Genomic DNA, 57,671 nt, shown 5'->3' on the forward strand with positions numbered 1-57,671 from the left:
TCTCATTTATATCTTCAAGCAATTGATTGACAGAGCTGTATACTCCGACTATTTCAATCACGGGACCTCACCCTCCTTCTTCCGTTTCTTTCCCTCCTTAATTTTATATGAAACAAAAAAACAAGCGGAAATCCGCCTGCTCCTTAATAAATCTGCCTGCCCTGCTGACCGATGGCATAGTAGATCCCATGTTTTAATGTAGAAAAACAACTGAATCTCGATAATTTCAAATCACTTCCGGTTATTTCCTGAGCAAGATCTGGTGAAATTCCCACGAGGATGGTTTCCGTTCCGATCAATGAAGCTGCAGAAGCCAGATTGCCGAGAAACTCCACTGTAAACCGGCTGATATATTGGTGCAAACCGGTTAAATCGATTACAAGATAATCTGCTTTATATTTTGGAAGGTTATGCAACGTTTTTGTTAACAAGTCTTCAGACCGGTTTTCGTCATACTTACCGAGCAATGGTACAACGACGATACCTTCCAGCACCGGGATGATTGGTGAAGAAATTTCCTTGACCAGGTCCGTAAGCTCCTGGGTACGTTCCTTAACCATGGCCTCCAGTTTTAAAATCCGTTCAGATTCCGACCTCCTGGCCAAATCATGAATATTTTCTTCTATTGTTATATCGGAAGGGCCATAGCGGAATTCCCCATAATCACCATCCGAAATCTGATCCCTTTCTTCTGTGAACCAAACGTTCGAACCGAACAAACCTGAGAAAATCCCTGAGAAATGACCTGCCAGAAAGGTGGTCGTATGTGACTTTCCTTGGGCAACATTAATTTTGTATTCCCAGCTGTCTTTTAACCTTACAATCCCTGTCTTCTTCTGTTCATCCAATTCACTGATTTCTATACTGCCCCATCCCGCTGAAGCATAAGTAGCCGGGATGGCTGCAGCCACTTCTTTTAAAGGGATACCCAAAGATTGGAAATAACGACCGACTACAAGTCCCTGTCTATAACCAGTTGTTTCAAGGACAACCTTCGCCGCTTCCTTGCCGGATACCTCCTCCAATGTATCGAAAAAGGATTTCATGGCAGATGTTATCCAAAAAAGAACCGCATCTTCCCCTTCAAACTCAAACTGGCCGTTTTCAAGATTCCAGGAAAAATCCAGTCCTCCCACGTTGATTTGATCCTTATGTACAGTATCATATCTTTTCATTTTTGACTGATCCCCCACTACTAAGATATTACTAATTTAACTTAAGTTACTTAATCAGTAAAGCAGCAAGGCCTAAGTCCCACCTCAATCCGCCATTCTATTCTTAAATACCATTCTTTACCTGAAACTGGAGTTACTAATCTACAAGGGGTATTTGGACAAATCAGGGAAAGATCACTTGAAATCTATATGAAAGAGTAAAAAAGCTACTAAAAAGCTGAAAAAAAAGAAGTTCTGCTTGGTGTGCAGAACTTCAGGCCCCTATGAACAGAAGAATCATCATGATAATGGAAGGTATACCGTAGTAGAAGAGATTCCGATTTATTACGGTTCTGTCCTGCCTTCCTTTCCACGTTTCATATTTATGGTTTTTTGAAGTATACCAGCTGCCTTGATTGCTCATAATCAATAACTCCTTCCTTAAGGTTTGCTTTCTATTTACCCTATTTCTTCGGCTTGCAAAATAGAAAATTCAGGAAGAGATGAATTATTGTTTGACCTCTCACAAATTAGGGAATTTTCAAGTAAGCTCATATCCAGAAGGAGGGTATCAATATGGAAAAGAAAGATAAGAAAGATAACAAAAATAATAAGGGCAGTGGTTTCGATGTTTTCGATAACCCTGAACAATATGACAGTGACAAAGAAAGCATGCTAGATAAATTCGAAAGTGAACAGAATGTAGATCCCCTGCCACTTGAAGACATCCGGGAAGAAAAAATAGAAGAAAGAAAAAAATCAAACACAAAAGACCAATCCTCAAGCGAAAAAAAATATAACCAGGACTATAACTAAAGTGCAGATGCCTTCTTCAGAGGCATATGGATTTGTCATCTGATGATTAAGGAATAAAAACCGCATCGGTGATAGTCATTCGATGAACCCAAGAGTGAAAAGCCAGAGATATTTCTGCTAGCCGCCTGGGCACTCAAACTGTATGCCACTAAGGCAAATGCAGCCTTCCAGCGCTTATAATAGGAATTAAAAGCACCAAATAGAAAAAGCAGTTCCCCCCTCGGGAACTGCTTTCAGACCGTAGACAAACCCCACTCCAACATTTGGTTGGAGTGGGGTTTGTTATTTTTTTAGTGAAAACCATTGAATATCAGGCTGGACATGGCCTTCGCCATGTCCAGTTTGCCAATTTCTTAAGATTCATGGCAGCAAACGTAAGCATCGCCTGTATTGAGACTTTTTTCAGACCTCTTAGGGTCGTCCAACGCATGCCATGCTTCTCTTTCGCTCAGCAAAAACTTTTTCGATCGTTTCTTTCCGCTGAGCGTAAAGCGTTTTATTTATATCAGTGTGTCTGAGATGGTCAACCGCCTCTATGTAATCTTGCCAAAGGTGTCTATGAATCATTTTTGTATGATTCTGGCTTTGTGTACATTTCTGTAATAATGGGCAGTCCAAACGTTTTAGAGGATCAGAAACGTACTGCTTGTATCCATCTCTTGTGGTCTTGTGGGACTAGCTGGTCCAGTGCAATCATCTCAATTTGATTTCTCCCATCTTCTCCATGTTTGGATAGCATATTGAATCCCCCACAGTTTTTTCAAAGGTTTTGGTGTCAAAACTAGTTTTAGTTTACAAAGGGTTGATTGGAGCGAAAGGCGTACGACCTCCTGCGGGATTAGCGGGACAGGTGAGACCCCGCAAGCGCAGCGAGGAGGCTCACCGCCCGCCCCGCGGAGTCGTGCGCCTGTAGCGGAAATCAACCATCTATTCCAACCGCCTAAACTTATGCAAAAAGTATTCACAACCTAATTATACAAAAAAAGCTTGTAGACGTGGTCCATATCTTGGACTTTGTCTACAAGCTGAAAGCAGTTCCCCCTCGGGAACTGCTTTTTCTATTAGATTAGCTTCCTGCATTCTTCTGCACACTTGAAACACGCTTCCGCACATTTTTGGCAGTGGTCATGATCATGCTTCTTGCATTCATTTCCGCAGGACTCGCAGACTTCTGCCATAAGCCTTATTATTCCTTTCACATTCGGACTATCGTATTGCAGAGCGCCGATGGCGAGAGAACATACTTCCGCACATTCCCTATCAAGCCTGATACACTCTGCCATCATTTTTACATCTTCCTCTTTCAAACAACTGTCAAAGCAGACGTTACATGCTTCTAAACACTCCTGACAAGCCTTTAAACAATCCTCATACGTCTGATTCAAATTTAACACTCCCCTTATAGTGATATTCAGAAAACTATTACCCTGTCTATTGCCTTTAAAAACTACTTGTGCATTACAAGCACAATGAGGTGTAATGGAAATACTCATCTCACTTAAGTTTTGCCTGTGAGAAACAAGGGAATAATCCTTCAAAAGATTCTTGTTAAGGATGTTTGAAAGGTGTGACTTCGATGTCAGATAATGAACGCGGTTGGAAATGGACCCGTGTTGATTCCGCAGATGACCAGGAATTTCAGGTTAATTTGTCAGATAAATTGAAACAACACGACTGGTTTGCGAACTACGGAGCACAAAGCGATCATTTCACGCTTTCGGATGAGGACAAAAATGGAAATTTAACATTAATAGGATCCTTGCCTTTATCAATCAACTACGAACTTCAAACTAATGATGTACATTTCATCATAAGGAAGGAGAAACTGTTGACAGCCGGTTTGACCCCTTCTTTATTTAATTGGTTTCATTTTGAAGAATTTGAAAACAGGATGCTGCAGCTTAAGTCGCCAATTGAAGGATTCTTGTTCCTCCTTAATGAAGTCCTTGACAGGTACACAATCGACTTATATCCAAGCTTTAAGCATATTAAGATGATTCACCAAAAAATTGAGCAGGATAAAACCTCTGAACACTTATCTCAATTAATTGATTTTAGACATAAATTAATACGCTGGGAAAATATTTTGATGCCCTATGAAGAATTCCTTCTGACTTTAAAGGCGGCCATGGGAGAAAACGCAGCAAAATTATTAGAGTATGAGAAAGTGCATGCCAGAATACAAAAAATATTCAAACTGATCCAGCACTATAACGGAACAATCAATAAACTCATGAATTTGGATGATACATTGGTTGAGTACCGGGGAAATGAAATAATGAAAACGCTGACTGTTTTCACAGTATTAACCACTCCCATCACTGCCCTCGGTGCGCTTTGGGGAATGAACTTCAAATATATGCCCGAATTGAATGAGCATTACGGCTATCCCCTTGCCTTGTCATTGATCTTCATTTCATCTGCTGCCATATTTTTCTGGCTCAACAAAAAAGGCTGGACAAGGAATATTTTAAAAGGAAAAAAGGGAAGGGACAGGAAGAACTAAACCAATAAAAACGGCAGGCTGCATTTAGCAGACTGCCGCTATTTTTGGTTTACCATTTGTTCCGTTACTCCCTTGTGAATCCTCTTTATACTGCCGATAAAGTTCAATGCCTCATCTTGTATGATGATTCCGCTCCCATCATCAGCTGCATAGACAAGGGCATCAGTTTTTTCTGTGTATTCTTCAACTGATTTTCTAAATGAGCCTGACCAGCGATTATAGTGAGGGAGAAATTCGAAAGGAACCAGGTTCAATGTCCCAAGCTCGTTCCAGTTTTGTGATGCAGAGGAAAGCCCCTGCTGAAAGATATCAAACAAAGCCGTGCTTCTTCCAAGTTGAACGGCTCCCCCGCTGACACCTATTAAAGTGCCGCCCCTGCGGTAATATTCAACAAGTAAAGAGTCGGTCCCTGTTCTCCTTAAGTTATCACGAAAAGTAATGGGGTTCCCGCCTGATAAGTGGATAGCATCACATTGCATAGCCCTTCCCATTATCTCTTCATCTAAGTCCTCTGTTATATCCAGCAACAACAGATCTCCCACACCAAGCTGTTTATAGTAGTTTAATTGGTTATGGTAATATTCACGTCCAGGGTCTCCACTGCTTGGGATATAAGCAATTTGTGGATGATCGGATTTGAAGGATGCGTGTAGCTTTTGATTCATATACCCGTTTTCCGCTGTCTCTTGATTACTCTAAAAGAATAATTTTCCCATTTACTACACCTCCAAATCACACTGCCCGGCACCGAAGTACCGGGCAGTAAACTATCTTAGAATAAATTAAAGATATACGGACCAACCGAGAAAATATAGAACAGCATATAGACAAGCATGTAATAGAATACACCCGCGAAAGTACCCCAGTCAGGATGCCTGCCGATCTTCCAGATGACGGCTGAAAGAATACTGATGATGATCAAAAGTACCGTTCCACTATACTTAAAGGTATAGTAAAAAGGCGCCATTTCATAGAAATAGGGATTCATAGCCTGATTCATGTAGGTGAATGGCATAAGGATGAAAATCAGTATGGAAGCATATTCAACCCAGTTGATATCATCTTTTTCAAAGATATTCGGTTTCAAGATATAAAGCAGTATTAACAGAGTCAATGATGGCAAATACCAGTAAAATGACGTCAGGAGGGTTACCATACTGCTGAAAAGCATCAAGAAAGAATTATAGGCACTGACCTTCCAATCCTCTGCAGAAAGTTTAACACTCTCAGCTTTTACCTGATCATCTTGTGAAGCCCCGTACAGCTTGTAGTAATCTCCATCAAAGGAAATCCATAACAATGATCCCTCATTGATTTTCATCGGATTCTGGGCGACATCATTATTTGTGTTTACAGGCCTTGCTGCAACCTGGTCACCTGTATCCAAAACACCTGTATACAACCTCATATCACTGTTATCCCCGATCCGCTGGCCCTCTGCAGTGAATACAAGCTGTAGTTTTCCATCCATTGAGAAAAGTGAAGCATAATCCGGTGATTCAAGCCTGCTGTTGTTCTCTTCATTGATAAATTCCAATTTTTTGACTTCTAAAGGCTTGGATCCCAATTCATTGACGGTCCCTGCCGCTCTGAACATACTAAAAGAAAGGGAGCCACCTGTCCTCATTTGTCTTCCGTAAACGACAGTCAACTCATCATCCTTCAATTCAAATACTAAACTGCCAAGCTGGTCATAACGTGAATTTTTAACAGTCAATACCGGCTTGGCCATTAATGTATCATCCGCTTCTGCCAGGTAAACTTCAGCATTGGCATCGTCTTTTTGATGAACAATCATATAACTGCCGCCGCTCCCAAATACAATATCGACAATCTCATTGGTGAATGTATGTATTTCTTGTGTTTCCTTGCTGTTCAAATCATATGTATATACTGTTCCATCCTTCCAATACACAACTCTATCTTCTTCTGTTGCAATTCCTGTGACTTCATCATCGATGACTTCTGATTCCCCATCGCGTGTTAATGTTAGATTCCCTTTTGATAAGGTAACGAAATTTTCTCCATCCGTCCAAAAAGAATAACCTCGTGGAATATCCATATTGATTTCATCTGAATCTTCCACGGTAAGGTCTTCCCCGAAGACAACCTTTCTTACTTTATCAACATTGGTAAGATAGAGTTCATTTTCCCGCTGAAAGGTAATCGGCATTTCTTTGCCTTCATAATCAAAGGCAATCGATCTGCTCCAATCTTCATTCGGTAGTTTAGTCATGGTGGATAGCTGCTGAAAATACAAGGCAGCAAATAGGGCAAGAATGACCAGCAGCAGCGGTCCAAAGGCTTTTAATTTTTCTTTCATCGAAACATCCTTTATGTTTTATTTTCTTTCATAAATCTTCAAGTCTGTCATTATACTTTATTACAAATATGTAACAAATTTTTTCACACATAAAATATTATGGCGAATTTTGGGAAAAGTCAATACTTTCTTGAAAATTGCCCGAGCATTGTATAATAAAAAGGAGTTTTCTCAGCAGAAAACTCCTTCTCATTATGCGCTGTATTTTAGACTATATAGGTTTTTCAATTTTTTCCTGGCTCTGAAAAATCTGGTTTTCACAGTACTTCTTTTCAAATCAAGTTTTTCAGCTATTTCCTCTTCATTCATACCGTGCTGCACACGGAGAAGGAAGACTTCCTGCTGTGCCAATGGCAATTGCCTGATTTCAGTTGCCAGCTCTTCTTTAAGCAGGTTAACGTTCACTGCTTGCTCGACTTCTTCCCGTGTGGAGGACAAAAACGAATCTACTTCAACGCTGAAAGGATCAACCAAGACTTCCCTTGCCCTGATTTCCTTCCGGATGAAATCAATGCTTGTCCTGGCTGCTATGGATGACAGCCACCCGCCTGCTTTCTCTTCATCAATCAATGTGTCGATTTTCTTATATGCCTTGATGAATGTCTCCTGCACTATATCTTCTGATAAGTTGCTGTCCTTTGTAATACGTAAAGCTATGTGGTAAACCATTTTATAGTAATTGACATATAGAATTTCAAAATTGACTGCCAAGAAAACTCCCCCTTTTCCCCTGCTATTGTTCAAAGTGGTCCATAATACTTTCAGGGACCTCTTCTGCGGTAAAGTACTTTAAATCAGGATAATCCTGTCCTGTAAAATAGAAGGCAGCCATATATTCACTATCCATTGTCCATGATGTGACATCCAGAAGATCACCAATCTGCTGATCGGATGTAATCGTCATGGTTTTTCCTTCTCTTTCAAGTTTCTTGATTATTTCTTGTGAATCCCATTCCATTCCCGTGGAAGAATGGTAATCATCCCGCTCAAAGACAACGACCTTGGAAACATCGGCAGCAGTTACTTCTACTCTGTTAAATAAATCTTTATCAATTAACCAATCTTGAAAACTTCCATATGAAGGTTTCCATTCAACATACACTCTCTTGTCGTTGGATAACAGAAGTTCAATATCATAAAGTGTTTCTGAAGGATCTGTCATGCTTTCATAAGATTCTTCAAGTATTTCATCTTTCAGCACGTCAATCCCCTCGGCAAGCAGAGTCCGATCAGTGATGGTTACTTGCTTATCCAGCGGACCTCTTGCTGTTATAGTCAACTTGTCAGCACTATCGGCATCGATGGAAAGGATCTGATGCTTCGATTGCTTATATTCAACAGATTCATAAATCGGCTCATATAACGAATCGAAATGGTCTCGATTGATTTCATAACTTCTGACGGCTTTTTTACCGTTCTTTAATTCGTAAACTAAATATAATGTATCTGCCCCTGTGCTCTCCCTGTTTGAAATGACAGTTTCATGGAGATCAGTTACCTTTTTGATATTTTCTTCCTTCGTAAGGTAGCGAACAGGTTCCTCTTCGTACTCCTCCAGGTAAGAATATATATGATCATTCATGTAGACCCTGTCAATCTCCCTCACGTCGGGTATATCCGTTTCATAGTTTCTGAACCCCAGGTGAAAGAATACAGCGATAACTACCAGGAAGAGAGCAAAACCTGCAATCTCTTTTCCCCTCAAAGCAATTCGCCAGGTCTTTTGCAATACCATCTCAGAAAGGGAGAAGCCGATGACAAATCCCAGGACATAGCCAAAAATTGTCCACGCCAACGAATTTTGCATCTCACTGAAATACCCGCCGGCAAGCATCATGACACTGGATAACAAACCGAATTTAAAAATCGGCTGCAGTACCGGGAACACCAATGCCTGTGAAACGGATTCTATTCTTCTTAATCTATATAAATAGAGAGCTGTAAGCCACAATCCGATGATCAATACGAGATATATAAGAATTTCAGCAGCCGAAAGCTGGACTTCATTGAACAGCCCGGCCTTTATAACCGGCGAAAACTTTTCGGTCTGTACGGCCATGAAATATTCTTTAGGAAACCCAAATAAGAAATTCTTCAAGTTAATGACAGACAGCACATAGATCCCTGAAGGGAACAAAAGGATGATATAGGTTAATACTGCCTGTATTACTGAGAGTCCAGTCAGCATGGCAACAGTCAAACTTGCAGTATAAAACAAAAGTGTCATCAGTGTTGTCAACATGGCCCACCTGAGTATATCCTGGACTTGGAAATTCGGCCCCAAATCACTCGTAAGAGTGAATATCAGCATTATTATAGCCACTATCAAAATCGGCATAAGCAGCATGGCCAATCCTGCAGCGGAAAATTGAATGAAAAGCTTTGTCCGCTTGATGGGAAGGCTGTGTATCATGTCTGCCTGCTGCTTGACATGCAGAAAGCGGAATAAAAAGAGCGATAATAATACAGGAATCACCATCATCAAGCCTGCCTGCAGAATAAAATTAACTTGGAACATATGCCCGTAGGTATATATATAGGAAGGTTCTTCACTGGATAACTCCATCCAAATGTTCAATGGCAGCGCGAAAATAAGCCCCAGTAAATATACGATCCCTATCCAACCGGTATTTCTTAGAATGAGAGAAAGAATTTCTTTATTAAACCAAGACGTCCTTGACTGCATAGCCCGCATCCCCCATTTCATGAATGAATATTTCTTCAAGTGTCAATGGAAGAAGATCAAAGATGACAGGCTCATATTCACCGACCGCAGCTTCTATTTCTGCTTGATCACCCTTTACTATGCAAGAGAATACACTGCCTCTCTTGTCCATGTGCAATATATGGATCTTTGCAAACAACTCTTCAGGCGGCGGCTGCCGAAAGGCAATTTGAATTTTATGGAAGTCCGATTTCAATTCATCTAACTCCTTTTCTACCAAAAGCCTTCCATCATGCAATATCCCCACATGATCACAAAGATCCTCTATTTCCGCCAAATTATGTGACGAAATCAATATGGTCATTTCTCTGAAAGCCACTTCTTCCATTAAAATCGATTTAATTTTCTTCCTGACCACCGGGTCCAAACCGTCAACAGGTTCATCCAGGATCAACACTTCTGGCCGGCATGAAAGCGCAAGCAGGAATGCCGCCTGCCGTTGGACCCCTTTTGAAAATTTATGTAATTTAATACCAGGATCGATTCCCAGGATTCCTGTTAATTCGAGAAATCTTTCTTGATCCCAGCTGAAATATATACTGCTGTAAAATAAAGCCATCTGCTTTGTGTTATACTGCGGCAAAAAAGCGGGCAGGTCAGGCAAATAGAACATTTTTTGTTTAACTGCAGGATTTTCATAGACTTTTTGACCATTAACTTTTGCTTCACCAGCATCAGGTTTGTAAATACCGCCAAGCATTTTCAAGAGAGTGGTTTTTCCGGCTCCGTTTGAACCGAGCAGACCGTAAACAGACCCTTTTTTAACCAAGAGGGAGACATTTTGCACTCCTTCTCTCCCTTCAAACTGTTTGGAAACATTATGAAGTTGAATCACCGTGAACTCCCCCTTCAGCATTCTTTTCTATTTTTTGAATGATTGTTATTATTTCTTCTGCTGTGATACCGAGGTACATCCCCTCAGCAATCAGCTTTTCCAGGTCAGACATCACCTTGATTATCTTATCGGTATTCTGGGTATGGGCAGCAGGGCTGACAAAGCTGCCTCTCCCCTTAACAGAATAGATATAGCCTTGGCTCTCTAATTCTCTATAAGCTTTTTGGATAGTATTTGGATTGATCGTCAGTTCCCCCGCGAGCGTTCTGACAGAGGGCAATTGTTCATCTGCCACTAATACTTCATTGATTATCAATTCTTTAAGCTTGTCAACAAGCTGCTCATATATCGGCTTCCGGCTGCGCAAATCTAATTCGAACATTAATACCCTCCAATCTGTACGCAGTGTACTATGTGTATTAATACAGTTGATTATACTTTATCCAATTGTAAAAGAGAAGAAGTTTTTTTAATACAATTGAAATACTCCGCTGCATAGAACATGAACTCAAGGAAACAATAACAAAAAAACTAATAATGATCTGAGGTGTTTTATGTGAAAAAAATAGTGGACCTGCTGGTTTTGGGCTTGATTTCAACTGGAATATTATTGACTGGATGTAATAATGACAATGGCGATGATGGAGGCGGTGATAAATCCCTTGTCATCGGCCTGAATAACTGGGCAGAAAATATCGCTGTATCGAATATGTGGAAAGTGCTGCTCGAGGAAAAGGATTATGAAGTTGAATTGAAATCGATGGAAAAGGCACCTGTCTGGCTGGGGATCACACGTGATGAACTGGATATCGCTCCGGAAGTCTGGCTTCCCAATACAGATAAACCACTGATGGACAAATATGAAGACCAACTCGATATGCAAGAGATATGGTATGAAAATACCGGGCTCGGCCTGGTGGTCCCTGCTTACATGAAGGATATTTCCAGCATTGAAGAACTAAATGCCAGAAAAGATGAATTCGGCGGAAGAATTGTCGGAATCGATCCTGGAGCAAGTTTGACTTCAATGACGCAGAAAGCCATTGAAGAATACGGTCTTGAACTTGATCTTGTGACAAGTTCCGGGCCGGCAATGATGGCCGAATTATCTAAAGCATATAAAGACAAAAAGCCAATCGTGGTAACACTTTGGAATCCGCATTGGGCCTTCTCTGAATACGATTTAAAATATCTTGAAGATCCTAAGAAAGTTTATGGAGAAGCTGATGATATCCGCTATATGACCAGGAATGGATTTGAAGAGGACCACCCTGAAGTCATTAAATGGATGAATAAGTGGAAAATGGATGATGAGTCACTTGGAAGCCTGATGGCTGTCATCAAAGATGCTGGGGATCCAGCTGAAGGAGCGAAAACCTGGATTGAGGATAACCGCGAACAGGTTGACAAGTGGCTTAAGTAAAAAAGGCTGAATTCCTGCTTTGCGTTACCGGGGGCTCACCTGTCCAGCAGGAGACCGCACCCTGAAGCAAAAATCCTTCTACGTAAAAAGGGAGAAGGAAAAAATCATTCAAAGAAAATATTTTTTTATAAATATGGTTTTAACCAAAAAACCCCGAACTTTTTGAACTCTCTATAGAGCCTGCAAAAAGTTCGGTTTTCTTATGTTTAGTACTGGCAGCTTACAATAATACGGTTTTCAGAGAGATTAAATCAATTCTGTCCCTGTATCTTTAATAAAGGCTGTTTTCGCAAATATTGTTGCTTTCGGAAAAACCCTGATGCCGGATTCTTCCCCTGAATTCAATTCTGCTCACCGGGGTTGTATGACGATTTACCAGGATATTATTTGAAATTGATATTGAATAGCAGCAAAGTTTCGAAAACAGCCTTAATAAAAAGTTCTAAAGCTGTTCCATCAACCGATTCAGCAGTTCTTCACCCGGCATTACAGCACTGCCTCCGCCTTGTGCCAATGATGAATTCCCTCCTCCTTTACCATTAGTAATCTCCAAGGCATAGGAAACGAGCTCCTTCATATCATTATGGCAAGAGGGCGCCGCCCCAAACACAAATTGCAGCTTGTCGCCATTTTCACTCACTAACAAGACGACCGCTCCATGCCTTTGCAGAACACTCCTGGCCATCTGCTGCATCTCAGCCATGGACCGGTGTTGAAGAACTTTCTTAACTACTTTTGTTCCATGTATGTCCACGGCAGAATTTCCGAGTGCCTCTGCTTCATACGAAAGGATGGTCTGCCGGGCTTCCTCAAGAAGCTTCTCATTTTTCTTTCCGTTTTCTATAAGAGTCTTTACAGAAGACACCATTTCTGAAGGAGGAGCATTCACGACTCCTGTTAGTTGTTTTAGAATGTGATTTTTCTCATGAAGCTGCTTTGCGACCCTTTGTCCGCATACAAAGCTGACCCGTGTATTCTTTCTCTGTTTTTCCCATCCAAGAATTTTTATCAGTCCAACTTCACCTGTGGAACCGGGATGTGTTCCTCCGCAGCCGTTGTAATCAAATTCCGGGATGATCACCAGCCTAATGTCTTCTTCAACGGCAAGCCTTTTTCTAAGCGGGTATTTCCCGGCCTCATATTTGTTTACCCATTTGGTATGTATAGGCAGATTCTGGAGGATGATTTCATTGGCAAGCGCCTCTGCCTTCAATCTTTCCCCTTCTGTTAAATCAGAAGTATTCAAGTCGATGGTAGAGGTTTCTTTTCCAAGATGGAAGCTGACCGTTTCATAACCAAGACTTTCAACAAATGCGGCAGAAAGGATGTGCTGGCCCGAATGCTGCTGCATATGATCAAATCGTCTGTTCCAATTGATCATTCCTGTTATTGGACCTTCATCAGCAATCGGACCCTCGAGATAATGGCGGATGATCCCATCCATCTCCTCAACTTCTGTGACCTTGACATTATTCAGCATACCAGTATCAGAAGGCTGTCCCCCGCCGGCTGGGTAAAAAGCGGTTTCCTCCAAAACGGCAAACCATCTTCCATCCTCGGATTTCTGTTGTGAAACCAGATTTGATTGAAATTCACGAATATATTGGTCCTGATAATACAATTTTCCCTTCAAATTGTTCACCTTCTCTGTTCAAAATATCCGGATGGGTCAGTAAATATTGAAATGATATCTATGATCCCTACATAAATAAGAAAGATCCCCAGCAGAACAAAACCAATCTTTACAATTTTGTTCTGCACATTTTCAGTATCTTTTCCTTTTAATCCGGCAAATGCAAAGATTAACAGTGCAATACCTGCCAACAATGAAACGATAAACATGCGATTGCCTCCTTAAAGAAGCCTTATGATTTATTGTAAACTTCTTACTACTTGTTTTTCCATTCTGATGATTCACCAAACACAAAGAAAAGGCGCCTCCTCTAAAAAGGAAGCACCTTTCTTCTAGCCGTTTACAATCGTTCCGCCGTTGACGTGGATCATTTGTCCGGTAATATAGGATGCGTCTTCGCTGGCAAGGAATACATAGCTTCCTGCAAGCTCTGCAGGCTGTCCCGGTCTCTTCATCGGTACCGGTACTGAATCTGATCCGAATCCTTCAACAGTTTCTTCAGAGAAGGAAGATGGGATAAGTGGTGTCCAGATTGGACCCGGAGCTACTGCGTTCACCCGGATTTTGCGATCAAGAAGTGACTGCGAGAGTGATCTCGTAAACGTTGTAATCGCACCTTTGGTTGAAGAGTAGTCTATCAGTGACGGCATTCCTTGATAAGCCGTAATGGAAGAGGTATTGATTATGGCGCTTCCCTCTTTCATGTGCTTCAATGCCTCTTTTGTCAAATAGAACATCGAGAAGATATTGGTGCTGAATGTTCTGGTCAACTGTTCCTTGCTGATGTCTTCAATAGAATCCTGAGGATGCTGCTCCCCTGCATTATTGACCAGAATGTCCAGTCTGCCGAATTCATCAACGGTTTTTTGGACAGCCTTCTGACAGAATTCTTCGTCTGCAATATCACCCGGAATGAGAAGGCATTTCCCCCCCGCTTTCTCTACATGCTCTTTTGTTTCTTTGGCATCGCTGTCTTCTTCAAGATAGACGATTGCCACGTCTGCCCCTTCTTTTGCATAAGCAACGGAAACAGCCCTTCCGATACCGCTGTCCCCTCCTGTTATAAGTGCAGCTTTACCATCTAATCTCTTAGCTACTCCTGCAAGGTTGCCTGTGAAATCCGGTCTTGGATCCATATCCGATTCTAACCCGGGCTGGTGGTTTTGTTCCTGTCCCGGTATTGAGTCTGGTCTCTTTTCAGTCATAAGTATAACCCTCCATGTTGTTGAAATATATCTTTTCTCTTCCCTGTGTTTTGGAATTTAAACCTTGTTCCATATCCCCTCCGGATTTACCATGAATGTTATTCCTTTCAGGGGGGAAATTATAATAAAATGCTGAGTTTGCATTTATCGGCCTTTTGTAAAACCTCTAAAACCGGCCCCTTAATTCCAGAAGTTTTATTCTGAATTATGGTAAAGAGATATTTTACAGGTATTTACGTAAAAGCCTATTAAAAGGAGGAATACGATGAGTGATTTTGTTGAAAGTGTCAAACGTTTTTCTAAACATTTGACCAGCGACATCGGTACGATGATCAAAGACCACCAACATAAAAAGATTGAATTCCAGGATTTGGTTTACCTCATCATGAGCCACGAAAAAACAAGGATTTCAAGCAGGCTGCTACTTAAAAATGTCTATACTACATACGTTCTGCATCTCTTTCCCTATTCTCTTCACCTGGAGACCAAGGGAGATAATCATCCGATCATCCTGCAGATGAAGATTTCTTCACAAGAGAAGAAGATATTTGTATGGAATTCGTACAATAACCAGAAGGGCAAAGCCATTTCGGTTCCAAAACCATTAGCGGCAGAATTAATCAGCCTTCAGCAGAGCGAAAATCTCCATTAAAAAAAAGCCTTGTAAGGGCTTTTTTTCTTCTATTACTTTAGTACATTCATCGGCACATCGAAAATCAACCAGAGCGCAATAATGATTGGCACCGAGAGGACCCACGCCATCAATGGTTTTTTATAATGGATAACCAGCATGATGAACATCATGATATTAAAAGCGAGATCCCAGCCAAAGCTCCAGCCCCTGTGATAACTCAGCCCCCCATATTGATGGGTTATGTATTCATTCATTCCGTAAATCCCGGTCCACAATAAAATCCATAACACTTGTTTTACCAATGTGTGCGGAAGCCTTCCTATAAAAATTGCCACCGTCACAGTATATTGAACGGCCATCTTGGCTAGAGCAATAAACGTATGGTTCAGATGGAACAACCGGTCTATTTTATCCATGGGATGAAACAGCCACAGTGAATGATTAAAAAGCAGGAATTGCGATAATAAATCTCCTATCACAAAGTAAAGGACTGTGGAGTAGTATTTATCAAATTTCGACCAGTTTCCAAATTTTATTCCTGCCAGAATGTATAAGACCAAGATAAGAATACTCATTTATAGAACCTTCCAGGAAATATATTTCTCTTATTTTAGAACAAGGTCATTCTTTTTATGTGTGGAATTTGTAGTATTATTTCCATCTGCATTCTTCTTTCAATTCAGAGTTTCCTTATGAAGGCTGATTTTTCGTAAATTACTGTTTGCATAACATGGAACCAGGCTTTAATTAAGAGGCTCTTTTCGTAAACTTTATTGCTATTCAATATAAATTTCAACTAATATCCTGGTAAATCGCCGTAACAACCCCTGTGAGCTGGAAAGAAAAGAGCTGCTCGTTCTTTTTCGAGAGAAAACCTCTGAATACAGGGGAAAAATCCGGCACCTGGGATTTTACCGAAAAGCAACAATATATGCGAAAACAATTTAATTGAATTACCGGACTCTGAATGCCCTCCAGAATCGTTCCTTCAAGACAGGTCCTTGTTCCTATTCATTACAGCTCCTGAAACGGGATAATCATCCAAGTCCAATTCTGTGGGTTTTCCGAGTGCCAGACTTGCCAGCTCGGCTCCAAGGTAAGGCCCGCTGGTCAGGCCGGACGCTCCCAGGCCGTTTGCAAGCAATAGGCCCTCATATCCCGGAAGCCTTCCGATCACGGGCAAAAAACCCGGTGTATATGGCCGGAATCCGACCCTTGTTTCCAAAATAGTACTATTAATAATGCCTGGAGCAATATCGATGGCTTTATCAAGAATCTCATGGAGCCCACCAGCAGTGGGACGAACATCGAAACCTGTATTATCCTCATGGGTGGCACCTGCCACCAGACGCCCTCCCTCGAAGCTCAATAGATACTGATTGGTTGGCGGCATGACAACCGGCCATTGATCAGTATTCATTCCTTCAAGGTGCAGGTGGAGGATCTGAGCCTTTTGGAAAGAAACTTGAAATTCAACCCCCAGTGGATCAATCAGTTCGGCAGCCCATGCTCCTCCAGTTACTACTACTTCATCTGCAAAAAAGTTTTCCCCTTGAATCTCTATGCCGACAACCTTACCACTTTCAGTAAGCAGGGAACCTCCACCTATGATCATCCGCGCGCCATTCTTAATTGCCGCACTTAATAAAGCATCCCTCAGAGCTCTTCCATCCACCCGGGCTCCCCCGCTGATATACACTGAACCATACTCCTTGGATAATATGGGAATAAGTTTGCGGGTCTCCTCGTTGGACAGGATTTTGATATCGCCGATTTCCGGGGCATCTTCCCGCCTCTTTATTGTGCGTTCTTTCATTTTTTTCAGTTTGTCTTCATCGGTATGAAGGCTGAGGGCACCCACTTGCTTATATCCGGTATCTGCCTCACCCTCTTCCTTCAGTCGTTCAATAAGGGAAGGATAATAACGTGCGCCGCCTTTTACTAAACGGTACCATGCTTTATTACGGCGCTGCGAGATCCAGGGACATACAATGCCGGCAGCTGCATCCGTTGCCTGCCCGGGATGGTGCCGATCTGCAATCAATACTTCCACACCTTCTTTTGCCAGGTGATAAGCAGCAGAAGCCCCTAGGACCCCCGCGCCAACTACAATAATTTTCTTCAATTTGAACACCACTCTCCAGAATCTCTATTCGTCGATTGTACTAAACGAGGCGAGTATTCTCAAACCAAAAAAGGGCGGAGATTCATTCAGATTCTTTATAAAAACTGGATAGGAATATAAAACCCAAGAAAAGCAGCATCGGTTCCTGAAGGGAAATGCTGATATGGAAGAAGGAAGGGATTGTAATGGAAGGGGCAATGAAATAGAAAAGTGAATGAAAACCGAGATACCATGCAGGAATACCGGCACCTGCAAATTTTTTATAATCGAACTTCCATTTTCCCGGTTGAGTGTTGAGTTCCATAAAAGAGGGAACAACCAGCAGCATCCCCCCGACTAAAAATTGCACAGTTACAAAGCAGACTGTATAAGGAAATAATTTAAATGTATTCATCCCATACTCCCTCAGCGCATTTCCTAAAGTGCTTGTGCCAATCCAATAGAAGGTATACAGCGCAAAGCAAATAAAGTACTTGGCCATGACTATTTTCACCTCCGTTCTTACTACAATATACGGAAGAAACTGCAGGGAGTCCCGATATTAAAAGATTATTCAAAAAATATCCAATAGAGCTATTTTTCGGTTATTATAAATCATGGAGTCATATAAAAAGTAGGTGAAAAAATTGAATTCGTTCAGACAATTGAAACATATGGATCGAAATGTATGGATCCGTTTTACAGGAGAAGCCATCAACGGCATTGCTTTCATGATGCTCATGCCTTTCTTTGCCCTTTATCTTAAAGACAAGGTGGATTCCCTATGGCTGGTAGGGGTCGTAATGGCAGTAGCACCGATTGCTTCAGTGGTGGGAACGATGCTTGGCGGTAAATTGGCCGATGTATATGGCCGAAAGCCGATCATGGTGATTTCGATGTTCGGGAACAGCATAGTCATGCTTGGGTTTGTATTCTTTGATACCTTTATTGCTTTCATCTTTCTTTCTGCCTTCATGGGGTTCTTCAATTCCCTTTTCCATCCAGCAGCATCGGCCATGGTCGCAGATGTAACAGCACCGGATAAAAGGACAGAAGCATTTGGACTTTTGCGGCTCGGCCATAACGTCGGTGCAGCCGTTGGTCCGTTGATTGGCGCGTCCATCATCGTATTTTCAAAATCGGTGATTTTCCTGATTGCAGCAGGTTCTGTTTTTATTTATTCGCTAATAGTGGCGTTATTTATTTATGAAAGCCTTCCAAAACGGGAACGGAAAGACTCCCTCATTCAGGATGAGCAGGAAAAGGAAAACCTTCCTTCACCGCTGCAGGTTCTGTTCAAGGATAAGCTCCTGCTGGTTTTTGTACTGACAGGAGTGGTGATTTCCATGAGTTTTTCACAAACCGAAGGGATGCTCCCACTTCACTTTGATAATGAATTGAAGCACATTCCTTCTGAGAAAAATCCATTCCCTTTCCTGATGGCTTTCAATGGTTTATTGGTCGTATTATTTCAATTTCCGATTTCAAGCTGGGCAGGCAGAAAGAAAATCGGTTCAGTCATGCTTCTGGGAGCATTTTTGTTTGGACTTGGCCAAATTGCCATTGCATGGTTTCCTTATATGTTCTACACGCAAAAAAGTGAATACTTGACGATGATGATTATCCTTTTGGCAGTATATGGCGTTTATACACTTGGCGAAATGCTGATCAGCCCTGTACAGATGACATTCATATCAAACATTGCACCTGAACATCTGCGCGGTACATATATGGGTGCCTCTGGCCTGCAATGGATTTTGGGCGGCGCCATCGGACCCCTCGTTTCGGGATACCTGCTGGACCGTTCGCTTGGCAATGTAATGTTCACCATGCTGGGAATTGGCTGTATGGCAGCAGGGCTCGTCTATGTCCTCATCGATAAAATGGCATCAAGAACCTCTGCCCCTTCTTCTGTAATCCCCGAGCAGGAAAAAACCTTCTGAGATGAAGTACCAGGCACAGCAGGTAAAAAGAAAATCTTAATCATAGTCTCGATTTCGACGGTAAAGACAAAATGTATGGGGGAAACTGATTTGGGTGGCTCAAAATGCCTCTTAAGACCAAGAATCAAGCGGGAACCTGAAACAGCTAAATTGGCACTTGAATAAAAACAACCCTTGGATCAATTGATATGATTCAAGGGTTGTTTTTTTATTTTTTATTCGATAACGATCCGACACTTTTGGCGATGGAATTCGATAACGTGGATTCAATGGAAATCCTGTCAAGCGGTATGCCAAGCTGAACAGCTGTTACAGCTATTTCAGGACGAATGCCTGAAAGGGTCGCACTTACGCCAATCAGGCTTAATGCGTCGATCAATTGAAAAATCTCATGCGCTACCATTGTATCGATGATGACTACTCCGGATAAATCAATAAACAGGCGGTCCACCCCTTTATCCGTACATTCCTGCAGGGTGTTTTCAAGAATCACTTTAGCCCTTGCCGTATCAATATCTCCCACCAGTGGAAGAAGTGCAGTGTCAGAACTGATGGAAATCACCGGTGAGCTCAGCTCGTTGATCATTTCCTGCTGCGCCTTCAGCTGCTTTAAAGAAGCATTATGTGTACCTTCTACAAACTGAAGGACAACATAATCGATTACATTCTGAATCTGCCCTTTCCAACGGTCGATTCTCTGCTGGTCAACTTCTTCATCTATTTCCCTTGCAAATCGGGTGATATAAGAAAAATACTGATCTCTCACTCTTAAGAATTCACGAATCACATTGTGAATAGGAGTATCGATATGCGCACTATCGTTTGCGATTTTATGTATCCATTTATTGAACTTATCAAAGAAAACATCTTTTTCTTCGACAAAAAGATTGGCCATATGAACATAAAATTCATGATTCTGTTCTCTCAATAGATCGATACTGTCCTGGTCAGTTGTCGTATAGACTCCTGAAGTAATGGTTTTATCGATTGATTGATACCATTCTTCACTCATTTCTCTTGTATTATTAAGGAAAAATTCATGTAATTGCTGATTCAGACGCATATTCTTGCTCCCTCCATAAGGATATACAACATTATAGTACCCTATTGCCCTTGAAAAAGATACAAATAATGCTCTCTGTGACTCCATTTTCAACACACTGGGAGTTGAACAATATTTAGGTTGCGTTTTGGTTTTGGGAAGAGAGATCAAGTTAGTGTCCCCTGGTGAAACCAATTAATTCTCAAGTGCAACAACCTTTGCGAACACAGACTTGTAAAATGATAGAAGCAGTGTGAGCATCGGAAGTATCCACAAGAAAACTGCAAAAGGAAGATAAGAAATGATCGGTACTCCTAATATAGTACTGCACATGATTGCCAGGACACTCCAAGGGATCATCCCTGGAAACAGCATTGTCGAATCACCCATAACCCTTGCAAGCTCCCGCTTTGTATACTTTTCATTCCAATGCTCAATAAAAGAGCGGCCGGTCAGGATGATAGGCAGTGTCTGATTTGCCGATATCAAAGAAATGACCATTGTAGCCAGGATGGTTTTGACAGAATCGATGAAAAGGTTCGTGGAATGGCTCAGCCACCGGTCCAGGAGCGGCTGAATGACTCTGTATCCTTCCAGCACCCCATTGAATGCACCTGCCAATGCTAGAAAAAGCAATAGGAAATACATGTTAGAAAGACCTCCCCCGGCCCCTTCTGCCCCATTCCATAGTGAGCTTATAACCTCCCCGGCTTCTGCTCCAGCCGCTAAGGCAATGATAACTGCTGACAATACACTGCACATGAAAGCATACAAAATTTTGATTCGGAGAGTGACAAAAACAATTAGAATGGCCGGCGGAATGAACCTGATGAATGATATATCTTCCCATTGAAGAGGAGCATTCGAATAGATCGTCATTCCATATTGCTGTTTCATATCCATCAAAATATAAAATACCGTACAGAACACAATTGCAGTGATTGTTGTAGGCAGAAACTTAAGAAATTGCTCCCCTGCGGGAACTTCCACGGTATGTGAAAGAAGCTGATGCGAACTGGAAAAAGGTGACGTCCTATCCCCCACGAATGCACCCGATATCAATGCCCCGGCTGTCATTGAAGCTGGAAGATCCAATGCAAGGGCACTGCTCATTATAGGTATTCCGATCGAGCTTAAAGTTCCCACAGATGTTCCAAGAACCATTGAAAATATAAGAGAAGTAAAAAATGACAAAAGAAAAAAATGCTCTGGAGTGATCAACAGCAAAGAAATAGAGACAAGCTGGTCAATGACTCCGGAAATATACCAGGAAGGAAGAAGAAAGCTTACAAGCAGCAAAATATAAATGACCCCGCTTGTCTTCTTGACGCCCTGCCAGGAAAGACTTAACACATCCGCCCGCTTTCCCCCTTTATTCATTACAGACGTTACCAACACTAAGTATCCCGGCAAAAATCCATAGAATAAAGGGATATCCACCCAAACTGATAGTAAAACCCCTGCCAACGTAACAGCTATTATCCCGAGGACTTGGCGGATTGAAAACTGCCTTTCTCCCAAAAGCTCCATCTCCTTAACAAACTTTTAGACCATTCTACTATATTTTTGCAATTCTTTTTAGAATTTTGGTATATATATTGTTGATTTCTGAAAATTCCAAGTGCCGGATTTTCCCTTTGTATTTCCTGATATAAATCTTAGAAATGGAAGAGCAGCTCTTTTCTTTCCTGTTTACCGGAGTTTTTGTGGGGATTTACCAAGATGATAATTGAATTTTATTTTGAATAGCAGCAAAGTTTACTAAAATAGCCTTAGAAAAAAAAAAAAAAAAACCGCTTAAGTGCAGCGGTTCGGTAATCAATCAAATGAGAATTCACTCAGCTTATCACTATGGCTGGCAATCATGGCAATGATGGTGTTTGCTTCTTCTTTGCTGAATATAAAATGGGACTCATCTTTAATCAATTCCCCGTCCTCTGCCCTGAGTCTGTTCACCCTCCTCAGGACACCATCCCCCGTTTCAGTGATAATGCCAAACTGGTAGGTCACCTCTACCTCATCACCGTGAAGGAATGCCGTGACTTCAGGTGTCTCCCAAGCTACATCGATTTCTTCCAGGATATGATCCTCATCCCCATATTCCTCATAATCATAGTCATCGACGACATAATGAACCGGTCCTTCATCATCTACAATGTAATCGATATGATCGTCATATTCATCTGTATCATCATAAAAATCCACTTCCTCCATATTTAGATAATCATGAAGGCTTTCATGGACGGCATCCACAATATCCTCTATATCCGGAAGTATGATCTTCAGGGATTGGCCATAATCAATGTCATATGATTCCATATAGAATTCCTCGTTATACGGATCAAATAACAGGGTGCAGAAGAAGTCTCTTTCCTGATCTTCCGTTTCCACGTAGAATTCAATTCTTGGGTGTTTAGACCCTCGATCAATATTCATTTGGCCGATTTGATCATATTTCTCACAAATGGATTCCAGGTGGTCCTGCAGTTCTCCGCTTACTCTGTCAAACCATTCTAAATTCATTTATTCCCTTCCTTTCTATCCATCGCTTTATTAGCTCCGTTTAAAGCAATAATGCTTCACAGGTCTTTAAAAAGCGTAATCCCCAGAGTGCTTAACCCGGAAATTATATTCAATTTCCTCCAATAAAAGGTTCCAATTCCATATGGCTGTTTTCACTTGGATTTCTCCTGGCGTTAAAAATTCTTCATTATAACAGGAGAACAGCACTTTTCTTAGATTCAGATGAATCGTTTTTCCTTATTGCGGATTCTCTTTTCTAGTATGATTTAAAATCCAATGGATTAACCATTATGACAAGCAGTTTCTGTTTATGATAAAATTTCCATATGATCAGTTAAGGTGAAGGAGCAGCGTAAATGAAACAATCATTGAATTTTTTATTGGAAATTGATCAGTTAAAGCAAATTTCCAGGAGAACGTATATCTCCGATGGAAGCAGGAATGAAAATACAGCAGAACACTCATGGCATGTGTCCATGATGGCGATGACTTTGTGGGAAACCTATGAGCACAAGGAGAATGTGAACGTACAAAAAAGCGTGAAGATGCTCCTGCTGCATGACATTGTAGAAATAGATGCAGGAGATACATATGCTTTCGATTTGCAAGGCTATCAAGATAAACAGAATAGAGAGCGGAAGGCAGCCGACAGATTATTCGGCATGCTTCCTGCCAGGACTGGCGAGGATTTCCGACAAACTTGGGATGAGTTTGAGGATAGAACCTCCCCCGAAGCGGTATTTGCTCATATAATCGACCACATTCAGCCGTTAATGCTTAATATAGCCACCTCAGGGGTCTCCTGGAAAGAACACGGAATTCACTCACAACAGGTACTCGACCGCAATAGCTGGATAAAAGACATCTCGCCTTCTATTTATGCACAAATTGAAGCTTGGGTAGAAAAAGGGATTGAAATGGGCTGGCTGAAATCACTTTAGCACTTTAAAGCAGCCGGGGACAGTCCCCGGCCGCTTTAAAGCGATAAAGTATTAAAGGGGGTAGAAAAGATGGATAATCGGCAAGTTATAGAAGGTTTAAGAAAATATTGTGAGTTTCTTGAAAATTTACGAACGATTCACTCAGATATCGCTGACAATCCCAGAATGGAAGGAAAATGGTCGATCAAACAGATCATCTGCCATTTGTACAGGTGGGATATCCATCTAACACAAACGATTTTTCCTAAAGGGGTTATAAATGAAGCTGTCACATTTCCCGATCATGATGAGTATAACGCTCAATCAGAAGCCTATGCAGCTACTGTTAATTTCACAGAACTGCTTACCTTGTCCCTAAAGGCAAGAAATCAACTGATAGATGAATTGGCGAGGCATGAAAAGTTTCTCCAACACCCCATCACCGTAAATGGCCTGACTCACTGTCCCAATTCAGGATCTGTTTACACCCTGAACTACCTGATGACTGAATTCATCGATCATGACCAACACCATATGAAACAAATCAAGCAGTACTTGACACTTTCAGAAACAAAATAAAAAACGCCGGACAGGCGTTTTTTATTTTGTTTCATTTTCATTCCCCGTCAAGTTCTTAACCGCATTCGAAGTTGTATCCACGGTTCCCATCGCAATTTTTTCTGTAGCTTCCAATCCTTTATGAGCTGCATGGAAGACCGCACCCGCACCATCTTTGATATTATCCGTGATACTATCTCTTTGTTGTTTGTGATTCGACATATTTTCACCTCCTGCTTAACATAGGATGTGCAATTGTCATGAATCCATTCGAATTCGCTTTTCCGTTCGAGCCGCTTTTGCAGGCGAAAATGTTTTCTGTCTTTGGGAAAGCCCTCGATTGTCCCCAAACCCAGTAACCCTGATTGATAGTAAAATCTGGTGCTTGAATACTAAAAGTGTAAGGGACTATTAAGCGCCACTCCCGTCTCTTTAGCAAGATCCTCCTCAAGAATCTTTTGTGTTTCAGCCATATCTGTTTCTGCATTAAACGACCTGACTCCTCCTTTCGGTTCATTTCACCTTGTTGTGAGCGTTACTTTTCCGTACCACCCGGCATTATGATACCTTTAGGAATGAGAAGAAAAAATAAGGAGGAATTCACATGCCGCCTGAATTACAAAAGCAAATCAAGCTGGCTTCGCGACCACACGGAAAACCTGAAAAGAAAGATTTTCAATATGATGAGATTCCTGTTTCAGAGCCGGAAGATAAACAGGTACTGCTGAAAACCGTTTACTTATCAGTGGACCCTTATATGAGGGGCAGGATGTCAGCCGCCAAATCGTATGTAGAACCGTTCAAAGTCGGGGAACCAATCGAAGGAGGCGTTGTATCTAAAGTCGTGAAATCCAATTCAAGCCTGTTTACAGAGGGTGATTTTGTCATAGGGATGCTTCCGTGGCAGGAGTATTCGATCGTAAATGAAAAAGAAGTGCGCAAGGTCGACCCATCTATTGCCCCGCTGTCATCTTATTTAAGCATCCTGGGAATGACTGGACTGACCGCTTATTTCGGATTGCTGGATATAGGCAAGCCTAAAGAAGGTGAAACGGTTGTGATATCTGGAGCTGCTGGTGCAGTAGGTTCAGCAGCAGGTCAAATAGCGAAAATCAAAGGGGCTTATGTTGTCGGGATTGCCGGTTCCGATGAAAAAGTTGAATACTTGACTGGGAAACTCGGATTTGACAAAGCAATTAATTACAGAAAAAGCGGTAATATCCGGGAAGCGCTAAAAGAGGCATGCCCAAATGGAATTGACATTTACTTTGAAAATGTGGGAGGAGAAATTGGCGATGCCGCCCTCAGCCTTCTTAATAAATTTGCACGTGTCCCTGTATGCGGCGCCATTTCAGCTTACAATAATACTGAAGCGGATATCGGCCACCGTGTCCAAACAAATCTGATTAAATCGAGCGCCCTTATGAAAGGGTATGTTGTCAATGATTATGCAGACCGTTTCAAAGAAGGGGCATCACAGCTGGGTAAATGGGTGTCAGAAGGAAAACTTACTTATGAAGAAACCATTACCGAAGGCTTTGAAAATGTCCCTGATGCTTTCCTTGGATTGTTTGATGGAAGTAATCTCGGAAAGCAACTTGTTAAAGTGAGTGAAGAAGAATAAAAATCTGCGGTACCCAATCTATCATAGAACCAGTATCCCCTTTTCAGCAGGGGTACTGGTCCTTTTTATATGGAATCCCTTTTTGATTTTCTGCTTATACAATTGATTAATGAGGCTTACTTGAGACCCTTTTTGCACCGGTTATTAGTTCAAATGAGCCTTCAGTGGTTATCCCAATCTATTTTTTCACCGCTTCTCTTTCCAAGGAGCCTTCGTGCGGCACCCTATTTAAACTCTCAGGATCCTGCTCCCCTTTTTCTTTTGAAAAGAACCATCCCCCGCCTGCGATCAGAAGCAGTACTGCATAGAAAGTGATCTTCCATTCAGGGGACTTTGCAAAGCTCTCGGACAATACACCAAGCGCAGGGTGCGATAAGGTATATACAGCAAGTTTCACACCAACCCAGCCAACAATCATGAAAGCAGCAATTTCAAGTCCAGGCTTCTTTTGTAACAGCTTTACAAAAAAGCCGGCTGCAAATCTCATAATGATCAATCCAATCAGTCCCCCGGCAAAAATCACAAGGAACTTTCCGCCATCAAGCCCGCCAATCTGTGGAAGTGGTGTGTCCGGCAAAACTACAGCCAGTGCGACGGCTGCCAAAATTGAATCTATGGCAAAGGCGATATCTGCTAACTCAACCTTAAAGACAGTACCCCAAAATCCGGAAGCCTTTTTATCCCCATTTATAGCTGCCTCTCCGCGTCCATATTTTTTTGCAGCAAGCTTCCTGAATATATGATTCACCGCAATAAACAGAAGATAAAGAGCCCCTATCGCCTGCACCTGCCAAACGTCCACTAGGAAACTGATGGCAAACAATGAACCAAAACGGAATACAAATGCCCCTGCCAATCCGTAGAACAATGCCTTCTTTCTTTCCTCCTCAGGAAGATGTTTAACCATTATGGCGAGTACCAAAGCATTATCTGCAGCAAGCAGGCCTTCAATCCCAATCAATAACAGCAGCACCCATAAATATTCCATTATTAACGCCCAATCCATCGTGTAATTCCTCCTTAATCAATTTTGGTGACATTTACAGAACCGTGATGAAATCCTGGTCCCTGCTCTCCACTCCTTCACTGAATGTCAGTCTTGTTTTGAATTGGTACAAAACGGTTTCAGATGAACACTGCAGATCTTCCGGAAGTTGAAAGATGAAATTCCTTAGGGATTGTTCTTCAGCTTCGATGATTGTGGATGTAAGGACAGTTGCTGTACCGATTACCTGCTCTTTTTTCAGAAGTTTATCAATCCTGACCAAATCACAATCTATCCTGTTTAGCTTCTGTTCAATCGTTCCTCCTTTAATATGGAATAACCCTCTGACTGTCTCACCCGCTTGATAACTCTTTTCCGGTAATTGCAAATCTATTTTGGCAGACCCGATGCCGATCATCGACATATATTTTCTTAGGATCAACTCATTGACCTCCACTAATTTATTTTGTTTTTTTCAAATGGTTTTCTTCTATTTTCACTTCAATCTTATTGATGAATTCTTTATCCCTCAACATCTCTTCTTTATTTCTTTTCACTAACTCGTAAATGCTCAATTGACCTCTTTTCACAGGGCTCACTCCTTTCGGAAATCATTTAATCCAGGGCTTTTGCAGACAAAAAAAGCCTTTACCAGCAATGTGGTAAAGGCTTTGAAAACAAAATAAAGACCTGTACCAGCACGGTAAAGGTCTTGCTAACAACGTAGACGCTGCCAACAAAGCCGAGAGTTTTCACTCTGAAATGACGACTTTGCTGTAAAAGCTACTCCCCTTTAAGGAGAAACTATTCAACTGTATAAATTCAGAATATAACATTCCTAAAAGTCTGTCAATTGTTTTGTATAAAAAGGGCTGATAGTAAGCATTCCCTAGTTTATGATATAGCAGTATCAATAAGCTCCCTGCAAGATATTCATGCATAAATTGTCTGGTTGCGTGAGACACTTCTTAAGGAGAAAGAAACAAAAAAAGTTATTTAAATATATCAAAATACGCTGTGTTAATCTTCAAAATATTATATTTATTAACACTTTTAGCAATACTATCACTATTTTGATATAAGTCTTAATTGTTGCAATTGAAAAGATTTATGATTAATATGGAAATTGGTCCCTCGAAAGGGGATACATAAACTCATACAGATAGGTGGTTGCGTTTACATGAAGAAACAATCATTGATATTACTGTCTGTCCTGCTTGTGTTAAGTGCTTTCTTAACTGCATGCGGCGGCGGTAATGACAGCGACAACAATACCGCCGGCACAGATGGCGGCAAAGATGAGCAGGTTTTGAACTTGCTGGAAAGTTCTGAAATCCCTTCATTGGATTCAACACTTGGAACAGACTCTGTTTCATTCAATGTGATGAATAACGTCTTTGAAGGACTCTATCGTTTAGGCGAAGATGATGAGCCGGTTCTAGGTATGGCTGCTGAAGAGCCTGAAGTTTCAGAAGATGGAAAAACATACACATTCAAAATCCGTGATGCAAAATGGTCCAATGGTGACCCTGTAACTGCGCACGATTTTGAGTACGCTTGGAAAAAAGCATTAGATCCTGACAATGCATCTGAGTATGCATATATCATGTTTGATATCAAAAATGCTGAAAAAGTAAATAATGGTGAAGTTCCTGTGGATGAAGCCGGCATCACAGCAATTGATGATAAGACACTTCAAATCGAATTAGAAACGATTGTGCCTTACTTCAAATCCCTGTTGACTTTTGCTACATTCCTTCCTCAAAACCAAGCATTTGTTGAAGAACAAGGCGATCAATATGGCCTTGAAGCAAACACTGCAATTTACAATGGACCTTTCGTGTTATCCGATTGGAAACATGAACAGAGCTTCCAAATGAAAAAGAATAAAGACTATTGGGAATCAGATGTTGTAAAACTTAAAGAAATCAATTTCAACATTGTAAAAGACACGTCAACTCGTGTTAACCTTTATGAAACACAGGAAACAGATGTAGCAGTACTATCTGAGCAGTATGTTGATTCCTACAAGGATGATCCTAACTTCAATACTAGGCTGCGTACTTCAACTTTCTTCCTTCGTTTAAATCAGAAAAACGAAGTTCTTGCTAACAAAAATGCCCGTAAAGCATTTGACATGGCATGGGATAAGGAAGGTCTGGTACAAGTCCTTCTGAATGACGGTTCCATTGCTGCTTACTATCTTGTTCCAGACGATTTCGTAACTGGACCTGATGGCAAAGACTTCCGTGATACAAACGGGCAGCTTGGTGAGTATGCACCTGAAAAAGCAGCTGAGCTTTGGAAAACCGCCAAAGAAGAACTTGGGATTGAAACTGCATCCCTTGAGCTGTTGAACTATGACAGTGAAAATTCCCGTAAAGTCGGTGAATACCTGAAAGAACAGCTTGAAGCGAATCTTGAAGGCCTGAAAATCACGATTTCACAGCAGCCTTTCAAGCAAAAGCTTGAAGTTGAACAGAAGGGTAATTATGACTTCTCTTATGCCGGATGGGGACCTGACTATCCAGATCCGATGACATTCCTTGATATGTTTGTAACAGGAAGCTCATATAACCAGACCGGATTCTCTAATGAAGAATATGACAAGCTAATCCAGGATGCTCAAAGCACATTGCTTGAGGATCCGGAGAAACGCTGGGAAGCTCTTCTGAAAGCTGAACAAATCCTTATGGAGGAACAAGCTATCAGCCCAATGTTCCAGGATGGTTCTGCTTATGTGCAGAGAGAGTATGTTAAAGACCTTTACCGCCATTCATTTGGTGCGGACTACTCTTACAAGTGGACTTACATCGAATAAACAAAAAAGAGACCGGATTCGGTCTCTTTTTTGTTGGCTCTTTTCGTAAACTTTGTTGCTATTCAATATAAATCTCAAATGATATCCTTGTAAATCGACGTAAAAACCCCGGTGAGCAGGAAAGAAAAGAGCTGCTTGTTCTCTTTTGAAAGTAAAACCTTTGAATACAGGAGAAAAACCCGGCACTTGGGATTTTTCCGAAAGCTACTATATATACGAAAACTACTTTTTTGTTTTGTACTCGGAAACAGCTCATCTTCAACTCAATCTCCTAGAAAATTTTTGGTAAATTCCAAAAAATCATTGAGAGGCTTTCCCTTCTTTAGTAACATAGAAAAGGATTAGTTTTCCATTTTAGGAGGAGGGATTGAATGGCAAGGAAATTTATTCATTTCATGGCCAGTTTAGCAGCCTTGACGGCGAGTGTCGTTTCTATATGCCATTTGCCGGCACTTATTTTTAGAGATACACCTGTTCCAGAGGACAAGCCTTTCATGCAAATGGAGAAGGAATTTGGTTTCTTCCCTGCAGAATTCTTTGTGCAAATCAAATCGACTTTGATTAAGCTCCTTCATTGGAATGATATTAGCTATATCGCACAAGGGACAGATGTAAAGCGAAAGATATTCCCCTACATCCTTGAATCATACACCTACTCCTTAACTCTTTTATTTGTTTCCCTTTTGATTTCCCTGTTATTCGCTGTTACCCTTACAATCGTAACCTTATATCTTCCGTCTTTCATACAGAAAGCAATTGGACAAATTTCACTTATATTAGAATCATTGCCAGACGTATTTGTTGTTTTTTCCCTTCAGCTCGGGGCTGTCTGGGTTTTTAAGCATACGGACCTTCTTGTAACAGAACCGTATGCGGTTTCGGGCCAGAAGATTTACTTCCTTCCAATCCTGACACTATCGCTCATACCGATGATTTATTTATACAAAAACACATTGTTTATGTATCAAAATGAATTAGGGAAACCATATGTTGAATTAGGTGCTGCCAAAGGGTTGGGAAAGTTTTATATACTGATTAAACATGTATTTCCAAATGTCCTTTTATCCTTTTTCTATAACTTAAAATTCATGTACCTTTTACTGATTTCCCATATGATCATTCTGGAATATATGTATAACATTTATGGCCTTCTTCAGTTCATCACTAATCATCCCAGCTATGAAATCATTACAGTCGGTGTCATATTATTGACTCTTCCTTTAGCGCTTTTGTTCCTGGTTATCAAATTGCTTCTTCCGAAAGGTGTGACCTATTATGATCAAACTGCTGTTTAAAAATCTCAATTTCTCAACCGGACTTTTCATACTTGTCATGATCCTGTCCATCAGTGTAATCAATACACAGTTTTTCATGGAGGATTCGCAAAACATTACAAAAGAGGAGTATTTTTCAAACAAACCTGAATCCCCCTCATTTGAGCACCCTTTTGGCACATCTAAAGGCGGATTGGATCTTTTTGATAATGTTCTAAGCCAGACTATACCCACTATTAAGCTGGCCCTCTTCATCACTTTCGGAAGAATGCTGATATCTCTGGTTTTTGGTTTTTTATATGGGCTCCAGTACAGATGGCTGAAGTGGATGGACCTTTTTATTGAAGGTTTTCACTTTGTTCCCGCTACTTTGCTTGCCTTTCTATTGCTGTATGGTTTGAACTTTATGAATTTTGATTTCTTCATGGAACATCCCAACTTCAGGTGGAACTTCATTGCCTGGACTCTCATTGCCATTGGGATTCCTTCACTGATGCAATTGATAGGAAAAGAAACTAATCTTGCCCTTCATAATGAATATATCGACAGCGCCAGGGTTTTAGGAGGAAATAAGCGCCATATCCTTCAAAAACATATCTTACCCGCCGTAAGAGGGAAATTCTTATTCATTTTCAGCGGACAAATGATTGCCGTTCTCACCTTGATGATGCATGTCTCGATAATTGGATTTTTCATTCCAGGCTGGACACATTTCATTGGCAGTAATTACTTTGAGTTGATGGTGTCCCCCTGGATCATATTCTTTCCTGTACTGCTGTTTGCTTTGCTTATTATGTCTTTGACATTAATGACAACCGGAATACGTAACATCCTGGAAGGCGATTACCTTAGCAGAAAGGGAAGTATCTTAAGCACTCCTTATCATCCGGTTGCCCACAGAAAAAAGATTAGTTTGTAGAGTCCTTCCTCTCTGTATTCGTCATGAACAGGAAATATTTGATATAGACTTTTCTTTACTTTAATTATATTATGTTAACATCAAACGGTGAAATTCCTCCTAAATGTTTACCAGTTGAATATTAGGTGAATGGTACAATAGATACCTTTTTCCATTCCGATATTTCCGGGATGATTGTATCCGTCCAGACCAACAGCTTTTAACATACTACAGGAGCCTCGGATATTTCACTTAAAAAGGTGTGACTGATTTGCGGGTAGTAAAAGTATATTTTCCTGAAACCAGAGGGGTTTTAAGGATAATGGCAGCTGTTTATTTTCTTCTTTTGGCCGGCGGAAGCATTCTGAGCTATACTCTTGGCGAAACATTGGAGCAGTGGACTGCTTTCTTGTTTCAAAGCCTCCTTTTTATCGTTGTTTGTCTATTGATATATTCAGCCATAAGAAGCCAGCGGATCATCATTACCGAGAAACAATTTATTTTAAAAGTCATCGGAATGACCCGACATAGAATAGATTTCGAATATGTCCATCAAATCAGAAAAGGGAAAATGAGCGGATCTCCTATTATGGAAGTAATCGCCAAAAAAGGACCCTTTTCAAAAGTTTGCCCGGTTCCTTTCCTTCCATTTTCAAAATCCTGGGATGAATTGCTGCTGACTTTCGAGGAAAAATGCGGCAGTGAAGTGATCGGCAATATGGAATTAACAAGGCGGAAAGGCGAACTTAGAACGTGGAGGGAATCTTGATACCCTTCTTGCTTTCATCATTACACATAAGCAAACGGCCAGAGGCAGAACCGCTGGCCGTTTTTTGTGGATTTTCATTTCAATTGTCATCAGCATAAAAAGTATACGCTGTTGTAAGATTGCCCTTAATTCCTTTCGTCCCTTCCCATTTCGAAAATTCTTCGGGTGTTTTGAAGCTTGAAATAAACAAATCCAGCGGCACTTTATTTCTCACTGCTTCCTGAGACCGATCGCTTATCATGGACACGTAATCAGCAAAGGTATGAAGCTTATCTTTCCCTCCTATTTCACCGTGCCCGGGAATCAAAGTATCTATATCCAGTTGTTTCACTTTTTCTAAAATGCTTTTAAAGTCTTCGGGATTATAAAGAGGTAAATGCAGCCCTTCTGCAACTAGATCACTCATAAAGACAATGTTGTCCAAAGGCAAATACATAAATGTGTCGCTCGGTGTATGTCCCCCTCCGTTACAGTGGAGCTCTGCTCTTCTTTTTGTACCTTCCAGAATCAATATGTCTTCAAAATGCACTTCAGGCAGAACAACCTTCAAATGAGGCAAATCTTCAAGTACTTTAGACATCTCATTATACTGATTTTCCAAGCTGGACTTTATTGAACTTTCATCAAGAGTTTGAATTTTAACCTTTAACGCATCTAAATAATCTTCCATTTCTTGTTTTTCTTTTGAGACATCATCTATAATGTTCTTTTTTTGTATTAAATATCTTGTGACTGAAGTAGATATGAGCGTAGAATCATAAAAAGCTTGATTTCCAAAAACATGGTCACCGTGATAATGGCTGTTTACCAGGTACTTTACTTTTTTTCCGGTGATCTTTTCAGCGCATGTCTTTAAATCGCGGCCAGCAGAAGGAGTGCTCATTGAATCGAAGACCACCAATTCTTCCCCGAGGTCTACAATCCCAGCGTTGCTCCAAGCACCTTGACCGGGTTTCGATATTGCAGCGTAAACACCTTCAGCTAAAGAATATAAAATGAAATAGTCGGTTTCCTCTACTAATTTTTGCAAGCTTCAATCCTTTCCTCTCCAAGGCAATTTGATTTCTTTGTTACCTTTCATCTTTGATGATTGGCAGAAGCCTATACGACACTTCGCAAACCAGCCTTGACCAACATGTATAAAAAGTGAATCGCTATCGGCATTACCATAGGCTGCACTTCTTTTGTTGTCAGAAAGAACACTATTTACTCAGCCAGCTTCCGTCAGGGTGCCCAAAAGTGGCCAGCAGTTAATCTCTGTTATCGGGGTATACATTTCACTTCAGCTAATCAATTTTACGATGCCTTCAATGGGTTCCTCCCTTTTTAATATTCGCAAGGGAAAACTCTTTTACCTCCTGGAGCCTACCAATGCACCTGAAGTTTATTGCCGTCCAGATCATAAAAACAGAAATAAGAATGGCCATTATCTTCCTTGACCGCCTCCACTTTTACACCATTATCCACTAAATGCCTGTGAAATGCGGTTAATTCAGGGCTTGTAAAGCCTATGCTGAATGCCGGCTCATTATCGATAGTAAAATGGGCAAAAGTATCATCTGGAGTCGGCACCAAAGCAAGTAAAAATGGCCCTTCGTTTATCTTTAAGATCGCAAAGGGATCTTCTGTGATTGTTAACAGCTGAAGTCCTAAAACATCTCTATACCATTCAGCGGACTGATTTACATCTCTTACCGGAATTCTGATATAGTGTACATTCTCAATGAAAGATTTGGTCATTGTTAAACTCTCCTTTAATGTGAAATTTTTTTGGATTTCCGAATCGATAACCTGCAGCACTTCTCTTACTGGTTTAGTCAGGATATTCATCTTCCTCCACCACACCTGAGCAGGAGTTATGGTAAAGAGAGCTGCCCTGTAAATCATAAAAGCTGAATTTTTCCCTTGTATTCAAAAGTCTTACTCTCGAAAAAGAACGGGCAGCTCTTTTCTTTCCTGCTAACCGGGGTTTACAACGATATACCAGGATATCAAATGAAGCTTACATTAATAGCAGCAAAGGGTACGAAAACTTCTATGATTTTCTTCTCTTTCTATTTTTTGGTATATATATATCATAAACCTTATAACACACAATTGGTCAAGCAGATTTCAGAAATTTTTGTTTCTTTCATCCGCTGTCCTAACTTCTTTTCATCCTCAAGTAAAAAAAAGGAATGCTGAAATCAGTATGATTCGGCACTCCTTAATATAACTTTTTATTTAGTCACCAGATCATTTGGGCCCATTCCGGATGATCGATGAATGGATTGCGGTTTCCTTGATATTTTTCAAATATGATCTCGTTTCTTCTTCTTTCATTCTCATCAACTGGATCCTTCAAATGCCAGTCGATTAGTACCGAACTTTTTCCATGGAGAGGATTTGAACCATTTTCAACCCGGTCATTCAACTCCAAGTCGAGTTCTCCGCTGTCCCCTTCATACCTTACCGCCATATAAAATAACATGCGGGCTACGTCACCTTTGACCTCATCCCTGGGTTCCCATGAATCATTATCATAGAAGTTGCCTTTCGCTTCCTTATGAGGGGAACCTCCATTATCAAAGTCAAGGTTGCTCCTGGAAGAATTCACTGTCGTATCGGTCGGCCGCAAATGATGCAAATCTGTGCCCGCCCCTTTCGATGTCCCAAATCCTCCATGAGACTTCGCCCATACATGTTCGCGGTTCCAATCATCAGCACCGCCTCCGTTAAGGAGCTTTGATTGTGATCTGCCAGTATATAACAAAATGACATTGTCAGGATTATCCGGGTCTTTATCGGTTTCCCTTAATGCAGTCCATACTTCTGCATATGTAAGCATTCTATGGTCATCAATAATTTCATGCAAAGCTTTCTTCAGTTCCACCCCGGTCTTGCCACTAGCTTCCTCATAATAAGGGTCCTTTATCTCAGGAGGAGCTGGAGGATCTTCGACTTCCTCATCCGGTTCCTCTGATTCCTGTATCAACTCTAGGGAATCGACCGATTTTATTCCTGCATGTGCAAAATAGCTTTCCCGTTTTCCGGTTACAATTACTCCCTTTTCCATTAAATCAGGATTGCTCTTAAGCCCGTATTGTTCACGGAATTCTGCAGGTATTTGTATGAAGATCATTTTTTCTTTGTTATTTTCGTCAGCTGAATCTGCAAGTGCCAGGGCATAATCATTTGAAAAATTCCCGATGGCTACGTTACTGGTGGATACAGGCTGCCCGGTCACATACCCTTGGACAACGACTTCTTTTCCCTCATCTTTTGATAAAGCTTCTTCGACTCCTAAAGGTGAACCATTTGTACTTGTGCCGGAAAAATCACTTGATGAGCCGCATCCTGTCAATAACAGCAGCAAAATAATGATGGAATAAGCTGTTTTTTTATAAAAATTCATACCTTTCTTCCTTTCTATGTACTTGCAGTTAGTATATCAAACCCTTTTTTGTAATCGTTAGCCATTTAAGAGAAAAATACTTCAACGAAGGTTTCCTGTTAAGAATAAAAAGTGCTGCTTCTCTCCCAAAAAGATGGTGCCATGGTGTATAAAGGAGTATCCATGCTTTCATAGGAAGACAGATGATGTATTAAGATTAATAATAGCTTACTATAATGGGCATTGAAAAATAATCAGCCAAAACTCCCGGTATTTTTTGTCTACTTGTAGAAGCTCCCTTCTAACTCGTTGCTCTCTAAAGACATTACCCTTCCACAACTCCATGGGATAACTCCTGATTTTTATGTAGGCACATATGCGGAAAAATCCCTTCCATCTCCAGGAACCTTTCAACAACCATCGAGGCTTACAGAAACATAATAAAGAGCAGCCCTTAGAGGAGCTGCTCTTCTTCCATGATTAATGCTTGAGGACTTTAAAAGCTTCTGCAAGTCTCTTGGCAAATGCCTCGGGTTTTTCCACTGTCTGAACATGTAAGTATTTGATTGCGGGTTCTGCAAACAGCCAATGATTATGCAGAGCGGTAATCGGAATATCATTTTTCCCCAAAGCGATCGTAAGGTCTGGAACTTCTTCCGGAAGAAGGACTATTTCCGCATGATTCAAAGCTGTGCCATCCTCTTGAAATCCTTCAAAATGGATTTCCATGGCTGTTTCGCTTTTGAATGGCCTTCCCTGTACCATTACGGCTATATCTCTGGGAATTTCCAAAGCAACCATTTCTTCCTGTGCTTCTCCTTCCGCTCCCAGCAGCTCTTTCAGTTTGTCCGCAACAACCTCTAAATCTTTCACTCTATCCCTCCATTTAATCCTTTTTTTGATATGGCTGTTTTCGCATCTATTGTTGCTTTCGGAAAAATCCAAAGTGCCGGATTTTCCCCCTGTATTCAGAGGTTTTTCTCTCGAAAAAGAACAAACAGCTCTTAATAATATTTGAAATTTATATTGAAAAGCAACAAAGTTTACGAAAAGAGCCTATGATATTGAAGAAAATAGCGGCCTCTTTACCGATAAAGTTAACGCTTCATTGTGAAATCTGCAAATTCAGGGGTGTTTTTATGAGCATAATTCTGTTTGTATTGCTGCAGGGCTTTCGTCAATTCATAGAACCATTCTTTATCTTTTGTTTCCAGGGCAACATCGATTAAGTATTGAATCTGCGGCTCTGTAAGAGTATGACTTGCAGGAACTTTTTCTATCAGACTGTCATCCATATTTAAAGAAAAACCAATTAAGTCTTTATCATCACTATCAACGACCCTTATCTTGAATAAAGGATCAATCGGATCAATATTCTCCATGTATCCTTGAATCAACGCACCATTTTTTGCAAAACCACGTACCCAATCGCCAACACTCACTTTTTCCTGTTTACTATTATTCATTTCGTTACACCGCCTTTTATTTTTGAAAGTGATTCCTCAGTTTATTTATTATCTTAATTGCTAATTATCCTTAAATCTAAGGAATCAAACATATGATTTTAAAAAACACTGTTCAAAAATTGGAGGTACGAAAAAAAACTGATGAACAAAAAGGTTCACTTTATGCATGAAAGTTTCAATAAAGATTGTTAAGTGCTTTATTGAGCATTAAGATGCTCTGACAGGTGATATCAAATGTATGGTGGATTTTTTGTTGTAGGGGAGTATCAGGATCGGTCTCAGGCTGCCCCCGAAACGCAGTGAAACCAATTCGTCTTTCATTGACTTCAGAGCTTCAGCAAAAAACCTTCCGTCGAATGAGATCTGCAGTTGTGTGTCTCCCTTTAATTCCAGCGGAACCAATTTCTCAGTAATTTGTCCAACCTCTGATGTGCTTGAGGACAACTGAATTTTCCCTTCCTCAGTGAAAGAAAACAAAACATTGTTATGTTTCCATTGAGAAGCGAGCAAATTGGCCCTCTCTATCCCCTGCAGAAGTTTACTGCGGTTGACCACTACTTCTGTCACCATTTCTTCAGGTATTATTTTTTCTATATCAGGATAGTTTCCTGATATCAGCTTTGTGAAAAACATCAGGTCCTCCGACTGAAAGACGACAAGATTATCACTTGGATTAATCTGAATGAATTGATGTTTATCAATGACCTGAATCAACTCTGTCATTGCTTTGATTGGAAAAATATATGATCCAGACACAAGAGTTGTCAGTGACGTCTTTCTCATTGCCATCCTCTGGGAGTTTGTTGCCGTCATTGTCAGCTGATTTTCCGAAAACACCCAGTTAAGTCCGGTCAATACTGGACGGGAATCAGATTTCGAGGCTGCAAATTGAGTTTCCTTTATCATATCAATGAGCAGGCTTCCTTTGACCTTCCCTCCACCATTGTCCGGCATTTCAGGAATTGCCGGGTATTCCTCTTGATTCATCCCGCTTAAGGTCATCTCAATTTCCCCATTTATCACCTTTATTTTTTGATTCAGCTTCTTAATAGTGATCATTGTTTTATTTGGCATTTTCTTAATTAGTTCATGGAAATATTTCATTGGGACAACTAATCTTCCTGCCTCTGTAATTTCACCTGACTCCGTGGCATGTAAATCTATCTTTTTCACGATACTGATATTTAAATCGCCGCCTGTCAATATCAAGTGGTTTCTGTCAGCTTCCAGCAGAATCCCCGATAGTATAGGGACCGCCGGATTGCCAGGGATCACCCTGCCCATTATATTCAGTAAATTCTTCAGCATCTCGCTGTCAATTGTAAATTCCATAGCTCTCTCCCTCTGCCCACTGTCTATTGCTTCATTCTAACATACTTAATATTTCGAAATAATAGAAAAATGGCTCAATAATAAATTTCATATCCATCGTAGTCGTCTTTCTGATTTTCTCACTAAAATGCGCACCCCGCTATCAGGGTGCGCTTCTGTTTTGATTATTCTTTTTCTTTCTGCTCTTCACTGGACTGATCGGGCATTTCCCCTATTGGAGCTTCCTGTTCTGCCAGGGCAGTATGGGATTGTCCTGATGGGCTGCCTTCATACGTTCTATTTCCTCTTGAAGCATAGGATTTGAGCAGTTCCCCTACATCTATGCCTGTCATTTCTTTTAAAGGCTCCTGCATGTCGACCATGGTTTTGGTAATGCTCTTACCAAAAGACGGTATGCCGCTTCCATTGCCAGAATCAATGATTTTTACAGACTCGATATTATTCAATGGCTGAGCAATCTTCTCTGCGAATATTGGCAGCATTTCAATTAATTTCTCAGTGATGATGACGTCGCCGTGTTTTTCCATTGCTTCTGCAAGCAGCTTACGAGCTTCAGCTTCCGCCTTACCTCGCTCACGGATGACGTCAGCTTCGGCGGAACCTTCTTCACGGCGGATTTTCGCTTTAGCTTCTCCGTCAATTTCGGAACGGCGCGCCTCAGCTTCCGCTTTCCTCGTTGTTTCATAATATTCAGCGTCTGCCTTTGTCTTACGCACCTTGCTTTCTTCTTCTTCAAGCTTGACCGCTCGTTCACGTTCAAGGAATTTCAGGGTCAATTCTTCTTCTTTAACTTCCTTGGCCAATTTGGCTTTTTCAAGTTCGTACGATTGTTCAGACTTTGCGCGTGCTCTCTCTGTTTCTTCCTTGAAAGCTGCGTCTTTAATGTCTTTTTCTTTCTTGCTTTCCGCTATGGAAATCTGGCGCTTGTATTCTTCTTCTTTTGCCTGCTGATCAGTCTGCGCTCTATGGATTCTCGTTTCACGTTCATTCTCTGCTTCTGCGATTTCAGCAAGTTTCCGGACTTCTGCAATTCGGGGACGCCCCAGGTTTTCTAAGTATCCATTTTCTTCATCTGAATCACGCAGGTCTGTCAATCCCAGTGAAGTGATTTTAAAGCCCATCAAGTCCAGCTGCTTCTGGGCAATCTCAGCCACATCAGCATTGAACTTCTCTCGGTCGCTGTTTATATCTTCGACTGTCATTTTCGACAGGATGGCCCTAAGATTGCTCCCTAATACTTCTATGATTTCTGATTCAATTTCATCTTGGTCCTTGCCAAGAAACTGTTCGGCATAATTGGCAATACCATTGAGGCTGTCTGCAACCTTTACCATCGCCACTGCGTCGGCCACAATCGGCACCCCGCCATTTGTATACACACGAGGTGTGGAAAGCTTCAATTGAAATGACGTCAGATTTACAGGCGTAGACGTTTGGAACCTTCTTAATCTGTACCCCCCGCCTCGGATGATTTTCATGGATCTTCCTTCATCATCAGTAAAGATGTTGGTTTCTTTTTCAGGATCTCCAAGCCTCGGACCGGTTATGATCAAAGCCTGATTAGACTTCGCCGTCCGATAGCGGAATCTGACCCAAAAGAAATAAGCAATCCCTGCTATGGCTGCCACTATCAATACAGGTATCAACACCATAAGTACACCAAATAACTCCATATGTTTTTTCCCCCTCTTGAATTCTTCCCTCTATTTCTAAACTTGTATAATTTAGAGGGTATAGTATGTATACGAGTCAAAAATCCCTAAAGTTTCATATTTTTACAAAATATAAAAATATTCTTCCGGATTCCCCCTTTTAATATGACTGAAGAACCAAAAACTGCATCTCACATAAAAAACGGGATTGGATGCCGGATTAATCAAGGGTATGGAAAGATTGCATTGCTTTCAAATAAATAAATAAAACCCGGCTTAAACCAAATGGTGTAATCCGGGTTTGTCTACAAACTGAATCCACCTTGACAAGGCGGTTCAATTCGTTATTATTCTTTTAATTCATTGTTTTTCCATCGCGGAAGTTTATCATCCTCATCGAACTCGACGATGACATCTGTCACACCATTTTCCCTAAGGATCCTGTCCTCCAGGCGGTCTTTGATATCGTCAGCTTCTGCAACAGTAAGGGCGGGATCTACTTCGACCACCAATTCAACGTGATATTCATCCCCTTCTTTAAGCACAGCGATTTCCTGTACATCTCTGACTCCGGGGTCCTGATACGCAATATCCCCTATAACGCTTCTCATTTCCAGGTCCGCCTCTCCCAGGATTCCTGCTGCATTATCAAGGAAGGTTTTTCCCACGACTATAAACATCAAAATCCCGATAATGATTGAAGCAATCCCTTCTGCTTGATGATATGGGGTATAATGAGAAATCACAATTGCAATAAGAGCCAGCAGACCTCCTGCTGTTGCCACGGTATCTTCCAAAAACACAAGCTTGGTGGCGGCTTTGGCTTTGTTGACATTGGCTACACTTTTCGGGATAATGGCAAACCCTTTTGCTTCAATGCCTACCTCGTGCAGTGTTTCTTTCATTGCCTTGAACAGGACAAAGCCCTCCAGAAGGATGGCCAGCGAAAGCACAGCGACACTTATGATGAAACCTTCCGATTCAGTTGGATGAAATATATGCTGATAGCCCTCTATGATTGTTTCATAAGCCATGATCCCAACGACAAGTACAGCTGCCAGTAACACCAGATTTACCAGTCTGCCAAACCCGTTTGGAAAACGAGGAGTAGGCGACTTCTTACTCAGCGCAGAACCAATATAGACAAAAAGCTGATTAGCCGCATCACCGACACTGTGCAGGGTCTCGGCAAACATGGCAACATTCCCTGTAAAAGTATAGGCAACCCCTTTAACAACCGCAATGACAGCATTAATTACAGCTGCCAGAAGAGCAGACCTGTTCCCCTGCTTCAAAAGCTTCAATAATTCTCCCATATTAACCCTTCCCTTTCCACTGAACATTCATTTATTATGTAGTTTGATAAAAGCTGCTTAAATTTATCAATAAAACTTTTATACCCGATTTGTATTGATTTATTCTGGGGAGAATATAAAAAACCCGGCAGGTAACCCCTGCCGGATTGAAGTGTTATGACTGATGCTTAAGCTTTAACAACGTTTGCAGCTTGAGGTCCGCGTTGGCCTTGCTCGATATCAAACGTTACTGCTTGACCTTCGTCAAGAGATTTGAAGCCTTCACCTTGAATAGCTGAGAAATGAACGAATACATCTTCTCCGCCTTCTACTTCGATGAATCCGAAACCTTTTTCTGCGTTAAACCATTTTACTGTACCTTTTTCCATTTTAATTGCCTCCTAGTGCATATAACACATGTTAATACTATCCTTGCTCTCAGCCTTATTCAGAGTGAATGAATCCATTCCTTCCTTACATGCCGAACAAAAATAATTCTTCTTTATCATAACAGGTTAGCGGAAGATATGAAAGCAAAACAGTGATTCTTCTTAAAAAAATTCCTGAAAAACTATTTTATCAAGGAAATAATCCCTTGGTAAGCAAAATAAGCACCAAAACCAATCAAAGAAATGCCAGATAGCAGCGAGATAATAAAAAGGATATTAGAATGGAAAAACCTTTTCAAGGATGTTGTCAGCAATGCCACAAAAATATCCCACAGTGTCAGGCCAAGGAATATCATGCTGCTGTATATCAAGAGGTCCCCCGTCCCACTTTCAGATGCTGTTTTGGCAAGAATGGATCCATAGATACCAAGCCAGAAGAGAATGGATAGCGGACTTGAAATCGACATTATAAAACCTGTAAAAAAACATTTTACCAAGGAATCTTTTTTTCTAAGGTTATCAAAAGACACTGTTTTGACACTCGTCATACTTTCGATTCCTGAATAAATTAAAATGAATCCCCCAAAAAGCCAAAGAAAAATCTGTACTGCCGGAATATCAAGGAACTGGACCATGCCCACATAAACCAATATCATAAAAATCGCATCTGCCGCCATGGAACCAGCACCTACAATCCAGGCGTGCCAGAAGCCGTTCTTTATTCCCTTATCCAGCCTGGCGGAATTGACAGGTCCGATAGGTGCCGCCAGGGTAAGCCCCAATAAGATATAACTGAAAAGAATGCTGATACTCAAATTATCTCCACCTTTATCAAAACAGCTTGTACATTCTATGTCTTGAAAAGGTTGAATAGAAGATGAATTCTCATTAGCGCATGTTTAACAGCAAAAAAAGACCTTTTGCAATTCAGCAAAAGGTGAAATGGATATGGCGCGGTATTATTCCAAAAATCTTAAGAGGTCACCATAAATAATATCATCTGAAAGCTTCAACTCTTTCCTGGCTGTTTCCTGATAGGTAACACAGCTGGATGTTGAAATTTCTCCAGTCTCCATGCTGTAACAAACCCCATCATTGAATGTGAACTCTTTTGTAACGAAGCTCCCATCCCTGAAAATGACAGGGTGATCTTCATTCCTTGTAAAGAGGTCCCGGCCAAATGATACCTTGTTATCTGTCTGTATGCCCATTAAATGCAGAATGGTTGGACGGATATCGATTTCCCCGCCATTTTTGTTGATTTCTTTCCCTTTAACTCCGGGAATATGAATAATGAGCGGAACCTGCTGCAGGCCAACATGATTTACAGGGGTCGCTTCTTTGCCCGTCAGCTCAAATACTCCCTCTTCAAATTTTTCAGAAATCCCGTAATGGTCTCCGTACAGAACAAATATTGTATTCTCATATAACCCTTTTTCCTTCATGTCATTAAAGAACTGTTTGATCGCTTCATCTTGATAACGGACAGTTGTGACGTAACGATTGACCACATCAATTTTTGTATCAGCTTGCTTAATCAGTTGATCTTCTGACTCGAGCAGGAACGGGAAGTGGTTTGTCAACGTAATGAGCCTTGAAAAGAATGGTTGAGGAAGCTCTTCCATCTTTTCTACCGTTTGTTCAAAGAAATCAACATCCTTGATACCGTAATTCACCGAATTTTCCTCTGTTACTATATAATCCCTTTCTGAAAAAAACTTGTCATAACCCAGCGCATCATACATGTCTTCCCTGTTCCAGAACGTCCTCTCATTTCCATGGAATACGGATGTATAGTAATCCCTCTTTTTTAAAATATTTGGAAGGCTTACATACGTATTATCAGGTTTTTGCACAAATACAGAACCACTGGCTAACGGATACAGCCCTGTATCGATCATAAACTCCGAATCCGAAGTTTTGCCCTGTGCAGTCTGGTCATAAATATTGCTGAAGTAAAAACTATCATCAATCAAATCATTTAAAAAAGGGGTGATTTCCTCATCATCTATCTTCCGGTTAATGACAAAGTCCTGCGTTGATTCCATACTGATCAACACCACATTTCTTCCTTCGGCAACCCCGAATAAGTCTGTCGATTCCGTTTCTTTGTTTTTCAAATACTCTTCGGAGGGCTGAGCGTCTGCCTTTGTTGCCAAGGTACTCCCCAGAGGGGTTACAGCTCCCAGGGCAAAATCATATAAATGATAATTATAGGGGCCAATCGCCTTGACGAGGCCATCCCTATCATAGGAAGCTGAAAATAGGTAAGGGCTGCGGATTAGACCGAATCCAACCGTCACCAAAACCAGAATCAGCCCTGTCGATGCATACCAGACTTTCTGTCTCGATTGAATAACAGCTGCCTTGTCGGTTTTCTTCCTCAAAAGCCAGGGGATGATAAGCAAGTCGATAAAGAGTAATAAATCCCATGGACTCATCAATTCAAGGGTACTCGGGCCAAGTCCGCCTACATTATCAAACTGAAAAAGGATCGGAAGAGTGACGAAATCCGTATAAAAACGGTAATATAATAAGTCACCATAGAGCAAAGCATTCGCCACAATCCATGAAATCCAAAACAGTACCGGTTTAAAGGTTTTTGTAAAGTAAAAACAGAATCCAAACAACAGGATTAAGGATCCTGCGGGGCTGATCAGCATTGCGGGGATATCAACTGCCGATACAATCCTCAAATCGAACCCCAGAAACAAAACAAAAGCCGTTTTTATCCATAAAGCTACAACTGTAATGATGACAATATTAAGTGCGGATAATTTTTGTACATGTTCACTTTGTTTCATCCTCATTGTACTGCTTCTACTTTTACTCGCAGATTCGTGTATTCTTCAATAATCATATCCATCGCCTTCATCACTTCTTTTAACTCGTATTCACCCATCAGCGCCAATTGCACCCAATTTCTTTCCAGCAGATACTTACTCTCATAGCTTATCAGGATTTCCCTTTTCTTAAGATTGTCACCAAGCTCCCTTGATGAAATGTATTCATCGAGAGGTAAAGTAATGATTCCCGATGAATAATCATCATTCCCCAAGAAATCAATTCCTTCCCTTGTAAGGACCTTTTTCACTTCCTTATTCAATGTGATGTTTTTTGTTGGGTCGATCTTCCTTAATGCAGCAAGAAGGGCACTTACAAGATTAGAAGAATGCGTGTAAGGAACACTCTTGCTCTGTTCGTACATGCCAAGGTCTAAATATCTCGGAAGACTCATGTCAGGTTCCACACTTTCACGGTGGAATACTATTGCAAGTCCCGGATAAGAACCAAGTGCTTTTCCACTTACGGTTGTCGCTAAATAAACTTCCTGCAAGTCAAGACTTTCAAGCCCTGCAGAACTGCAAGCATCCACGCATAGATTCACCTTATGTTTCTTACAAACCATACCCAAGCTCTTCAAGTTAAATAAATATCCAGTCGATGTCTCACAATGGACCGTCCATACCCAAGTGATTTCCTCATGAATTGTCAGATATTCATCAACTTCCCGTATGGATATCTCCTTATCCCAGTTTTTTGCTATAACATCAAAAGTGAGACCCATTCTATTGGCATGATCGATTAGCCGGTATCCAAACTCCCCGTTGGCCAGAATCAAACCTTTACCTGCAGCTTTCCTAAGTTGTGCCGCTGTCAGATCGTTTGATAAAGTGCCTGTGCCGACAATTATCTGTACATGCCGGGCTCCAGTCATTTCCAAGAGTCTGCTTTTGACCTCATTGATCTGGTTCAGGAATTCACTAGATCTATGGGAAACAGCACTTTGAGAGAATGCTTCCACCACTGACTTATGGAGCGGGACAGGGCCGGGCAGGAAATTAACCGGTTCCCTTTTACGGGACCGCCCCATCATCAATCTGTTGAAAGCTTTTGAGCTGCTTTCAAAGCGTTTTCGTGTCAAGAACATAGGTTGAAACCTGGCATCACTTTCACCAACCAACGGTCCAAAAGGCTCGAATCCGATTCTCTTATAAAGCTTTAACTGCCGGACTGTTCCTGATATCAGGGCCAGGTTATATCCGTTATCCAGGCAATGGGTAACAGCTTTTTCAACCAATTTAAAAAAAATGATACTGCTGCGGAATTCCTTTTTTACAGATAGCAGGCGTATTTCACAAGGAACGCTCCCTTCCGGTAAAAAGGACTCCACATTATGAAGTTTCTGGTCCAGGGAGAAGGGGCGTTTTCCCCTTACGGCGATCATCCCGACAAGAGTACGCCCTCTCTTAGCTATAATATATGTATTTTCATCATGAAAGCGGTCAATGAGCATTTCCTCTTCATTGGCTCCATGTTGAGGGATTTCATCAACAAATGTTTGATAATTCATTTGATGGATCTGATGGAATTCTTCCTGTGTATCTGCGATCTTGTATAGCAATGAATCATTATTCATTCTCTTACCTCCTATGATGCCTGTGATGGACTTGCCGCGGCGGTGTCTTTTGATGTACCAGCAGGACTATTGCCAGCATTATAAGAAGCACAACCCAATATTCTGCCGGCTGGTCTGATAAATATGCTGACAGCGGGATAGTCAGCATGGAAATGAATCCTGCTTTCTTAAAGTCTTTAAGCAGTAAATACGAAACCCCCATGAGAACTGCAAGCACCAGGATGCTCAAAGGATTTAAAAAGAGTGAAGCTGCCAGGAAGACCACTACGCCTTTCCCCCCCCTGAATCCCAGCTGCACGGGGAACAGATGCCCGATGAGCAGAAAAAAAGAGCTCAACGACATAGCTGCAGGGTCATTCTCGCTCATATAGAAGGTAATGGCCAATGCAGCCATCACCTTGAAAGTATCGATGAGTATCGTTAATATGAACCCCTTTTTCCCAAGGAGCCTCCCGGCATTAGTAGCGCCTGCATTCCCGCTTCCATGCCTGCGAATATCATCTTTTAGATAGATTTCAGTCAAATAGTAAGCTCCGTTAAGCCCTCCAAACCCATAAGAAAGAAGGCACACCGCGATCAACATATATACATTCATTTGGTCCACACTCATTTATCGAATTTTAGCAATCAGCTATTTTATAAAACTACCCTATATTAAATAACGAAACATAGTGATAAAAAGTTTCACTTAATTTTTTCGGGGACTTATCAAAGGGCTGTTTTTGCATTTTTTCCTCCAGCGTAAAAATCCCATGTGCCTAATCGCCCCTCTTCAATACTGGGTATCCCAAGGAAAAGAAAGAGCCGCTCTTTTTTTGCTTACTGTGTTTTTTACAGTTATTAAAAGAACTTATTAAAATAGAAATAACTGCTTTCGTTCAGAAAATATGTATAACGGAAGGAAAAATCCGCTTTGGTTTTGATAGAAGGAATTTCAGTAATCATGGAAAATGCTTTAGGGATTCCGAATAGGGCAATACGTGTAAAAAAACTTAAAGTCGATGAATCAGGCATCTTAAAGTCTCCGGACTTTATCTAATGAAACGGCATTCGGTCCTCATAATAATTCCAGGAGTCATGAATATATTTAATATATCGTATAGAAAAGAGGTGAGGTAATGGACTATAGTGGAAAACATCCCATCCAAGAGCCCTTTTGCGCACAGCCGAATGGCCCCGCTCCATCGTTTTCTGCAGAAGCTTTTTTTAATACAGACAAAAAGATAAAAACGATCTCATTAAATGATTTTCGCGGGAAATGGGTCGTCCTGTTTTTTTATGGCAGTGATTTCACATTTGTGTGACCTACCGAATTAGCAGCGGTCGCTGCTATTTACCCCGTATTTCAATCCTTAAACGCTGAAGTACTGGCAATCAGTACAGACAGCGTATATGCACATAAAGTTTTCACTGAAGTATCACCCATGCTATCGAATGTCATGTATCCTCTTGTCAGTGATCGCAACCATGAAATTTCCAGGAGCTATCGTGTTCTCAACGCGGCCGCCGGGGCTGCCACCAGGGCAACGATCATTATCGACCCAGAAGGATTGATTATTTCCAAAATGGTCTATCCCTCAGAGGTCGGACGAAACATATATGAGATTTTGAGACTTCTTCAAGGAATCCAATACAGCTGTGAAACAGGAAAAGGTGTGCCTGCCAATTGGATGCCGGGCAATCCAGGAATTGCGAAAGGTGCCAATTTAATAGGAAAGATTTAAACCGCCCCGCCGAACAGGTGTCATTATGGTTATTATAGTATACTTTACCATATTTAGGTGCCGACGGTAATGTCAACGTTATTCTGACCCTGGTTTAAGGGTCATCTTACGCAAAAAGAGCAGTCAGCTTTGCAGGCCACTGAGATTTTCCGATTTTTAAACTATAGTTCTGCGTAATTATGAAAAAGCATCGTATATGTTGTCCTTTTTATCCCATTATTTTTAGAATACTTTTAATGTTTACCGTAAATATAGCCATGGAACCTTGTGATTCCATGTCAATTAGACCCGAGTATTCTGCCACATTATACCCATATCAAGACAATAATTATCCTTTAATTCTTCATAATTAAAGGCTGTTTTCGCATATATTGTTGCTTACGGAAAAATCCCAGGAGCCGGATTTTTCCCCTGTATAAAAAGGTTTTAATTTCGAAAAAGAACGAGCAGCTCTTTTCTTTCCTGCTCACATGGGTTTTTCCGACGATATACCAGGATAGTAGTTGAAATTTATAGTGAATAGCAACAAAGTTTACGAAAAGAGCCTAATTAAAAGAAAAGTCGATCAAGTCCTTATTTTACGCAACATATTATCTTGAGGAACGACGATATCATAAAGGTCCGTATACTTGCTGAATATCATTGTTTGTTGTTGTTGAATCATTGGAAACCACCCACTATTATAGATACCTTTTATTATAAAAATAAGGATTTGAAAGTGTATAGTTTCCTTTTATCTGCTCGTTGATTGGAGTGGAGGGTGGGTGACCTCCTGCGGGATTAGCTGGACAGGTGAGACCCCGCAGGCGCAGCCGAGGAGGCTCACCGCCCGCCCCGCGGAGTCACACACCTGGAACGGAAATCAACACTTTTTCATAGAATCTCAAGTGAAAAAGGCAGGATCGCTCAATGAATTGAACGATTCTGCCTTTTAAATTTTTCTTGGACTTTTTCAGTGGCCTCCAGCTTTGACGGCTCTTTTTGTGTTAAATCCAATTCATCATAAAGTCTGTATTACACAAGGAAGGAAAAACCCTGCATGAGGATTCTCTTGAAAGAATCAGGAATGGGATTTTTCTTTATCCTTTTTAATTTGCTTGCTGCGGAGTTGACCGCAGGCAGCATCGATATCAGTTCCATGCTCGGTACGTACACCGCAATTGATTCCTTGATCAAGTAAAGTCCCGTAGAATTCTACAATGGCCTCTTTCGTACTTCGCTGATATTGACCATGTTCATCCACTGGATTGTAAGGGATAAGATTCACATATGACAAATGCTTTTTATTTTTCAGGAGCTTTGCCAGCTGCATTGCTTCTTCTTTATGGTCATTCACATCTTGAAGCAAAATATATTCAAAAGTGATTCTTCGGTTCGTTTTTTCAAGATAGTAATCGATGGCCGGCATCAGCTTTTCAAGCGGATATGCCTTATTGATCTTCATGATTCTGGAACGCAGCTCATTGTTCGGTGCATGAAGTGAGACAGCAAGATTCACTTGGATATTCTCTTCTGCCCAATCATAAATACGATTGGCAAGTCCGCTTGTTGATACCGTAATATGTCTGGCTCCAATTGAAAGACCTTTCTGGTCATTAACAACACGAAGGAAATCCATAAGATTATCATAGTTGTCAAACGGCTCACCAATACCCATTACAACAATATGGCTGACCCTGTCATCATTTCCTTTTGCATCAAGATGGTGCTGGACATTCATGATCTGCTCAACGATTTCACCGCTGGAAAGATCACGATTTTTCCTGAGCAGGCCGCTTGCACAAAAAGAACAGCCGATATTACAGCCGACCTGGGTTGTCACACAAACAGAGTAGCCGTAATTGAATTTCATCAAAACAGTCTCGATGAGGTTTCCATCCTGCAGTTTGAATAGAAATTTGATGGTGCCATCTTTTGATTCCTGTTTGATTTCTTCTTTAAGTGTTCCCATATGAAAATTTTCTTCCAACAGTGCGATACAGTTGGCTCCGATATTTTTCATCTCAAAGAAATTTTTCACACGCTTTTTATATAACCAATCCCAAATCTGTGAGGCACGGAATTTCTTTTCGCCTTTTTCCACAATCCAGGACGTAAGTTGATCTATTGTTAAACCATATATAGAAACTTTTTCCATTATAAAACCTCTTTTCAAATGTCTTGCCTTTTTCTACTTTTTCTATACTACTTAAAGTATGCCAATGTCGCAACCCATTTATAATGAAAAGCACAATAATATTGATTCAGCTTTTAACTGTATGAACATTTCCCACTCAATGACCGCTGTTAATTGATTCACCTTCGCCGTGCAAAACTATTTCTGTGATATACGGAACTTTTTCTCCATACCATTCGTATTCAATATCATAGGATGTATCTTCCTCTAAAACATTCCATAAGGTATTATTCTTTACTTCGACCTTTTTGTCTGATGCATATATAAAATAGCGGCCTTCAAGTTCTTCTTTTCGGTCGATCTTGACTGAATTCATGGAATCCGAGTGAATCAATGTGTAATTACCTATATAAAAAATGATACCTCCCATTACGATCAAGATGATGAGAATACGGCCCATAATTTTCATCATAGATAAATTCCTCCTTTCGGTTAGTGAAGCTCCGTCTTCAGACCGAGAAAATAATCTACCAAATTAGTTAGAATATACTTATAATTAAGATACATCAAACAATTAAGAAGGAGCGGTTATATGTTGATAGCAATTGTTACAGTTGTCATGATTTTCTCTATACCGATTATAGCCATAGTGACAGACCATTTCCAGAAAAGTGCTAAGTACAAGCAGTCCCTTTTGAAAGATGAACTTGAACTTGAAAAACTTAAGCACGAAAACTTTGTCATTGAAACAGAAAAAATGAAACTCGAACTGGAAAAAATGAAATTGGACCGGCCAAAGGATAAGACCGAAATCCTGTAATATTAAGTTCCGAAATGTTCAATTCCCTATTTTTGTTCAGGCCATCAACTGCACAAAGCCGTATACCTTGATTGACTGATAAACTGCCAAATGATTACTATATGTTGTTGTGATTGTTAACAAGCCCAAACAGAATACTTACACAAACTAAACCGGAATCTGCCAGTGTCGGGACCTTCGAAGAAACTCCTGCTAAAGAACAGGGGTTCCGCTGGCAGCATTGCATTTTACCCCTGCTCAGTTTTACTTTACTGCCATGCTAATTGAAAGGGCCGTCCCTCTTCAAAGTAAACTATTTCCCCTTTAGCCAGTTTTCCAGAGTGGTAAATATCTTAGATAAGGAATTTCCTTCCAGAGGTGAATCCAAGCCAGCTGTATCGATATGTCCTTTCAGAGACCGGCTTCCTCCCGCCTTACACATCTCCAAATAGGATTTTCATGCAGATTGAAAATCCTGCTGTGACCTTTGCCATAATTGAATGATTCGCCAAAATAAAAAGGTTTTTCCCCTTTACCAAGATAGGTTGCGTACCCTTTTCCTCTGGAGCAGATCATGGCACTCTCCCTGTTTTAAAAACTTCAGCAGGATGTTTAGTCTTTACTTATTGGTAGAAATCCAAAAAAAGGACATCGATTCCTATGCGAATCGATGTCCTTTTTTGGTTCCAATTTATACCTTATGTAAATGCAGCGTCTGGATGGAGCCTTCCCCCGCTTTCCTGTAAATACCTGAGAAGATCCCTGCTGTTCAAAGGTTTGCTGTAATGATACCCTTGGGCATAATGACACTGCTGACTAAGCAGAAAACTCTCCTGCTGAGGCAGTTCAACCCCTTCAGCAACCACTTCAAGTCCAAGATTTCCTGCAATGGAGAAGATTGCCTTTACAATCGCATCATCTTTTCCGCTGCCATTCACACTACTTATAAAAGAACGATCAATTTTTATACTCTGTATCGAAAAGTCTTTCAAGTAACTGAGTGAACTATAACCTGTTCCAAAATCATCAATCGATATCCCGATTCCATCCTCCCGGAATTTTTTCAACAGCGAAAGGGTATGTTCAGTATTCGCCATTGCCATGGACTCTGTGATTTCAATTGTTACGAGGGATGGGGGAATACCGGTTTCCTTTATGATTTCTGTCATCACCCCATATATATCGCCTGTCGAAAATTGCTTTAACGAAAGATTGATAGAAACCACGAATTCTCGATTCATCAGGAGATTCCATTCATGAATCTGCCTGCAGGCTTCCTTGGCGACCCATTCCCCGATCGGAACAATCAAGCCGGTATCTTCAGCAATGGGGATAAACTCTGCCGGGCTGATCAAGCCGCGGACGGGGTGATTCCACCTTAACAAGGCTTCGAAACCGGCCACTTTCTGGTCTTTCAAATTGACCATTGGCTGATAATATACTTCCAGTTCACTGTTAAGCAGCGCTTTGCTCAAATCGGATTGAAGTGTGATTTCACCATTATACTGCTTTTCAATCTCTTCATTAAAGATCGTAAATGAATTTCTGCCATTCCCTTTGGTTTTGTACATGCTGATATCTGCTTTGACCAACAGCTCGGCTGGTGTTTTACCGTTTGCAGGAAAAGCACAGGCACCAATCGATGCAGTGACTGTCACTTGGCGGCCGTCAATGGTGAGCGGCTGTGAGAAATATTCAAGGATGGCGGCACAAAACTCTTGTATGGAATAAGCTCCCCCTTTTTCCTGAAAGAGAATTATGAACTCATCTCCGCCAAGCCTGCCGGCTGCATCATTTGAACCAAGCATGGATTTCAGGAATTCAGCAACCTCCTTCAGGATTTCGTCGCCAAAAAAATGGCCGTGCGTATCGTTGATATGCTTAAAATAATCCAGGTCCAAAAGCAGGAGATGGAAAGGTGCGCCGCAAACAGTCTTTTCCTTCAGTAAGTCCTGTAAATAGGTGCGATTATACAAACCTGTAAGAGAGTCATGGTAGGCCAGGTAATTAAGCTTTGCTCTCTCATTCAGGTACTGCCTTTCCCCTGTTGCAACAGTAATGACAAGCAGAAGGGTAATCATCAAATAATCCAGATTGAAAAGCCCCTTATAATCGGATATGCTGAAGGCATCAGTAACAGTAAGCATAGATCCGAAAAGCGAGCATCCGCAAATGAGCGAAATCACAACAAGAGAACTATTTCGAATTTTCTCAAATGCATGAAGCTGATCAAACCTTACCTGCTGAAGGATCCTGGACATTAAAAACAGGGTAATGATTGTATGCAGCACAGCGAACAGCAGTTTATCCTTCAGTATGTATGTATTGAAACCTGTCATTTCCAGATAAAAATTACATTGAATCGTGGTGAGAAACAGGCCCGAAATGATACTGCTGAGAAAGTATCCTGTTGAATTCTTTTCCAGCTGGATGTTCTTCAAGTCATAAAATACCAGTGCGAATGCCAGGTTTGTAAATAGAAAAAGACTTATTATTATGTACCAGCTGTCATGCAGCTGGATGTTTTCATATGAGCCATGTTTGATCACCAGAAGCACAATGGCCACCCATACAACCGCCGAGGCAGCTGCTGAGTTGGCGGCAACTGCCTTTATATCCCGAAAAAGGATGCTGTATTTTAGTAACGCAAAAACTGAAGTACTGAACATCAGTATGCAAATTGATATAAATAAAATCTCGGTGCTCACTCATTCGTCCCCTTGCTTTCTATTCAAAGTGGTTAAATATTCCTACTAATTATATAATTTATCTTCATATTTTGATATAGAAAAATCCTCGACTTGCCATGGGATTGCTGACAAATAGTATTTTGCAGTTTCCAATAATCTGTTGAATTCGATCTCGCTTCTCACGGTTCCACTCCAATTCATCGTTTTCCAATAGTTCAGAATTCATTTATAGTTTACCATAATTTTCTTTTGAACTGAGGTTTTTTCAAGTGCATCGAGAGCCATATAACCCTCTACTAAAAAAGAAGCCCTGAAGGCTTCATTTTAAATGACTTTTTTCAATTTCCATATGAATATCGGAGTGCCCTCTTTCGAAGAGGAATAGCAGTTCCTTTCTATTTTGTTAACCATGATTATTAAATTCATTATTAATTTTAGCAGCAAATTATAAAAAAGAGCTTTTGCAAAGTTAGTAAACTGGTTTAGAAATTCCTGCAATTTCTTTTATTAACGAAAGATCTTCAGGATACATCTGCTTAAAATGTTCGTATTCTTCTACCTTCTTCCAGCAGGCTTCCGCAATATTGAAGTCTGGGTCATTGACTTCCAACCTGCCGCCTGTCTTCTTTACTTGGAAATAGTGTGTGGTGACCTCAATACCTTGAATGACCGTTTGCTTGACCTGAAGTTTTTTGACAATCTTCACCTGGCAGCCGGTCTCTTCTGCCACTTCACGGATACAGCACTCTTCAGGCGCCTCCCCCTCTTCCATGCCACCTGAAGGCACACTCCAGATTTCAGTATCGGCACTTCTGACAACAAGGACCTCCCGTTTTTCATTTACACAGATTGCTGCAGCGCCCTGCCAACTTTTCATATCTAATCCCCCTTTATCCTGTCTCTGCATCCATTATACAAATTTTCACTGATTTTGATGTAAACCGGTGTTTGATGTGCTCTTCTTCTTTGAAAAGTAAAATGGAAGATATAAAAGCGAAAATAAAAGGAATGCTACTGCTTCCAAAGAGAAAATATACCAGGGATAGGGACCCAGAAAATCAATCGGGCTTGCATTCACAGGTTTGTGAAGCAGAAACATATAATTTGCACCTATGGCGATGTTCACTAAAAAAACGAAAAAAGCAATGATATTCAGGGCGGCCAAAGACTTAAAGACCGACGTGAAGTGCGGTTTGTATCCTTCGATCCACACCATATACAAGCATGACAGAACGATTGCTATATGAGCGATAAAGAATTGAAAGAATCGAAAATGGGGATATCCGAAAAATAATTCAGGTGTTAGGATTGCCACAAACGCTCCGGTCATGCTGACAAAAAAAGTCACTTCAAATATCCGGTAATTTCTTGTCAGGAGCATTATTGTACAGAGATAAAGAGAGAGCGAACAAAGCTGGAATGGCAGGTTGATACTGAGGTCCCAGCGGCCGTTGATATAATACCAGTATTGAAATGAAACCTCACTCATAATGAGCAGCCCCGTCAATATGATCCGCAGCGGAGTTCCTGCTTCATTTTTCAGCCTGTTCCTTACTATGTAGAATAGTACAATTAGCAGTACTGATGTCACTATAGCCAATAGATGTGAACCTGAAAACATTTCAAATGGATACCTTTGCTGATCAAAATTAAGAAGCTGTCCCATTGTTTTCCCCTTTCAAACTTTAACGCTTTAACGGATGAAGAGGGACTGACCCTTTTATCACATTAAAGATTGGATTTCTTTTGAATAGTATACCGTATTCTATTCTTTCCGCGGCTCTTCTTACACTTTGCTTCAGCTTTATTTGATATTCTGAAGAAATGCAGTATCACCGGGAATATCAGGATATCACATAGAAGAAAATGTCTGGCTTCCCGTTTAGAGAAAACAGCTGGTGATACGGGAAGAAGCGGGGTTATGCCTGGTGAAAAGGGCTATTTAATACACGCAAGTAAAGAGCTTTCCCATTATGTTGGTCCAGCTTTTCCCTGAATACCAATCTAGTGCTAGTCTATTATTGGCAGCTGAATAATATGCATTAGGCCTCTCCTGATTAAAATCCGTTTTGCATTTTCAAATGCACTTATCTACTTTCCCTGATCCCTATTACCTAAAACCCTGCATACTTGCCTGAAAATCGGCTCTTTCATTCATTTCGCGGTCAAAGGCGTGGGTCCCAATCGAATACGAGGGCAGTTAAAACAGGAGCCGGAATTATGTAAATTGCATGACTATTCACTTCTCTATTGACGCCTTGATTCTGTGCTGTTAAGATTTTCACTATTATATTTGAATAATAAAACCTTGTATAAGTTCAGGAATACGGCTTGAACGTTTCTACCAGCTACCATAAATAGCTTGTCTACAAGGATAGTGAAAATATTTCTATGTTTCCTATTCTTTTAGATATTGCTCTGGCGGCTGGTGGCTGCGGGAGCTTTTTTTGTTGCTTGAGCTGGACAACAGGAGGGCAATCAACATGAAGAAGTTTTTTCAATTTAATGAGCGACAGACATCCTTTAGGCAAGAAACACTTGCTGGTGTTACCACATTTTTGTCTATGGCCTATATTTTGGTCGTGAACCCTATCATCCTCAGTCAATCAGGGATGGATAAAGGTGCGCTTTTTACAGCCACTGCCTTATCCGCAATCGTTGGCACCCTGCTGATTGGGCTTCTTGCAAATTACCCTATCGGAATTGCACCGAGCATGGGGTTAAACTCTTTCTTTACGTTTTCAGTCTGTATCGGAATGGGGATAGACTGGGAAGTTGCCCTTACAGGGGTGTTTGTTGCGGGAGTAATCTTTATGGTTTTAAGCCTTTTAAAGATCCGCGAAAAAATCATTAATGTGATCCCACAGGATTTAAAACATGCGATTGCTGCAGGAATTGGGTTTTTTATTGCATTCATCGGTTTGCAGAACTCCGGGATCATTGTTTCCAACCCTGATACATTTGTATCGATCGGAGAGCTTGCCTCTCCAATGACCGGACTGGCGGTTGCCGGTTTTGTCATTACCGTATTGATGCTGGTCCGGGGAATACATGGGGCGATTTTCATCGGGATGGTCATCACCACTATTATTGGCATGGCCGGCGGCTTAATCAGCCTTCCAAAATCGATTGTGGGTCAGGTGCCAAGCCTTGAGCCGACATTCGGGGTTGTATTTAACCATTTAGGGGATATTTTCACTCCTCAAGTTCTCACTGTCATTTTCACTTTCCTGTTCGTTGCATTCTTTGATACTGCGGGCGCCTTGATTGCTGTAGCAAGCCAGGCTGGGCTGATGAAGGATAACAAGATTCCGAACGCAGGACGGGCACTGCTAGCAGATTCCACATCCGGTGTAGTCGGCGCTGTTCTGGGTACGTCCACCACTGCATCGTTCGTTGAATCTTCAGCAGGCATAGCTGTCGGCGGAAGAACAGGGTTTACATCAGTCGTGATTTCAGTTTGTTTCTTCATAGCCTTGTTTTTCTCACCTATTCTGGGAGTCATCACCCCTGAAGTAACCGCACCGGCATTGATCATCGTCGGGGCACTGATGGCGACGGAAATGAGCAAAATCAATTGGACTAGAATGGAGATTGTGATTCCATCCTTCATCACTATACTGATGATGCCTTTAACCTTCAGTATTGCTACAGGAATTGCGCTTGGATTTATCCTTTATCCATTGGCGCTGATTTCCCA

The 57,671-nt window shown here is 41.0% G+C and carries 55 protein-coding genes, 2 pseudogenes and 1 riboswitch (2 of these 58 cut by a window edge); of the genes and pseudogenes, 15 read left to right on the forward strand and 42 right to left on the reverse strand.

Features of this window, described 5'->3' with window-relative positions:
* From D3H55_RS02640 to D3H55_RS23980, 3 genes are all read right to left on the reverse strand, one after another.
* A protein-coding gene (locus tag D3H55_RS02640) for a hypothetical protein (RefSeq protein WP_119545349.1) crosses the window boundary here: on the reverse strand, positions 1–61 show its 5' end (the start). Its footprint begins 287 nt before the window's first position; 61 of the gene's 348 nt are visible here — the first part of the coding sequence; its start codon is at positions 59–61; its stop codon lies beyond the left edge, outside the window.
* Between the two features lie 82 nt (positions 62–143).
* Positions 144–1,175 (reverse strand): STAS domain-containing protein, encoded by a 1,032-nt coding sequence (locus tag D3H55_RS02645; RefSeq protein ID WP_119545350.1) that lies wholly within the window; start codon positions 1,173–1,175, stop codon positions 144–146.
* Between the two features lie 253 nt (positions 1,176–1,428).
* Positions 1,429–1,578, reverse strand: coding sequence for a hypothetical protein (locus D3H55_RS23980; protein ID WP_168412936.1), 150 nt, complete (start codon positions 1,576–1,578; stop codon positions 1,429–1,431).
* Between the two features lie 152 nt (positions 1,579–1,730).
* Between D3H55_RS23980 and D3H55_RS02650 the strand changes: the two genes are divergently transcribed.
* Positions 1,731–1,970 carry a YczO family protein gene (locus D3H55_RS02650; protein WP_119545351.1) on the forward strand — a complete coding sequence of 80 codons (240 nt, stop codon included), beginning with the start codon at positions 1,731–1,733 and terminating at the stop codon, positions 1,968–1,970.
* A 310-nt stretch (positions 1,971–2,280) separates the two neighbouring features.
* Here the strand turns inward: D3H55_RS02650 and D3H55_RS25365 are convergent.
* Positions 2,281–2,636 (reverse strand): annotated as a pseudogene (locus D3H55_RS25365) (transposase); the annotation flags it as partial.
* 395 nt (positions 2,637–3,031) lie between these two features.
* Positions 3,032–3,355 carry a four-helix bundle copper-binding protein gene (locus D3H55_RS02660; protein WP_205685317.1) on the reverse strand — a complete coding sequence of 108 codons (324 nt, stop codon included), beginning with the start codon at positions 3,353–3,355 and terminating at the stop codon, positions 3,032–3,034.
* A 191-nt stretch (positions 3,356–3,546) separates the two neighbouring features.
* Here D3H55_RS02660 and D3H55_RS02665 point away from each other — a divergent pair, with 191 nt between their 5' ends.
* Positions 3,547–4,476: a CorA family divalent cation transporter gene (locus D3H55_RS02665; protein WP_119545353.1), complete on the forward strand. Its 930-nt coding sequence runs from the start codon at positions 3,547–3,549 to the stop codon at positions 4,474–4,476.
* A 38-nt stretch (positions 4,477–4,514) separates the two neighbouring features.
* Here the strand turns inward: D3H55_RS02665 and D3H55_RS02670 are convergent.
* From D3H55_RS02670 to D3H55_RS02695, 6 genes and pseudogenes are all read right to left on the reverse strand, one after another.
* Positions 4,515–5,153: pseudogene (locus D3H55_RS02670) on the reverse strand (Type 1 glutamine amidotransferase-like domain-containing protein); the annotation flags it as partial.
* Between the two features lie 95 nt (positions 5,154–5,248).
* Entirely contained in the window at positions 5,249–6,799 is a 1,551-nt protein-coding gene (locus D3H55_RS02675; RefSeq protein WP_119545355.1) for a hypothetical protein, read from the reverse strand.
* Positions 6,800–6,991: 192 nt separating this feature from the next.
* Positions 6,992–7,510, reverse strand: a complete 519-nt coding sequence (locus tag D3H55_RS02680) for an RNA polymerase sigma factor (protein ID WP_119545356.1) — start codon at positions 7,508–7,510, stop codon at positions 6,992–6,994.
* 22 nt (positions 7,511–7,532) lie between these two features.
* The gene (locus tag D3H55_RS02685; RefSeq protein ID WP_119545357.1) at positions 7,533–9,485 is read right to left on the reverse strand and encodes a DUF6449 domain-containing protein; all 1,953 of its coding nucleotides are present in this window, start codon (positions 9,483–9,485) and stop codon (positions 7,533–7,535) included.
* Positions 9,460–10,359: an ABC transporter ATP-binding protein gene (locus D3H55_RS02690; protein WP_119545358.1), complete on the reverse strand. Its 900-nt coding sequence runs from the start codon at positions 10,357–10,359 to the stop codon at positions 9,460–9,462. Before D3H55_RS02690 ends, D3H55_RS02685 begins: the two co-directional genes overlap by 26 nt.
* Positions 10,343–10,741 (reverse strand): GntR family transcriptional regulator, encoded by a 399-nt coding sequence (locus D3H55_RS02695; protein ID WP_119545359.1) that lies wholly within the window; start codon positions 10,739–10,741, stop codon positions 10,343–10,345. The genes D3H55_RS02690 and D3H55_RS02695 overlap by 17 nt, the downstream gene beginning before the upstream one ends.
* Before the next feature lie 174 nt (positions 10,742–10,915).
* Between D3H55_RS02695 and D3H55_RS02700 the strand changes: the two genes are divergently transcribed.
* Positions 10,916–11,782, forward strand: a complete 867-nt coding sequence (locus tag D3H55_RS02700; RefSeq protein WP_119545360.1) for a glycine betaine ABC transporter substrate-binding protein — start codon at positions 10,916–10,918, stop codon at positions 11,780–11,782.
* A gap of 442 nt (positions 11,783–12,224) precedes the next feature.
* On the opposite strand, the gene D3H55_RS02705 is transcribed toward D3H55_RS02700, so the two are convergent.
* The 3 genes from D3H55_RS02705 to D3H55_RS02715 all read right to left on the reverse strand — a co-directional run bounded on the left by D3H55_RS02705 (position 12,225) and on the right by D3H55_RS02715 (position 14,620).
* The gene (locus tag D3H55_RS02705) at positions 12,225–13,424 is read right to left on the reverse strand and encodes an alanyl-tRNA editing protein (RefSeq protein ID WP_420808729.1); all 1,200 of its coding nucleotides are present in this window, start codon (positions 13,422–13,424) and stop codon (positions 12,225–12,227) included.
* Positions 13,421–13,624, reverse strand: a complete 204-nt coding sequence (locus tag D3H55_RS02710; protein ID WP_119545362.1) for a hypothetical protein — start codon at positions 13,622–13,624, stop codon at positions 13,421–13,423. Before D3H55_RS02710 ends, D3H55_RS02705 begins: the two co-directional genes overlap by 4 nt.
* 123 nt (positions 13,625–13,747) lie before the next feature.
* Positions 13,748–14,620 (reverse strand): SDR family oxidoreductase, encoded by an 873-nt coding sequence (locus D3H55_RS02715; protein ID WP_119545363.1) that lies wholly within the window; start codon positions 14,618–14,620, stop codon positions 13,748–13,750.
* 265 nt (positions 14,621–14,885) lie between these two features.
* Between D3H55_RS02715 and D3H55_RS02720 the strand changes: the two genes are divergently transcribed.
* Positions 14,886–15,272, forward strand: a complete 387-nt coding sequence (locus D3H55_RS02720; RefSeq protein ID WP_119545364.1) for a hypothetical protein — start codon at positions 14,886–14,888, stop codon at positions 15,270–15,272.
* A 32-nt stretch (positions 15,273–15,304) separates the two neighbouring features.
* Here D3H55_RS02720 and D3H55_RS02725 read toward each other — a convergent pair whose 3' ends face one another.
* The 3 genes from D3H55_RS02725 to D3H55_RS02735 form a co-directional block, all read right to left on the reverse strand.
* Complete coding sequence (locus D3H55_RS02725) at positions 15,305–15,829, reverse strand: hypothetical protein (protein WP_119545365.1); 525 nt, start codon at positions 15,827–15,829, stop codon at positions 15,305–15,307.
* 413 nt (positions 15,830–16,242) lie between these two features.
* Positions 16,243–17,379 (reverse strand): NAD(P)/FAD-dependent oxidoreductase, encoded by a 1,137-nt coding sequence (locus D3H55_RS02730; protein ID WP_119545445.1) that lies wholly within the window; start codon positions 17,377–17,379, stop codon positions 16,243–16,245.
* 82 nt (positions 17,380–17,461) lie between these two features.
* Positions 17,462–17,860, reverse strand: a complete 399-nt coding sequence (locus D3H55_RS02735; RefSeq protein ID WP_119545366.1) for a hypothetical protein — start codon at positions 17,858–17,860, stop codon at positions 17,462–17,464.
* Between the two features lie 172 nt (positions 17,861–18,032).
* On the opposite strand from D3H55_RS02735, the gene D3H55_RS02740 reads away from it, so the two are divergent.
* Entirely contained in the window at positions 18,033–19,301 is a 1,269-nt protein-coding gene (locus tag D3H55_RS02740) for an MDR family MFS transporter (protein WP_119545446.1), read from the forward strand.
* Positions 19,302–19,509: 208 nt separating this feature from the next.
* Here D3H55_RS02740 and D3H55_RS02745 read toward each other — a convergent pair whose 3' ends face one another.
* The 3 genes from D3H55_RS02745 to D3H55_RS02755 all read right to left on the reverse strand — a co-directional run bounded on the left by D3H55_RS02745 (position 19,510) and on the right by D3H55_RS02755 (position 22,866).
* Positions 19,510–20,364: an STAS domain-containing protein gene (locus D3H55_RS02745; RefSeq protein WP_119545367.1), complete on the reverse strand. Its 855-nt coding sequence runs from the start codon at positions 20,362–20,364 to the stop codon at positions 19,510–19,512.
* Between the two features lie 174 nt (positions 20,365–20,538).
* The gene (locus D3H55_RS02750; protein ID WP_420808730.1) at positions 20,539–21,873 is read right to left on the reverse strand and encodes a Na+/H+ antiporter NhaC family protein; all 1,335 of its coding nucleotides are present in this window, start codon (positions 21,871–21,873) and stop codon (positions 20,539–20,541) included.
* 288 nt (positions 21,874–22,161) lie between these two features.
* Positions 22,162–22,866 (reverse strand): hypothetical protein, encoded by a 705-nt coding sequence (locus tag D3H55_RS02755; protein WP_119545369.1) that lies wholly within the window; start codon positions 22,864–22,866, stop codon positions 22,162–22,164.
* A 356-nt stretch (positions 22,867–23,222) separates the two neighbouring features.
* Here D3H55_RS02755 and D3H55_RS02760 point away from each other — a divergent pair, with 356 nt between their 5' ends.
* Together D3H55_RS02760 and D3H55_RS02765 are read left to right on the forward strand one after the other, a co-directional pair.
* Entirely contained in the window at positions 23,223–23,807 is a 585-nt protein-coding gene (locus tag D3H55_RS02760) for an HD domain-containing protein (RefSeq protein WP_119545370.1), read from the forward strand.
* 69 nt (positions 23,808–23,876) lie between these two features.
* On the forward strand, positions 23,877–24,365 hold the full coding sequence (locus D3H55_RS02765; RefSeq protein ID WP_119545371.1) for a DinB family protein: 489 nt from the start codon (positions 23,877–23,879) through the stop codon (positions 24,363–24,365).
* A 21-nt stretch (positions 24,366–24,386) separates the two neighbouring features.
* Here the strand turns inward: D3H55_RS02765 and D3H55_RS02770 are convergent, their stop codons facing one another.
* Positions 24,387–24,566 (reverse strand): hypothetical protein, encoded by a 180-nt coding sequence (locus D3H55_RS02770; protein WP_119545372.1) that lies wholly within the window; start codon positions 24,564–24,566, stop codon positions 24,387–24,389.
* A 382-nt stretch (positions 24,567–24,948) separates the two neighbouring features.
* On the opposite strand from D3H55_RS02770, the gene D3H55_RS02780 reads away from it, so the two are divergent.
* Positions 24,949–25,968, forward strand: a complete 1,020-nt coding sequence (locus tag D3H55_RS02780; protein WP_119545374.1) for an NADP-dependent oxidoreductase — start codon at positions 24,949–24,951, stop codon at positions 25,966–25,968.
* A gap of 178 nt (positions 25,969–26,146) precedes the next feature.
* On the opposite strand, the gene D3H55_RS02785 is transcribed toward D3H55_RS02780, so the two are convergent.
* Genes D3H55_RS02785 through D3H55_RS02795 form a run of 3 tightly spaced genes read right to left on the reverse strand, consistent with a single transcriptional unit; the run spans position 26,147 to position 27,543 of the window.
* Positions 26,147–26,974 (reverse strand): TerC family protein, encoded by an 828-nt coding sequence (locus D3H55_RS02785; protein WP_119545375.1) that lies wholly within the window; start codon positions 26,972–26,974, stop codon positions 26,147–26,149.
* A gap of 34 nt (positions 26,975–27,008) precedes the next feature.
* A complete protein-coding gene (locus D3H55_RS02790; protein WP_119545376.1) occupies positions 27,009–27,395 on the reverse strand; it encodes a sporulation protein in 387 nt (128 codons plus the stop codon).
* Between the two features lie 19 nt (positions 27,396–27,414).
* Entirely contained in the window at positions 27,415–27,543 is a 129-nt protein-coding gene (locus D3H55_RS02795; protein ID WP_119545377.1) for an FbpB family small basic protein, read from the reverse strand.
* 590 nt (positions 27,544–28,133) lie between these two features.
* Here D3H55_RS02795 and D3H55_RS02800 point away from each other — a divergent pair.
* The 4 genes from D3H55_RS02800 to D3H55_RS02815 all read left to right on the forward strand — a co-directional run bounded on the left by D3H55_RS02800 (position 28,134) and on the right by D3H55_RS02815 (position 32,715).
* Positions 28,134–29,774 carry a peptide ABC transporter substrate-binding protein gene (locus D3H55_RS02800; protein ID WP_119545378.1) on the forward strand — a complete coding sequence of 547 codons (1,641 nt, stop codon included), beginning with the start codon at positions 28,134–28,136 and terminating at the stop codon, positions 29,772–29,774.
* 371 nt (positions 29,775–30,145) lie between these two features.
* The gene (locus tag D3H55_RS02805) at positions 30,146–31,069 is read left to right on the forward strand and encodes an ABC transporter permease subunit (protein WP_119545379.1); all 924 of its coding nucleotides are present in this window, start codon (positions 30,146–30,148) and stop codon (positions 31,067–31,069) included.
* Positions 31,050–31,967, forward strand: a complete 918-nt coding sequence (locus D3H55_RS02810) for an ABC transporter permease subunit (RefSeq protein WP_119545380.1) — start codon at positions 31,050–31,052, stop codon at positions 31,965–31,967. The genes D3H55_RS02805 and D3H55_RS02810 overlap by 20 nt, the downstream gene beginning before the upstream one ends.
* 301 nt (positions 31,968–32,268) lie before the next feature.
* Positions 32,269–32,715: a hypothetical protein gene (locus D3H55_RS02815; protein ID WP_119545381.1), complete on the forward strand. Its 447-nt coding sequence runs from the start codon at positions 32,269–32,271 to the stop codon at positions 32,713–32,715.
* Positions 32,716–32,794: 79 nt separating this feature from the next.
* Here D3H55_RS02815 and D3H55_RS02820 read toward each other — a convergent pair whose 3' ends face one another.
* From D3H55_RS02820 to D3H55_RS02880, 13 genes are all read right to left on the reverse strand, one after another.
* Positions 32,795–33,745 (reverse strand): MBL fold metallo-hydrolase, encoded by a 951-nt coding sequence (locus D3H55_RS02820; RefSeq protein WP_119545382.1) that lies wholly within the window; start codon positions 33,743–33,745, stop codon positions 32,795–32,797.
* A gap of 335 nt (positions 33,746–34,080) precedes the next feature.
* Positions 34,081–34,455 carry a VOC family protein gene (locus D3H55_RS02825; RefSeq protein WP_119545447.1) on the reverse strand — a complete coding sequence of 125 codons (375 nt, stop codon included), beginning with the start codon at positions 34,453–34,455 and terminating at the stop codon, positions 34,081–34,083.
* Between the two features lie 487 nt (positions 34,456–34,942).
* Positions 34,943–36,109 (reverse strand): endonuclease, encoded by a 1,167-nt coding sequence (locus D3H55_RS02830; protein ID WP_119545383.1) that lies wholly within the window; start codon positions 36,107–36,109, stop codon positions 34,943–34,945.
* A gap of 459 nt (positions 36,110–36,568) precedes the next feature.
* A complete protein-coding gene (locus D3H55_RS02835; protein WP_119545384.1) occupies positions 36,569–36,961 on the reverse strand; it encodes a DUF1259 domain-containing protein in 393 nt (130 codons plus the stop codon).
* Between the two features lie 224 nt (positions 36,962–37,185).
* Positions 37,186–37,554: an IDEAL domain-containing protein gene (locus D3H55_RS02840; protein ID WP_119545385.1), complete on the reverse strand. Its 369-nt coding sequence runs from the start codon at positions 37,552–37,554 to the stop codon at positions 37,186–37,188.
* 207 nt (positions 37,555–37,761) lie between these two features.
* The gene (gene dnaN / locus D3H55_RS02845; RefSeq protein WP_119545386.1) at positions 37,762–38,886 is read right to left on the reverse strand and encodes a DNA polymerase III subunit beta; all 1,125 of its coding nucleotides are present in this window, start codon (positions 38,884–38,886) and stop codon (positions 37,762–37,764) included.
* A gap of 164 nt (positions 38,887–39,050) precedes the next feature.
* On the reverse strand, positions 39,051–40,559 hold the full coding sequence (locus D3H55_RS02850) for a flotillin family protein (protein WP_119545387.1): 1,509 nt from the start codon (positions 40,557–40,559) through the stop codon (positions 39,051–39,053).
* Between the two features lie 326 nt (positions 40,560–40,885).
* The gene (locus D3H55_RS02855; RefSeq protein ID WP_119545388.1) at positions 40,886–41,854 is read right to left on the reverse strand and encodes a cation diffusion facilitator family transporter; all 969 of its coding nucleotides are present in this window, start codon (positions 41,852–41,854) and stop codon (positions 40,886–40,888) included.
* Between the two features lie 167 nt (positions 41,855–42,021).
* On the reverse strand, positions 42,022–42,222 hold the full coding sequence (locus tag D3H55_RS02860; RefSeq protein WP_119545389.1) for a cold-shock protein: 201 nt from the start codon (positions 42,220–42,222) through the stop codon (positions 42,022–42,024).
* 182 nt (positions 42,223–42,404) lie between these two features.
* Positions 42,405–43,037, reverse strand: coding sequence for a LysE family transporter (locus tag D3H55_RS02865; protein WP_119545390.1), 633 nt, complete (start codon positions 43,035–43,037; stop codon positions 42,405–42,407).
* A gap of 144 nt (positions 43,038–43,181) precedes the next feature.
* Positions 43,182–45,026, reverse strand: coding sequence for an LTA synthase family protein (locus D3H55_RS02870; RefSeq protein ID WP_240628462.1), 1,845 nt, complete (start codon positions 45,024–45,026; stop codon positions 43,182–43,184).
* Between the two features lie 2 nt (positions 45,027–45,028).
* Entirely contained in the window at positions 45,029–46,642 is a 1,614-nt protein-coding gene (locus D3H55_RS02875) for an aminotransferase class V-fold PLP-dependent enzyme (protein ID WP_119545392.1), read from the reverse strand.
* 4 nt (positions 46,643–46,646) lie between these two features.
* A complete protein-coding gene (locus D3H55_RS02880) occupies positions 46,647–47,237 on the reverse strand; it encodes a glycerol-3-phosphate acyltransferase (RefSeq protein WP_168412937.1) in 591 nt (196 codons plus the stop codon).
* A gap of 523 nt (positions 47,238–47,760) precedes the next feature.
* Here D3H55_RS02880 and D3H55_RS24830 point away from each other — a divergent pair.
* Complete coding sequence (locus D3H55_RS24830) at positions 47,761–48,366, forward strand: peroxiredoxin (protein ID WP_240628463.1); 606 nt, start codon at positions 47,761–47,763, stop codon at positions 48,364–48,366.
* 1,060 nt (positions 48,367–49,426) lie between these two features.
* Here D3H55_RS24830 and rlmN read toward each other — a convergent pair.
* Positions 49,427–50,503 (reverse strand): dual-specificity RNA methyltransferase RlmN, encoded by a 1,077-nt coding sequence (gene rlmN / locus D3H55_RS02895; RefSeq protein WP_119545396.1) that lies wholly within the window; start codon positions 50,501–50,503, stop codon positions 49,427–49,429.
* A 136-nt stretch (positions 50,504–50,639) separates the two neighbouring features.
* On the reverse strand, positions 50,640–50,954 hold the full coding sequence (locus D3H55_RS02900) for a hypothetical protein (RefSeq protein WP_119545397.1): 315 nt from the start codon (positions 50,952–50,954) through the stop codon (positions 50,640–50,642).
* Between the two features lie 120 nt (positions 50,955–51,074).
* On the opposite strand from D3H55_RS02900, the gene D3H55_RS02905 reads away from it, so the two are divergent.
* Complete coding sequence (locus tag D3H55_RS02905; protein ID WP_205685319.1) at positions 51,075–51,302, forward strand: hypothetical protein; 228 nt, start codon at positions 51,075–51,077, stop codon at positions 51,300–51,302.
* Positions 51,303–51,979: 677 nt separating this feature from the next.
* On the opposite strand, the gene D3H55_RS02910 is transcribed toward D3H55_RS02905, so the two are convergent.
* The 3 genes from D3H55_RS02910 to D3H55_RS02920 form a co-directional block, all read right to left on the reverse strand.
* The gene (locus D3H55_RS02910; RefSeq protein WP_119545398.1) at positions 51,980–53,989 is read right to left on the reverse strand and encodes a putative bifunctional diguanylate cyclase/phosphodiesterase; all 2,010 of its coding nucleotides are present in this window, start codon (positions 53,987–53,989) and stop codon (positions 51,980–51,982) included.
* 451 nt (positions 53,990–54,440) lie between these two features.
* Positions 54,441–54,848 carry an NUDIX hydrolase gene (locus D3H55_RS02915; protein WP_168412938.1) on the reverse strand — a complete coding sequence of 136 codons (408 nt, stop codon included), beginning with the start codon at positions 54,846–54,848 and terminating at the stop codon, positions 54,441–54,443.
* Positions 54,849–54,893: 45 nt separating this feature from the next.
* The gene (locus tag D3H55_RS02920; RefSeq protein WP_119545400.1) at positions 54,894–55,637 is read right to left on the reverse strand and encodes a YwaF family protein; all 744 of its coding nucleotides are present in this window, start codon (positions 55,635–55,637) and stop codon (positions 54,894–54,896) included.
* 622 nt (positions 55,638–56,259) lie between these two features.
* Positions 56,260–56,360, forward strand: a riboswitch (purine riboswitch).
* Between the two features lie 94 nt (positions 56,361–56,454).
* On the opposite strand from D3H55_RS02920, the gene D3H55_RS02925 reads away from it, so the two are divergent.
* Positions 56,455–57,671, forward strand: the 5' portion of a protein-coding gene (locus D3H55_RS02925; RefSeq protein ID WP_119545401.1) for an NCS2 family permease. 76 nt of this gene lie beyond the right edge of the window; the window shows 1,217 of its 1,293 coding nt (coding positions 1–1,217); its start codon is at positions 56,455–56,457; its stop codon lies beyond the right edge, outside the window.

It is taken from the genome of Bacillus salacetis (assembly GCF_003581585.1).
Classification (GTDB): domain Bacteria; phylum Bacillota; class Bacilli; order Bacillales; family Bacillaceae_B; genus Rossellomorea; species Rossellomorea salacetis.

What these genes read in the sequence shown, in the direction of transcription:
- D3H55_RS02645 (WP_119545350.1), bottom strand. Translation starts at nt 1,175, where the DNA reads ATGAAAAGATATGATACTGTACATAAGGATCAAATCAACGTGGGAGGA.
- D3H55_RS23980 (WP_168412936.1), bottom strand. Translation starts at nt 1,578, where the DNA reads ATGAGCAATCAAGGCAGCTGGTATACTTCAAAAAACCATAAATATGAA.
- D3H55_RS02650 (WP_119545351.1), top strand. Translation starts at nt 1,731, where the DNA reads ATGGAAAAGAAAGATAAGAAAGATAACAAAAATAATAAGGGCAGTGGT.
- D3H55_RS02665 (WP_119545353.1), top strand. Translation starts at nt 3,547, where the DNA reads ATGTCAGATAATGAACGCGGTTGGAAATGGACCCGTGTTGATTCCGCA.
- D3H55_RS02675 (WP_119545355.1), bottom strand. Translation starts at nt 6,799, where the DNA reads ATGAAAGAAAAATTAAAAGCCTTTGGACCGCTGCTGCTGGTCATTCTT.
- D3H55_RS02685 (WP_119545357.1), bottom strand. Translation starts at nt 9,485, where the DNA reads ATGCAGTCAAGGACGTCTTGGTTTAATAAAGAAATTCTTTCTCTCATT.
- D3H55_RS02695 (WP_119545359.1), bottom strand. Translation starts at nt 10,741, where the DNA reads ATGTTCGAATTAGATTTGCGCAGCCGGAAGCCGATATATGAGCAGCTT.
- D3H55_RS02710 (WP_119545362.1), bottom strand. Translation starts at nt 13,624, where the DNA reads ATGTTTATCGTTTCATTGTTGGCAGGTATTGCACTGTTAATCTTTGCA.
- D3H55_RS02715 (WP_119545363.1), bottom strand. Translation starts at nt 14,620, where the DNA reads ATGACTGAAAAGAGACCAGACTCAATACCGGGACAGGAACAAAACCAC.
- D3H55_RS02720 (WP_119545364.1), top strand. Translation starts at nt 14,886, where the DNA reads ATGAGTGATTTTGTTGAAAGTGTCAAACGTTTTTCTAAACATTTGACC.
- D3H55_RS02725 (WP_119545365.1), bottom strand. Translation starts at nt 15,829, where the DNA reads ATGAGTATTCTTATCTTGGTCTTATACATTCTGGCAGGAATAAAATTT.
- D3H55_RS02735 (WP_119545366.1), bottom strand. Translation starts at nt 17,860, where the DNA reads ATGGCCAAGTACTTTATTTGCTTTGCGCTGTATACCTTCTATTGGATT.
- D3H55_RS02740 (WP_119545446.1), top strand. Translation starts at nt 18,033, where the DNA reads ATGGATCGAAATGTATGGATCCGTTTTACAGGAGAAGCCATCAACGGC.
- D3H55_RS02745 (WP_119545367.1), bottom strand. Translation starts at nt 20,364, where the DNA reads ATGCGTCTGAATCAGCAATTACATGAATTTTTCCTTAATAATACAAGA.
- D3H55_RS02750 (WP_420808730.1), bottom strand. Translation starts at nt 21,873, where the DNA reads ATGGAGCTTTTGGGAGAAAGGCAGTTTTCAATCCGCCAAGTCCTCGGG.
- D3H55_RS02755 (WP_119545369.1), bottom strand. Translation starts at nt 22,866, where the DNA reads ATGAATTTAGAATGGTTTGACAGAGTAAGCGGAGAACTGCAGGACCAC.
- D3H55_RS02760 (WP_119545370.1), top strand. Translation starts at nt 23,223, where the DNA reads ATGAAACAATCATTGAATTTTTTATTGGAAATTGATCAGTTAAAGCAA.
- D3H55_RS02765 (WP_119545371.1), top strand. Translation starts at nt 23,877, where the DNA reads ATGGATAATCGGCAAGTTATAGAAGGTTTAAGAAAATATTGTGAGTTT.
- D3H55_RS02770 (WP_119545372.1), bottom strand. Translation starts at nt 24,566, where the DNA reads ATGTCGAATCACAAACAACAAAGAGATAGTATCACGGATAATATCAAA.
- D3H55_RS02780 (WP_119545374.1), top strand. Translation starts at nt 24,949, where the DNA reads ATGCCGCCTGAATTACAAAAGCAAATCAAGCTGGCTTCGCGACCACAC.
- D3H55_RS02785 (WP_119545375.1), bottom strand. Translation starts at nt 26,974, where the DNA reads ATGGATTGGGCGTTAATAATGGAATATTTATGGGTGCTGCTGTTATTG.
- D3H55_RS02800 (WP_119545378.1), top strand. Translation starts at nt 28,134, where the DNA reads ATGAAGAAACAATCATTGATATTACTGTCTGTCCTGCTTGTGTTAAGT.
- D3H55_RS02805 (WP_119545379.1), top strand. Translation starts at nt 30,146, where the DNA reads ATGGCAAGGAAATTTATTCATTTCATGGCCAGTTTAGCAGCCTTGACG.
- D3H55_RS02810 (WP_119545380.1), top strand. Translation starts at nt 31,050, where the DNA reads ATGATCAAACTGCTGTTTAAAAATCTCAATTTCTCAACCGGACTTTTC.
- D3H55_RS02815 (WP_119545381.1), top strand. Translation starts at nt 32,269, where the DNA reads ATGGCAGCTGTTTATTTTCTTCTTTTGGCCGGCGGAAGCATTCTGAGC.
- D3H55_RS02825 (WP_119545447.1), bottom strand. Translation starts at nt 34,455, where the DNA reads ATGACCAAATCTTTCATTGAGAATGTACACTATATCAGAATTCCGGTA.
- D3H55_RS02830 (WP_119545383.1), bottom strand. Translation starts at nt 36,109, where the DNA reads ATGAATTTTTATAAAAAAACAGCTTATTCCATCATTATTTTGCTGCTG.
- D3H55_RS02840 (WP_119545385.1), bottom strand. Translation starts at nt 37,554, where the DNA reads ATGAATAATAGTAAACAGGAAAAAGTGAGTGTTGGCGATTGGGTACGT.
- dnaN (WP_119545386.1), bottom strand. Translation starts at nt 38,886, where the DNA reads ATGGAATTTACAATTGACAGCGAGATGCTGAAGAATTTACTGAATATA.
- D3H55_RS02850 (WP_119545387.1), bottom strand. Translation starts at nt 40,559, where the DNA reads ATGGAGTTATTTGGTGTACTTATGGTGTTGATACCTGTATTGATAGTG.
- D3H55_RS02855 (WP_119545388.1), bottom strand. Translation starts at nt 41,854, where the DNA reads ATGGGAGAATTATTGAAGCTTTTGAAGCAGGGGAACAGGTCTGCTCTT.
- D3H55_RS02860 (WP_119545389.1), bottom strand. Translation starts at nt 42,222, where the DNA reads ATGGAAAAAGGTACAGTAAAATGGTTTAACGCAGAAAAAGGTTTCGGA.
- D3H55_RS02870 (WP_240628462.1), bottom strand. Translation starts at nt 45,026, where the DNA reads ATGAAACAAAGTGAACATGTACAAAAATTATCCGCACTTAATATTGTC.
- D3H55_RS02875 (WP_119545392.1), bottom strand. Translation starts at nt 46,642, where the DNA reads ATGAATAATGATTCATTGCTATACAAGATCGCAGATACACAGGAAGAA.
- D3H55_RS02880 (WP_168412937.1), bottom strand. Translation starts at nt 47,237, where the DNA reads ATGAATGTATATATGTTGATCGCGGTGTGCCTTCTTTCTTATGGGTTT.
- rlmN (WP_119545396.1), bottom strand. Translation starts at nt 50,503, where the DNA reads ATGGAAAAAGTTTCTATATATGGTTTAACAATAGATCAACTTACGTCC.
- D3H55_RS02900 (WP_119545397.1), bottom strand. Translation starts at nt 50,954, where the DNA reads ATGATGAAAATTATGGGCCGTATTCTCATCATCTTGATCGTAATGGGA.
- D3H55_RS02905 (WP_205685319.1), top strand. Translation starts at nt 51,075, where the DNA reads ATGTTGATAGCAATTGTTACAGTTGTCATGATTTTCTCTATACCGATT.
- D3H55_RS02915 (WP_168412938.1), bottom strand. Translation starts at nt 54,848, where the DNA reads ATGAAAAGTTGGCAGGGCGCTGCAGCAATCTGTGTAAATGAAAAACGG.
- D3H55_RS02920 (WP_119545400.1), bottom strand. Translation starts at nt 55,637, where the DNA reads ATGGGACAGCTTCTTAATTTTGATCAGCAAAGGTATCCATTTGAAATG.